At 67.9% G+C, this 57,671-nt stretch carries 44 protein-coding genes and 1 pseudogene (1 of these 45 running past the window's edge); 19 read left to right on the top strand and 26 right to left on the bottom strand.

The genetic code is table 11. The features are described 5' to 3' along the window. Nucleotides 1-624: pseudogene (locus tag A1D30_RS04985) on the top strand (integrase core domain-containing protein) (it extends 343 nt beyond the left edge of the window). A 62-nt stretch (nt 625-686) separates the two neighbouring features. On the opposite strand, the gene moaC reads toward A1D30_RS04985, so the two are convergent. Next, nucleotides 687-1,172, bottom strand: coding sequence for a cyclic pyranopterin monophosphate synthase MoaC (moaC, locus tag A1D30_RS04980; RefSeq protein ID WP_063459690.1), 486 nt, complete (start codon nt 1,170-1,172; stop codon nt 687-689). Between the two features lie 195 nt (nt 1,173-1,367). Between moaC and A1D30_RS04975 the strand changes: the two genes are divergently transcribed. Continuing rightward, a complete protein-coding gene (locus tag A1D30_RS04975) occupies nt 1,368-2,837 on the top strand; it encodes a M48 family metalloprotease (protein WP_242421790.1) in 1,470 nt (489 codons plus the stop codon). Here the strand turns inward: A1D30_RS04975 and A1D30_RS04970 are convergent. The 3 genes from A1D30_RS04970 to A1D30_RS04960 form a co-directional block, all read right to left on the bottom strand. Next, nucleotides 2,805-3,158, bottom strand: coding sequence for a phage holin family protein (locus A1D30_RS04970; RefSeq protein WP_063459689.1), 354 nt, complete (start codon nt 3,156-3,158; stop codon nt 2,805-2,807). The genes A1D30_RS04975 and A1D30_RS04970 overlap by 33 nt on opposite strands. Before the next feature lie 116 nt (nt 3,159-3,274). Next, complete coding sequence (locus A1D30_RS04965) at nt 3,275-3,742, bottom strand: hypothetical protein (protein WP_063459688.1); 468 nt, start codon at nt 3,740-3,742, stop codon at nt 3,275-3,277. A 64-nt stretch (nt 3,743-3,806) separates the two neighbouring features. Further along, nucleotides 3,807-4,559 (bottom strand): TerC family protein, encoded by a 753-nt coding sequence (locus tag A1D30_RS04960; protein ID WP_063459687.1) that lies wholly within the window; start codon nt 4,557-4,559, stop codon nt 3,807-3,809. Between the two features lie 481 nt (nt 4,560-5,040). Here A1D30_RS04960 and A1D30_RS04955 point away from each other — a divergent pair, with 481 nt between their 5' ends. Together A1D30_RS04955 and A1D30_RS04950 are read left to right on the top strand one after the other, a co-directional pair. Beyond that, complete coding sequence (locus A1D30_RS04955) at nt 5,041-5,475, top strand: DUF3717 domain-containing protein (RefSeq protein WP_063459686.1); 435 nt, start codon at nt 5,041-5,043, stop codon at nt 5,473-5,475. A gap of 54 nt (nt 5,476-5,529) precedes the next feature. Continuing rightward, nucleotides 5,530-5,835 (top strand): hypothetical protein, encoded by a 306-nt coding sequence (locus A1D30_RS04950; RefSeq protein ID WP_063459685.1) that lies wholly within the window; start codon nt 5,530-5,532, stop codon nt 5,833-5,835. Between the two features lie 127 nt (nt 5,836-5,962). On the opposite strand, the gene A1D30_RS04945 is transcribed toward A1D30_RS04950, so the two are convergent. Further along, nucleotides 5,963-6,523 carry a YaeQ family protein gene (locus A1D30_RS04945; protein WP_063459684.1) on the bottom strand — a complete coding sequence of 187 codons (561 nt, stop codon included), beginning with the start codon at nt 6,521-6,523 and terminating at the stop codon, nt 5,963-5,965. Nucleotides 6,524-6,704: 181 nt separating this feature from the next. Beyond that, nucleotides 6,705-8,084 (bottom strand): adenylosuccinate lyase, encoded by a 1,380-nt coding sequence (gene purB, locus A1D30_RS04940; RefSeq protein ID WP_063459683.1) that lies wholly within the window; start codon nt 8,082-8,084, stop codon nt 6,705-6,707. A 119-nt stretch (nt 8,085-8,203) separates the two neighbouring features. On the opposite strand from purB, the gene A1D30_RS04935 reads away from it, so the two are divergent. The 8 genes from A1D30_RS04935 (at nt 8,204) to A1D30_RS04900 (ending at nt 15,604) form a co-directional block, all read left to right on the top strand. Further along, entirely contained in the window at nt 8,204-8,818 is a 615-nt protein-coding gene (locus A1D30_RS04935; RefSeq protein WP_063459682.1) for a glutathione S-transferase N-terminal domain-containing protein, read from the top strand. A 68-nt stretch (nt 8,819-8,886) separates the two neighbouring features. Continuing rightward, entirely contained in the window at nt 8,887-9,603 is a 717-nt protein-coding gene (locus A1D30_RS04930; RefSeq protein ID WP_063459681.1) for a TetR/AcrR family transcriptional regulator, read from the top strand. A gap of 179 nt (nt 9,604-9,782) precedes the next feature. Then, nucleotides 9,783-10,370: a TRAP transporter small permease gene (locus tag A1D30_RS04925; protein ID WP_063459680.1), complete on the top strand. Its 588-nt coding sequence runs from the start codon at nt 9,783-9,785 to the stop codon at nt 10,368-10,370. Between the two features lie 23 nt (nt 10,371-10,393). Continuing rightward, nucleotides 10,394-11,674 carry a TRAP transporter large permease subunit gene (locus A1D30_RS04920; RefSeq protein ID WP_063459679.1) on the top strand — a complete coding sequence of 427 codons (1,281 nt, stop codon included), beginning with the start codon at nt 10,394-10,396 and terminating at the stop codon, nt 11,672-11,674. Between the two features lie 73 nt (nt 11,675-11,747). After that, nucleotides 11,748-12,752, top strand: a complete 1,005-nt coding sequence (locus tag A1D30_RS04915; RefSeq protein ID WP_063459678.1) for a TRAP transporter substrate-binding protein — start codon at nt 11,748-11,750, stop codon at nt 12,750-12,752. 131 nt (nt 12,753-12,883) lie between these two features. Then, a complete protein-coding gene (locus A1D30_RS04910; protein WP_063459743.1) occupies nt 12,884-13,747 on the top strand; it encodes a shikimate dehydrogenase in 864 nt (287 codons plus the stop codon). A 36-nt stretch (nt 13,748-13,783) separates the two neighbouring features. Continuing rightward, entirely contained in the window at nt 13,784-14,683 is a 900-nt protein-coding gene (locus A1D30_RS04905; RefSeq protein ID WP_063459677.1) for a VOC family protein, read from the top strand. A gap of 15 nt (nt 14,684-14,698) precedes the next feature. Continuing rightward, nucleotides 14,699-15,604, top strand: coding sequence for a sugar phosphate isomerase/epimerase family protein (locus tag A1D30_RS04900; RefSeq protein ID WP_063459676.1), 906 nt, complete (start codon nt 14,699-14,701; stop codon nt 15,602-15,604). A gap of 18 nt (nt 15,605-15,622) precedes the next feature. Here the strand turns inward: A1D30_RS04900 and A1D30_RS04895 are convergent, their stop codons facing one another. The 15 genes from A1D30_RS04895 to glnE form a co-directional block, all read right to left on the bottom strand. Then, the gene (locus tag A1D30_RS04895; protein WP_063459675.1) at nt 15,623-16,078 is read right to left on the bottom strand and encodes a nuclear transport factor 2 family protein; all 456 of its coding nucleotides are present in this window, start codon (nt 16,076-16,078) and stop codon (nt 15,623-15,625) included. 6 nt (nt 16,079-16,084) lie between these two features. Beyond that, nucleotides 16,085-16,867: an SDR family NAD(P)-dependent oxidoreductase gene (locus tag A1D30_RS04890; RefSeq protein WP_063459674.1), complete on the bottom strand. Its 783-nt coding sequence runs from the start codon at nt 16,865-16,867 to the stop codon at nt 16,085-16,087. Next, a complete protein-coding gene (locus A1D30_RS04885; protein ID WP_063459742.1) occupies nt 16,864-17,403 on the bottom strand; it encodes a DUF3833 domain-containing protein in 540 nt (179 codons plus the stop codon). Before A1D30_RS04885 ends, A1D30_RS04890 begins: the two co-directional genes overlap by 4 nt. Nucleotides 17,404-17,423: 20 nt before the next feature. Further along, nucleotides 17,424-18,707: an MFS transporter gene (locus A1D30_RS04880; RefSeq protein WP_063459673.1), complete on the bottom strand. Its 1,284-nt coding sequence runs from the start codon at nt 18,705-18,707 to the stop codon at nt 17,424-17,426. Then, complete coding sequence (locus tag A1D30_RS04875; protein ID WP_063459672.1) at nt 18,704-19,225, bottom strand: chalcone isomerase family protein; 522 nt, start codon at nt 19,223-19,225, stop codon at nt 18,704-18,706. The genes A1D30_RS04880 and A1D30_RS04875 overlap by 4 nt, the downstream gene beginning before the upstream one ends. A gap of 71 nt (nt 19,226-19,296) precedes the next feature. Further along, nucleotides 19,297-20,520 carry a cyclopropane-fatty-acyl-phospholipid synthase family protein gene (locus tag A1D30_RS04870; protein WP_063459741.1) on the bottom strand — a complete coding sequence of 408 codons (1,224 nt, stop codon included), beginning with the start codon at nt 20,518-20,520 and terminating at the stop codon, nt 19,297-19,299. Nucleotides 20,521-20,546: 26 nt separating this feature from the next. Further along, on the bottom strand, nt 20,547-21,338 hold the full coding sequence (locus A1D30_RS04865) for a DUF1365 domain-containing protein (protein ID WP_063459671.1): 792 nt from the start codon (nt 21,336-21,338) through the stop codon (nt 20,547-20,549). After that, nucleotides 21,335-22,645, bottom strand: coding sequence for an FAD-dependent oxidoreductase (locus tag A1D30_RS04860; protein WP_063459670.1), 1,311 nt, complete (start codon nt 22,643-22,645; stop codon nt 21,335-21,337). Before A1D30_RS04860 ends, A1D30_RS04865 begins: the two co-directional genes overlap by 4 nt. A 244-nt stretch (nt 22,646-22,889) precedes the next feature. Further along, nucleotides 22,890-23,474: a glutathione peroxidase gene (locus A1D30_RS04855; protein ID WP_063459669.1), complete on the bottom strand. Its 585-nt coding sequence runs from the start codon at nt 23,472-23,474 to the stop codon at nt 22,890-22,892. Nucleotides 23,475-23,765: 291 nt separating this feature from the next. Continuing rightward, the gene (locus A1D30_RS04850; RefSeq protein WP_063459668.1) at nt 23,766-24,977 is read right to left on the bottom strand and encodes a hypothetical protein; all 1,212 of its coding nucleotides are present in this window, start codon (nt 24,975-24,977) and stop codon (nt 23,766-23,768) included. A gap of 109 nt (nt 24,978-25,086) precedes the next feature. Continuing rightward, complete coding sequence (locus A1D30_RS04845; protein ID WP_063459667.1) at nt 25,087-28,206, bottom strand: efflux RND transporter permease subunit; 3,120 nt, start codon at nt 28,204-28,206, stop codon at nt 25,087-25,089. Nucleotides 28,207-28,217: 11 nt separating this feature from the next. Further along, entirely contained in the window at nt 28,218-29,429 is a 1,212-nt protein-coding gene (locus A1D30_RS04840; RefSeq protein WP_063459666.1) for an efflux RND transporter periplasmic adaptor subunit, read from the bottom strand. A gap of 72 nt (nt 29,430-29,501) precedes the next feature. Further along, nucleotides 29,502-30,950: an efflux transporter outer membrane subunit gene (locus A1D30_RS04835; protein WP_063459665.1), complete on the bottom strand. Its 1,449-nt coding sequence runs from the start codon at nt 30,948-30,950 to the stop codon at nt 29,502-29,504. Beyond that, complete coding sequence (locus A1D30_RS04830; RefSeq protein ID WP_063459664.1) at nt 30,947-31,678, bottom strand: CerR family C-terminal domain-containing protein; 732 nt, start codon at nt 31,676-31,678, stop codon at nt 30,947-30,949. Before A1D30_RS04830 ends, A1D30_RS04835 begins: the two co-directional genes overlap by 4 nt. 118 nt (nt 31,679-31,796) lie before the next feature. Next, complete coding sequence (gene glnE, locus A1D30_RS04825; protein ID WP_063459663.1) at nt 31,797-34,553, bottom strand: bifunctional [glutamate--ammonia ligase]-adenylyl-L-tyrosine phosphorylase/[glutamate--ammonia-ligase] adenylyltransferase; 2,757 nt, start codon at nt 34,551-34,553, stop codon at nt 31,797-31,799. Between the two features lie 98 nt (nt 34,554-34,651). Here glnE and A1D30_RS04820 point away from each other — a divergent pair, with 98 nt between their 5' ends. The 6 genes from A1D30_RS04820 to A1D30_RS04795 all read left to right on the top strand — a co-directional run bounded on the left by A1D30_RS04820 (nt 34,652) and on the right by A1D30_RS04795 (nt 45,814). Next, entirely contained in the window at nt 34,652-38,800 is a 4,149-nt protein-coding gene (locus tag A1D30_RS04820) for a YhdP family protein (protein WP_063459662.1), read from the top strand. After that, the gene (locus tag A1D30_RS26360; RefSeq protein ID WP_063459661.1) at nt 38,797-39,615 is read left to right on the top strand and encodes a carbon-nitrogen hydrolase family protein; all 819 of its coding nucleotides are present in this window, start codon (nt 38,797-38,799) and stop codon (nt 39,613-39,615) included. Before A1D30_RS04820 ends, A1D30_RS26360 begins: the two co-directional genes overlap by 4 nt. Continuing rightward, nucleotides 39,612-41,705, top strand: a complete 2,094-nt coding sequence (locus A1D30_RS04810; protein ID WP_063459660.1) for an ATP-binding protein — start codon at nt 39,612-39,614, stop codon at nt 41,703-41,705. The genes A1D30_RS26360 and A1D30_RS04810 overlap by 4 nt, the downstream gene beginning before the upstream one ends. After that, a complete protein-coding gene (locus A1D30_RS04805) occupies nt 41,705-42,334 on the top strand; it encodes a response regulator (protein ID WP_063459659.1) in 630 nt (209 codons plus the stop codon). Before A1D30_RS04810 ends, A1D30_RS04805 begins: the two co-directional genes overlap by 1 nt. A gap of 147 nt (nt 42,335-42,481) precedes the next feature. Beyond that, a complete protein-coding gene (locus A1D30_RS04800) occupies nt 42,482-43,705 on the top strand; it encodes an MltA domain-containing protein (RefSeq protein ID WP_082836322.1) in 1,224 nt (407 codons plus the stop codon). A gap of 63 nt (nt 43,706-43,768) precedes the next feature. Then, a complete protein-coding gene (locus A1D30_RS04795) occupies nt 43,769-45,814 on the top strand; it encodes a DUF2868 domain-containing protein (RefSeq protein WP_063459657.1) in 2,046 nt (681 codons plus the stop codon). A 75-nt stretch (nt 45,815-45,889) separates the two neighbouring features. Here the strand turns inward: A1D30_RS04795 and A1D30_RS04790 are convergent, their stop codons facing one another. From A1D30_RS04790 to A1D30_RS04770, 5 genes are all read right to left on the bottom strand, one after another. Beyond that, a complete protein-coding gene (locus tag A1D30_RS04790) occupies nt 45,890-46,321 on the bottom strand; it encodes a hypothetical protein (RefSeq protein WP_242421789.1) in 432 nt (143 codons plus the stop codon). Nucleotides 46,322-46,424: 103 nt separating this feature from the next. Beyond that, entirely contained in the window at nt 46,425-48,182 is a 1,758-nt protein-coding gene (locus A1D30_RS04785) for an MFS transporter (RefSeq protein WP_063459655.1), read from the bottom strand. Between the two features lie 107 nt (nt 48,183-48,289). Then, the gene (locus A1D30_RS04780; protein ID WP_063459654.1) at nt 48,290-49,777 is read right to left on the bottom strand and encodes a DUF3999 domain-containing protein; all 1,488 of its coding nucleotides are present in this window, start codon (nt 49,775-49,777) and stop codon (nt 48,290-48,292) included. Beyond that, a complete protein-coding gene (locus A1D30_RS04775; protein ID WP_063459653.1) occupies nt 49,774-52,773 on the bottom strand; it encodes a DUF2339 domain-containing protein in 3,000 nt (999 codons plus the stop codon). The genes A1D30_RS04780 and A1D30_RS04775 overlap by 4 nt, the downstream gene beginning before the upstream one ends. A 387-nt stretch (nt 52,774-53,160) precedes the next feature. Continuing rightward, entirely contained in the window at nt 53,161-53,646 is a 486-nt protein-coding gene (locus A1D30_RS04770) for an Lrp/AsnC family transcriptional regulator (RefSeq protein WP_055400366.1), read from the bottom strand. Between the two features lie 188 nt (nt 53,647-53,834). Here A1D30_RS04770 and A1D30_RS04765 point away from each other — a divergent pair, with 188 nt between their 5' ends. Continuing rightward, a complete protein-coding gene (locus A1D30_RS04765; RefSeq protein WP_063459652.1) occupies nt 53,835-57,410 on the top strand; it encodes an indolepyruvate ferredoxin oxidoreductase family protein in 3,576 nt (1,191 codons plus the stop codon). The last annotated feature ends 261 nt before the right edge of the window (nt 57,411-57,671 follow it).

The raw sequence follows: 57,671 nt of genomic DNA, 5'->3' as shown, positions 1-57,671 counted from the left end.
ACCGCCTTCAAGCCCCAGGAGCCTGTGGTGGCCCACAAGACCTTCAAGAGCTGCGAGCCAGGCTATGTGCACATGGACGCGAAGTACCTGCCCCAGATGCAAGACGAGAGCAGCAGGCGTTACCCAGGCTACGCGCTGGGTGTTTGTGCAGCTCAAGCAACAAGACAACCTCCAGTGCGCAGGCCTTCCTGACGGCATTGCACAAGGCCTGTCCGCTCAGGATCACCAAGCTGCTGACCGACAATGGTAAGGAATATGCGGCCCAGCCGGGAAAGCGAACCCAGTGGCAACCATGAACTTGACCAGCTGTGCAAGGAGCTGGGCATAGAGCACCGACTGATCAAGCCCAGAACACCGAGAACCAATGGCATGGTCGAAAGGTTTAATGGTCGCATTGCAGACGTTCTGAAGACTCACCGGTTCAACAGCCGCGAGGACATGGAGCAGACCTTGCTGCATTGTGTGGCCTTGTAAAGCCACCAGTTGCTACAGTCAGCGCTCAAGAGCAAGACGCCCGTGCAAGCGATAGAAGAGTGGTATCAGACTCACCCGCACCTGTTTCACAAGCGTCCACATGCATATGATCGTCTGGGATGCGGCATCTACTCACTGCTGATGAGCTAGCGTCATCACGTCTTGCATGGGGTTCGATTTGAGCTCCCAATTAAACATTACAGTTCACTGGTTCACCGGATTTCCCTTACTAGCCAACCACCCGACTTCCCGCCTCTTTTTTCTCTCACGTGGACGCCATGGATGGTCATCCCCCGATCCACCGCCTTGCACATGTCATAGACGGTCAGCAAGGCCACCTGCACCGCCGTCAGCGCCTCCATCTCCACCCCAGTCGGACCCACGGTTTCCACGGTGGCGGTGCACTGAACGGCGTTATCGGCGGGCACTGACTCCAACTCCACCGCCACCCGCGTCAACGCCAGCGGATGGCACAGCGGAATCAAATCGCTGGTTTTCTTGGCGGCCATGATGCCTGCGATACGGGCAATGCCCAGCACGTCCCCCTTCTTGGCCGTGCCGCTTTCGATGATGGCCAGGGTTGCCGGTTGCATCTCGATACGGCCAGTTGCTACGGCGATGCGGTGGGTGGCGGGTTTGGCGCCTACGTCCACCATGTGGGCTTGGCCTTGGGCGTCGAAGTGGGTGAGGGAAGACATGGCAGTGGGTCGTCAAATGGTTGTTGTTACGAAACAATCGGTGGCTCAGGGCATCATACGGGCATGCGGAATCGCTTTTGGCACCGGGGGCTCGCCGCCCCTTTTCGGCCCCATCCCCTCGCCATTTTTAGCAAAATATTGCCTTTCTGGCGCGCTAGCCAAGCCTTTATTGCTATAAATATAGTAGCAATTTTCTTGATTTCTCCGGCCCATGCCCAGTCGCAGCTCCCCACTCTCGGCGAAAGCGGCGACCTCACCACCAGCGCTGAGCGCCGCCTGGGCGACCGCATCATCCGGGAGCTGTACCGGGACCCCGACTACATCGACGACCCGGTCATCGCAGACTATGTGCAGGGCATCTGGCAGCCGCTGATGGAAGCGGCCCGGGCGCGCGGAGAACTGTCTGCCGAGCTGGACGAGCGCTTCGCCTGGGAGATTCTGCTGGGACGGGACCGCACGGTGAACGCGTTTGCATTGCCCGGTGGCTACCTGGGGGTGCATCTGGGCCTGGTGGGGGTGGTGGCGACGCGTGACGAGCTCGCATCGGTGCTGGCGCACGAACTCAGCCATGTGACCCAGCGCCACATCTCGCGCCTGATCACGCAGCAGAGCAAGCAGACCCCGCTGCTGCTGGGGGCGCTGGTGTTGGGGGCCCTGGCGGCCAGCAAGAACCCCGGCGCCACGCAGGCCCTGGTGGTGGGCGGCCAGGCCCTGGCCATGCAGAACCAGCTGAACTTCTCGCGCGACATGGAGCGGGAGGCGGACCGCATCGGCTACGGGCTGATGGCACCCGCCGGGTTCTCGCCTCTGGGCTTTGTGAGCATGTTTGATAAGCTGCAGCAGGCCAATCGACTCAATGACAATGGCTCGTGGCCCTACCTGCGCAGCCATCCGCTGACCAGCGAGCGCATGGCGGACATGCAATCGCGCCACCCCCCTGGCGCCAACCCAGGCCAGACGGCAGGGGTCACCTCGCTGGAGCATGCCATGGTGGCGGCCCGCGCCCGGGTGCTCTCCAACCCCGGGGTGGACACCTTGCGCCAATGGGTCCAGGAGCCCCAAGGCATCGGGTTCGCGGCGCAGCCGCCGCAACGGCGTGCGGCAGCGCTGTATGCCGCCGCCCTGGGGGCGCAGCAGCTGCGGGACATGGCGGTCGCACGGTCGGCTGTGCAAAAGCTCGAAGCGCTGGCGCAGGCAGACCCTGCCGCACTGCGGCTCGTGCGCTTGCTGCGTGCGGAGATTGAGCTGGCCGCTGGTGATGCCTCGGCAGCGCAGACGGCACTGCCAGAAGCCAAAGGCGTCGGCACCAGCACACGCAGGCCAGAGCTGTTGCTGCGCACCCGGATCCTGCTCCAGGCGGTCCAGGCCAGCGCGGCGGCGAGTTCATTGCAGACCTGGGTGGCCAACCACCCCAAGGATGCCAGCGCATGGCAGCTGCTGGCGGCCGTGTGGCAGGCCCAGGGCCAAGGGCTGCGCGCCATCCGCGCGGAGGCCGAGGCCCATGCCGCGCGGTATGACTATGCGGCGGCGGTGGACCGGTTCAAAGCAGGCCAGGACCTGGCCCGCCGAGGTGGCGCCGCAGCAGACCACATCGAGGCGTCGATCATCGACACCCGGCTGCGCGCCATGGAATCACTTCTTCGCGAACAGGCCGCCGAGCGCTGACTCGATCACCACGCCCAGCACCGAATAAATGAGCGAGCCCAGCAGGGCTGCGCCAAAACCCGCGACATGGAAGCCGTCGAGCACACTGGCGGCGGCCCAGAACATGAGCGCGTTGATCACAAACAGGAACAGCCCCACCGTGACGATGGTGACCGGCAGCGTGAGCACCACCAGCACGGGCCGCAGCACCACGTTGAACAGCCCGATCACAAAGGCCGCGATCAATGCCGAGGGAAAGCTTTTCACCTCGACACCGCTGTAGATGTACGCCACGAACAACAGCGCGGCTGCGCTGAGCAGCCATTTGAGAAGAAGTTTCATGGCCAAAGAATAGCACTGGCCAGCGGACCACAAAAAAGGGCCTGGCAGGCCCTTTTTTGTTACAGCACCGCCAACATCAGCGGGTGGCGTCCTGGGATGCCGTTCGAGGCGCCCAATCACTCCAGCGCCAGCACCCACAGGGTGCCAAAACCCGTGAGCAGGCTGCCCATGAGGGTGCCAGGCCGGGGTGTTGGCCAGCGGCGGCCTGCAGTCTGGCTTTTCTCCGCATCCTCCGGTGCGTCGGATTTGGGGCGGCGGGCATCCACCACCTGGGCCGCAGAGGGCTGGGCCGCCTGCAGTTGCTCCGTCAATTCCACCAACGGGCCCTTGGCCACCACCGTAGTCACGCTGTGGGCCGGTGCCCGCAGACCGGGGAGGATCTGGGCAAACAGTTTGTCCGCCCACTTGGTGCGCCAGTTCTCGCGGGCGCTGTGGCTCACCCATTTGCTGATGCGGTGGGTCATGCGCGGGGCGCAGGCCACCAGCACCCATTGGGTCGGTGCCGCTGCTTCACGGGCAAACAGGGGCGCAAGCACCTGCTGGGCATACGCTGCGTCGTCCACGTACACGATGACTCTGTCCATACCGCCTCCTGTGAAAGCCCTGAGGCCCCGGGTGTGAAGCACTCCCCGGGGGCCGTCGATCAGATCAATGCTGTTGTTCGGCAGGCGCCGTAGCTGCGCGGCGCGAGAGAATGAACTTCCCGGCTGCCAGCACCAGCAGTGCACCCGCCACGCTGGCACCGTACTTGACCGTGTCGAGCACATCGCCCGAAGCGTCCAGCGGCATCTTCAGCATCCACTGCCACTTGTCGGGGTTGGCCAGTGCGGGGTCGGTGACCAGCATGCCACCGGCGATCCAGCCCAGCAGCATGCCGCCCAGCGTGATGATCATCGGGAAACGCTCCATGAGCTTGATGACCAGCTGGCTGCCCCAGACGATGATCGGGATGGAGATCAACAGGCCCAGCACGACCAGCAGGAACTGGTGTTCGCCCGCGTTCTGCGCAGCACCGGCAATGGCGATCACGTTGTCCACGCTCATCACCAGGTCGGCCACGATGATGGTCTTGATGGCGGCCAGCAGCTTGTCGCTGCCCTGCACGTCGCCGTGGCCTTCTTCATCAGGGGCCAGCAGCTTGACGCCAATCCACACCAGCAGGATGGCGCCCACGAACTTGAGGAACGGCAGTGCCAGCAGGGTCATCGCAAAAGCGATCAGGATCACCCGCAGGACGATGGCACCCGCCGTGCCCCAGATGATGCCCTTGGTGCGCTGTGCGGGGGGCAACTTGCGGCAGGCCAGCGCAATGACCACGGCGTTGTCGCCACCCAGCAGGATGTCGATGATGATGATCTGGCCCAGTGCGAGCCAGAATTCGGGCGATGCCAAAAAGTCCATAAATTCCTCAGTATCAGTAGCGCGAAGGGAGGATCTCGCCGCCACTGTAGCGCCGAGTCCATCCCAGGGATAGAGGGCCTGCGGTCGGAGGATCAGGGGCTGGCCACCGCGCAGCAGGGGCGCGGCACGCGAAGAGGCAGCCTTGATCAGCCCACAGTGGGCCCATCAAAGGTCTTGCTCGGCTCTGCACATGGAACCTGTGCGTGGAGCCCGGAACGCCGGAAGCGATGCTTCGTATTGACGACGAATCCGATGCCTTGCACTGCGGATGTCAGGGCCGGGCCCCGCTGCAATACAAGTCGGGAGCTACTCCCCTTCGAGCCCTCGATTGGAACATCGCCAGCGCGGCCGCGCAAGGGTCGGCATGTTGTGGTTACTGCGTATGAGCGCCTCTGCTTCTTTATGCCCCTGCCGATAACACCACCGCCAGCATCCCCCGGGCGGGCGGCTATGATCCAGCCCCCTTGTGTCCTGCCCATCCATGGCCGCCATCCACATCACCGACATCGAAGCCGCCATCAACCACTGGCGCAAGCGTGCGCCCTCGCCGGATGGCGTGGCACTGGCGCCCGAGATCGAGGCCCTGGGAGAGGCGTATGCGCTGATGGTCTACCACCGCCAGACCACCATCGGCGAAGGCGACCTGCCCGCACGCGCGCTGGCCGCATGGCATGCCTGGTACGACACGACCCCCGACACCCCCTGCATCGCCATCTGCTCCACCAGCCAGGGGGACGACCTGTGCAAAGGCTGCGGGCGCACCTTCGATGAAGTGCAGCACTGGCCGGCCATGAGCCCCGTAGAAAAGCGCGTGGTGTGGCGCCGCATCACCCTGGAACATTCTGCGTGGCGCTTCAACCGCTACGCCGAACGTGCGGCCGAGGGGGCCTCCACACACCCACCACCCGCGCCCTGAGGCCGACAAAGGCAGGGGCTGTACGCCAACCCCGGCAGCGGCTATGGTGGAGCCATGCTGCGCCTGACCCAAGCCCCCAACATCGCCATCGCCACGCTGTGGGCCGACCTGCTGTGCGAGGCCGGCATGACGGCGTCGGTGCAGCGCCAGTACCTGGGTGCCGCCGCCGGGCACCTGCCGCCCGACCAGTGCCTGCCCGAGATCTGGCTGGATTACGAAGAACACGCCACCCGCGCACGCGCCCTTTTGCAGGAATTGCAGACCCTGCCGCAGCGCCACTGGGCCTGCCGCTGCGGCGAAATTGTGGAGGGCGGCTTCGAGCAGTGCTGGCAATGTGGCGCGCTCATGCCACGGGACTGAAACTAAAACCTGAAACGCCTGCCCGCGCATGCAGGCCCCTGGGCACGCAGACAGCCTAAATGCTATTAATTTAATAGCAATAAAGGCATGTCTATCGCGCGGCGAAGGCCTTTTTCAGCCTAAGAATCTACTTCCAGCGCACGGGCTCCACATGCACACTGCCCAAGGTGCTGCTCAGGGTGATGGCCCCTTCCTGCACCGTGGCCTGCAGCTGCATGCTGCGCTCGGCCAACTGTGCCAGCGCCTGCGATGCCTCGGTGGGGATGCGCCAGACCTGCAGCTTGTCCAGCCGCGACAGCTTGCTTTCGATGCCCTTCCACCAGATCTCCGAAGCGTGGTTGAAGCAGTAGACGATCACGGAGTCGGCCTTGCTGCAGGCCTTGGTCAGCGGCTTGTCCTCAGGCTGGCCCACTTCGATCCACACGCGCTTGCGGCCCGTGAAGTCGGTGAGGGACGCGTCCGGGTCATCCGGGTCCGACAGACCCGCACCAAACGCCAGGGTGGCGTCGCCGTTGCACAGGTCATTGAGCTGGTGCGCCTGGATGGCCAACGCAGCCAGCCTAACCATCATGCGCTCGTCGGTCTCGCTGGGGTGGCGTGCCAGCGTGAGCGCATGGTCGGCGTAGTAGCCGTGGTCAATGTCGGCGATTTGCAGGTTCGCCTTGAAGATGGTGGATTTGATGGCCATGCAGCCTCACTACAAAATAAATAGCTGCCAGCGCTTGCCAGATGCGCGCCAGTGGCCAAAATACTTCAACAATCCGGCAGCATAGGCGACCGGCAGGGGCCACAAGCCAGCAACACCGAGGATCCGGATTTGCCCAGTCACGGTTTGCGCCTCCAAGGGAGGCGCGCAGCGCCTCGGAGGGTCAGGCCCGGCGTGCCAGCTCGGCCGCCTTGCCCACGTAGCTGCCGGGCGTCATGGCCAGCAGGCGGTCTTTTTCGGCCTGGGGGATTTCCAGCGAGTTGATCAGCCCGTGCAGCGCTTCGGCCGTCACGGTCTTGCCGCGGGTCACTTCCTTGAGCTTTTCATAGGCGCCCTGCACACCAAAGCGGCGCATCACGGTCTGGATGGGTTCGGCCAGCACTTCCCAGGCGGCGTCCAGGTCTTCGGCCAGGGCCTCTTCGTTAATTTCCAGCTTGTTCAGGCCCGTGAGCAGCGAGGCGTAGGCCAGCGTGGCATAACCCAGGGCCACGCCCATGTTGCGCAGCACGGTGCTGTCGGTCAGGTCGCGCTGCCAGCGGCTGATGGGCAGCTTTTCGGACAGGTGCTTGAGCAGCGCGTTGGCCAGGCCCAGGTTGCCTTCGGCGTTCTCGAAGTCGATGGGGTTGACCTTGTGCGGCATGGTGCTGGAACCAATCTCGCCCGCCTTCAGCCGCTGCTTGAAGTAACCCAGGCTTACATAGCCCCAGATGTCGCGCGAGAGGTCGATCAGGATGGTGTTGGCGCGGGCTACGGCGTCGAACAGCTCAGCCATGTAGTCGTGCGGCTCGATCTGGATCGAGTAGGGCTGGAAGGTCAGGCCCAGGCCCAGGGGCTCGGGCGTTTCGATGACCTTCTTGCTGAAGGCTTCCCAGTCAAACTCAGGCCAGGCCGACAGGTGGGCGTTGTAGTTGCCCACGGCGCCGTTCATCTTGCCCATGATCTTGACGGCGGCGATCTTGTCGCAGGCCGTCTGCAGGCGCATGACCACGTTGGCCATCTCCTTGCCCACCGTGGTGGGGCTGGCCGTCTGGCCGTGGGTGCGGCTGAGCATGGGCACGTCGGCAAAGGCGTGGGCCATTTCGCGCAGCTTGAGCACGATGCGGTCCAGGCCCGGCAGCACAACCTGGTCGCGGCCCGAGCGCAGCTGCAGCGCGTGGCTGGTGTTGTTGATGTCTTCGCTGGTGCAGGCAAAGTGCACAAATTCAGAGGCCTTTTCCAGCTCGGGGCGGGCTTCGAACTTGCTCTTGATCCAGTATTCGACCGCCTTCACGTCGTGGTTGGTGGTCTTTTCGATGTCCTTGATGGCGGCTGCGTCGGCTTCAGAGAAGTTCTTGATCAGGCCCAGCAAGTAAGCACGTGCTCCGGTGGTGAGCGGCTTGAATTCAGCAAAGCCCGCATCCGACAGCGCAATGAACCAGGCCACTTCCACCTGCACGCGGCGGTGCATGTAGCCGTGCTCGCTCATGATCGGGCGCAGGGCGGCAAGTTTGGTGGCGTAACGGCCGTCAAGCGGCGACAGGGCGGTGATGGTGGACAGGCTCATGGCGCGCAATTGTAGGCGGGGTGTGTAGGCGCCACGCATCAGTCAGGCTCACGCCGGGTCGCTGTCGATAGAATCAAACCCGAATTGTTCAGCTTATCCCGCGCACTGGAAGACACACCATGAAATTGATCGGAGCCACCGCCAGCCCCTACGTGCGCAAGGTACGTATCGTGATGGCTGAGAAAAAGCTCGACTACCAGTTCGTGCAGGAAAACGTCTGGGCTGACGACACCCACATCGCCACCTCCAACCCGCTGGGCAAGGTGCCCTGCCTGGTGATGGAAGGCGGCGAAGCGGTGTTTGACTCCCGTGTGATCGTCGAGTACCTGGACACCCTATCGCCCGTGGGCAAGTTGATCCCGTCGCAAGGCCGCGAACGCGCCGAGGTCAAGACCTGGGAGGCGCTGGCCGACGGCGTGATGGACGCCGCCATCCTGGCGCGCCTGGAAGCCACCTGGGCCCACCGCAAGGACACCGAACGCAGCCAGACCTGGATCGACCGCCAGCTGGTCAAGGTGAACGACGGCCTCAAGTCCATGAGCCAGGGTCTGGGCGACAAGCCGTATTGCAGCGGCATCCACCTGAGTCTGTCCGACATCGCAGTGGGCTGCGCCCTGGGCTGGCTGGAGTTCCGCTTCCCCGACATCGCCTGGCGCAGCGAGTACCCCAACCTGGGCAAGCTGCTCGACAAGCTGATGGTGCGACCGAGCTTTGCAGATACCAAGCCTTCCTGAGCAGCCAGCGCAAGCAGCCCGGGTTGGGTAAAGACCCCGCGCCGGGCTTGCCGTATGCTTGGGCGCTTATGAACGAAATGGTTCAAAAACCTTCGAAGCCCGGCGATGTGCGGGCCACTCGCCAGCGCGCTGCGCGCGAGGCCGCCACCACGCCCGGTGCCGACCGGGTCCGCGTCAACGACCCCGACCGCACCATGGCCAACATCCTGCAGGTGGCCACGGCGGAGTTTGCCGACAAGGGCCTGGCCGGGGCGCGCATCGACGAGATCGCGGCATTGACCAGCACCAGCAAGCGCATGATCTACTACTACTTCGGTAGCAAGGAAGGTCTGTATGTGGCGGTGCTGGAGGAGGCCTACCGGCGCATCCGGCGCATCGAATCGGAGCTGCACCTGGAAGACTTGGCGCCCGAACAGGCCCTGCGCACGCTGGTCGGCTTCACGGTGGACTACCAGCTCGCCAACCCCGACTTCATCCGCCTGGTGATGAACGAGAACATGCACCGGGGCGAGTTCATCAGCAAGTCGGCCACGATCCAGGAACTCAACATCCCCGTCATCCATGCCGTGCGCGATGTGTACCAGCGTGGCGTGGCGGCGGGCGTGTTCCGCCCCGACGTGGACCCGGTGGACCTGCACATGTCCATTTCGGCCCTGTGCTTCTTCAACGAGGCCAACCGCCACACCTTTGGCGCGATCTTCAAGCGCTCGCTCGACACCCCAGCCGCCACGGCGCAACGCCGTGAATCGATCATCGAGATGATCGTGCGTTTTCTGCGGCCCTGACCCTCCCGGCCCGGGCGCACACCTGCCCGCGTCAAAAAGCTCCTCATCGGCACCCTGCGTGCGCGCCGTGCATGGCTGCGTGCTGCCATGACCAACCATGCAGGGTTTGCACCTAGATCAAATACTAACCAGTTCGTACAAAATTCTTCCAGCGTTTCAATACAACGACTGGAGACACCATGTTTGCACTGGCCGACCGCGTGCTGCGGGGATACACCCGCGTGCTGGATGCCCTGTCCGGCCTGTGCCTGGCGGTGATGGTGGTGCTGGTGTTTGGCAATGTGGTGCTGCGCTACACCCTGAACTCCGGCATCACCGTGTCGGAAGAACTCTCGCGCTGGCTGTTTGTGTGGCTGACCTTCATGGGCGCCGTGGTGGCGCTGCGCGAACACGGCCACCTGGGCACGGACGCGCTGGTGTCGCGCCTGCCCGCTTTGGGCAAGAAGGCCTGCCTGTTGCTGGCACAGATCGCCATGCTGTACGTGTCGTGGCTGCTGCTCAGTGGCAGCTGGGCCCAGATGCTGATTAATTGGGACACCGAAGCCCCCGTGACCGGCGCCTCGGTGGGCATCTTCTACGCCAGTGGCGTGCTGATGGGCGGGTCGGGCATCGCCATCCTGCTGCACGACCTGCTGCGCACGCTGTTCGTTCCGCTGGCGGAGCACGAACTGGTCATGGTGCAGGAGAGCGAAGAACTGGCGGCCCTGGCGCACCGCCCTGCGGGCGCCGACGCATCCCACGAAGCGCCCGGCAGCCACCGCCCCTGAACCCTCCGCACAGGCTCTCCACCATGACCGTCACCATCTTCCTCGGCTCCCTGCTGCTCGCCATGGCGATCGGCATTCCCATCGCGTTTGCGCTGCTCATCAGCGGCGTGGCGCTGATGTGGCATTTGGACCTGTTCGACGCGCAGATCCTGGCGCAGAACGTCATCAACGGTGCCGACAGCTTTCCGCTGCTGGCCGTGCCCTTCTTCATGCTGGCGGGCGAGATCATGAATGTGGGCGGCCTGTCCAAGCGCATCGTGAAGCTGGCGCTCACACTGGTGGGCCATGTGCCCGGCGGCCTCGGTTATGTGGCCATCATGGCCGCGGTGATCCTGGCCGCCGTGTCGGGCTCGGCCGTGGCCGATGCCGCTGCGCTCGCATCGTTGCTGCTGCCCATGATGGTGGCAGCGGGCCACAACAAGGAGCGCTCGGCCGGGCTCATTGCATCGGCCGGCATCATCGCCCCGGTGATCCCGCCGTCCATCGGTTTCGTGATCTTTGGCGTGGCGGCCAACGTGTCCATCAGCAAGCTGTTTCTGGCAGGCATCGTGCCGGGCATCCTGTTGGGGGTGGCCCTGGCCCTCACCTGGTGGTGGCTGGTGCGGCGCGAAGATGTGGCGCCCCCAAAGCGCGCCACCCGCGCCGAACTGACCGTGGCCTTGCGCGAAGCCGTGTGGGCGCTGGGCTTGCCCATCATCATCCTGGTCGGCCTGCGCATGGGCGTCTTCACCCCCACCGAAGCCGCCGTGGTGGCCGCCGTGTATGCGCTGTTCGTGTCCATGGTGGTCTACCGCGAGCTGAGCTGGCACCAGCTGGCCGACATCTTCCGCGCCTCGGCCCGCACCAGCGCGGTGGTGATGTTCCTGGTGGCTGCGGCCATGGTGTCCGCCTGGCTGATCACCGTGGCCGACCTGCCCTCCAAGGTCATCGGCATGCTGGAGCCCTTCATGGGCAACCCAACGCTGCTGCTGATCGCCATCATGCTGCTGGTCATGGTGGTGGGCACGGCCATGGACATGACGCCCACCATCCTCATCCTCACGCCCGTGCTGATGCCGGTGGTCAAGGCCGCAGGCATCGACCCGGTGTACTTCGGTGTGCTCTTCATCATCAACAACGCCATCGGGCTCATCACCCCCCCGGTGGGCACGGTGCTCAACGTGGTGGCTGGCGTGGGGCGCATGTCCATGTCGCAGGTCACACGCGGCGTCACGCCCTTCATGCTGGCCCAGCTGGCCGTGATGTTCCTGCTGGTGCTGTTCCCCTCCATCGTCATGGTGCCGCTGCGCTGGTTGAGTGGTTGACCCCCATCTGCGCCCTGGCCCTTTCCTTTCCGCTCCGTTTCTGCCCCGCCTAAAAACCCAAGGAGACATTTCCATGAAGCTGCTCAAAACCCTGCTTGCCACCGCCCTGGTTGCCGCGTCGCTGCTGCCCGCTGCACACGCCCAGGAGCGCACCATCAAGTTCGCGTTCCAGAACCAGAAGGACCACCCGCAGGCCCAGGGCGCGCAAAAATTTGCCGACCTGGTGGCCGCCAAGACCGGCGGCCGCATTGCCGTCAAGCTCTTCCCCGGCGGCACGCTGGGCGGTGACCTGCAGACCGTGTCGGCCCTGCAGGGCGGCACCGTGGAGATGACCGTGCTGAACGCGGGGATCCTGGCCGCGCAGTCCAAAGAGTTCGGCATCTACGACTTCCCGTTCCTGTTCGCCACGCCGCAAGAGGCCGACGCCGTGACCGACGGCCCCTTCGGCAAGAAGCTGCTCGACAAGCTGCAGGCAAAGAACCTGGTGGGCCTGGGCTACTGGGAGCTGGGTTTCCGCAACCTCACCAACAGCAAGAAGCCCATCACCAAGGCCGAAGACATCGCGGGCCTCAAGATCCGCGTGATCCAGTCGCCGATCTACATCGACCTGTTCAATGCGCTGGGCGCCAACGCCGTGCCCATGCCTTTCCCCGAGCTGTACACCGCCATGGAGCAAAAGGCCGTGGACGGCCAGGAGAACCCGTTCTCCACCATCCTGTCGTCCAAGTTTGCCGAGGTGCAGAAGTACCTCACCGTCACGCGCCACATGTACAACCCCCAGGCCGTGATCGTGAGCAAGAAGTTCTGGGACAGCCTGAACCCCGCTGACCAGAAGGCGCTGACCGACGCGATGGCCGAGGCCACCACCTTCCAGCGCGGCGTGTCGCGCGTGCAGGCCAACGTGGCGCTGGAAGACCTCAAGAAGGCCGGCATGCAGGTGTCCGAGTTCTCGCCCGCCGAGCTGGACAAGCTGCGCGCCAAGGTGAAGCCCGTGGTGGAGAAACACAGCGAGAAGGTGGGCGCCGAGACCGTGCAAGAGGTCTATTCCACGCTGGCCAAACTGCGCGGCGGCAAGTAAGCCACCGCTGCCACCCCTGTGCTGCCGTCCGGTGAACACACCACCAGCCCGGCAGCACGCTCACCCCGCATTCCACCCGCCCCATGAGCCCCCAGCTCCTCGATCCCCCGGTCATCCCCACCACGTCCACCATGTCTTCCACTAGCCCCCGCAAGGTGCTGATCGGGCTGATCGGTGCCGGTATCCAGAAGTCGCTGTCGCCCGCGCTGCACGAAGAAGAAGCGCGCCACCACGGCATGCGCCTGCACTACCAGCTCATCGACCTGGACCGCTCTGCCTCCTCGGTGGAACATTTGCCCACGCTGTTGTCGGCGGCGCGCATCATGGGCTATGCGGGCTGCAACGTGACCTACCCCTGCAAGCAGGCCGTCATCCCACACCTCGACAGCCTGTCCGAAGAAGCGCGCGCCATGGGCGCCGTGAACACCGTGGTCATCCGCGATGGACAACTGGTGGGACACAACACCGATGGATCGGGCTGGGCCTGGGGCTTTACCCGTGCGCTGCCTGGCGCGGACCTGGGCCGCGTGGTGCTGCTGGGCGCGGGCGGTGCAGGCGCCGCGATTGCGCATGCCGTGCTGCGCCTGGGTGCACAGCACCTGAGCATCGTCGATGCCCAGCCCGAGCGCGCCGCACAACTGGCTGCCGACGTGAATGCGCTCTACGGCGCGCGCGCCGAGGCCGGAGAGATCCGCTCGGCCATGGCCAACGCCACCGGGCTGATCCACGCCACGCCCACGGGCATGGACAAGCTGCCCGGCCTGCCGCTGGATGTGGGCCTGCTGCGGCCCGCGATGTGGGTGTCGGAGGTCGTGTACTTCCCGCTCGACACCGCCCTGGTGCAGGCCGCGCGCGCGCTGGGCTGCAAGGTGTCGGATGGCGGCGGCATGGCCGTGGGCCAGGCCGTGGGGGCGTTCGAGCTGTTCACCGGCGAAGCCCCGGACGCCACCCGCATGGACGCACATTTCCGCCGCCTGGTCAGCTGCGCCCGCTGACCCTTTCCGCGCACGACAACACAAGGAGCTGAACCCATGAGCACCCCGATGGTGGCCACCCGCGAAGCGCTGGGCGACATGCCCAACCCCCTGGGCCTGCAGGGCATCGAGTTCATCGAATACGCCACCAGCCGCCCGCAGGCGCTGGGCCAGGCGTTGGAGCGTTTGGGCTTTCAACCGGTGGCGCGCCACCGCTCGCGCGAGGTGCTGCTGTACCGCCAGGGCGACATGAACATCATCGTCAACGCCCACCAGGACAACGAACGCACCGGCGTGCATGCGCCGCCCGCGCTCACCGAAACACCGGTGCTGGCCGCCATCGCCTTCCGCGTGGGCAACGCGGCCGCAGCATTTCGCCGCGTGCTGGAGCTGGGCGCCTGGGCCGTGCACACCGAGGTCGAGGTGATGGAGCTGAACATCCCCGCCATCCACGGCGTGGGCGCCAGCCGCATCTACTTTGTGGACCGCTGGAAAGAGTTCTCGATCTACGACGTGGACTTTGTGCCCATCCCCACCGTCAACCCGCGCCCGCCCGCGCTGCAGGGCCTGCACCTGTTTGGCGTGGTCCAGTACATCGGCCTGGGCCGCGCAGCGGACTGGATCCATTTCTACAGCGAGCTGTTCGGCTTCGCCGAGCTGGCGCCCGACCAGTCGTTTGGCGTGCTCACGCATGGCCGCATCCTGGCCAGCCCCTGTGGCACGCTGCACTGGCAATTGATTGAGCCGCTGGTCGATGCGCTGGATGCAGACCCCGAGGAGCTGCTGCAGCGCGTGGCCTTTGGCACGCCCGATGTGCTGGCCACGGTGCAGGCGCTGCGTGCGCGCGGGGTGGAGTTTGTGGAGTCGCCCACGGGCGTGCACACCGGCACGCGCGGCGCCCTCACGCGTGCCGATGCGGCATCACCCAGCTTCGAGCTGGTGCGCAGCGCCCGCTGAGCCTGGAGACCGCCCATGCGCCAATCCACCATGCAACGCAACGTCGCCGATTTCGGCATGGACACCATCAGCCTGGCCGGGCCGCTGGAGGCCAAGCTCGCCGCCGTGAAGGCCGCAGGTTTTGGCCAGATCATGCTGGCCGCGCGCGACATCGTGGGCCACCCACAGGGCATCGAGGCCGCCGTGCACGCGGTGCGCAGCAGCGGCCTGCGCGTGACCGGCTTTCAGGTGCTGCGTGATTTTGAAGGCCTGTCGGGCCACCTGCACAGCTACAAGGTGGACATTGCCAAGCAGATGATCCTGATGGCGCGCGACCTGGGAGCGCCCGTGCTGCTGGCCTGCAGCTCCACGTCGTCCCACGCCACGGCCGATGCCGATGAGATTGCGCGCGACCTGCGCAAGCTCGCGCTACTAGCGCTGCCCCACGGCATCCGCGTGGCGTTTGAAGGCCTCTCGTGGGGCCGCCACATCAACGAGGTGCACCAGGCCTGGGCGGCCGTGGAGCAGGCCGATTGCCCCAACCTCGGTTTGGCCATCGACTCGTACCACCAGTTCGCCACCAGCACGCCGCTCTCGGCGCTGGAAGATGTGGACCCCGAGAAGATCTATCTGGTGCAGCTGTCGGACTTCATGTGGCAGGAGACCCGCACGGTGCAGGAGCGCATTGAGACCGCGCGGCACTTTCGTGTGTTCCCCGGCGAGGGCGTGCACAGCCAGGCGCTGGCCGAGCTGGTACGCACGCTCGATGGCATGGGCTACCAGGGCGACTACAGCTTTGAAGTCTTCAACGACGACTACCAGCAGCTGCCGCTTCCCTACGTGGCGCAGCGCGCGTGGAACAGTGCGCTGTGGCTGGCTGAGGGGGTACTGCAGCGCGCCGTGCCACTGCCGGGGCACCCGCGCATCAAAACCCTGGCGTGATCCACCACCCGCCAACGATCAGCTGTTGGCGCGTTTCTTGAGCCAGCGCATCAGCGCGCCCACCACGGGCAGCTTTTCGTACAGCTCTTCGGCCGCGTCCCAGTAGTCGCGGTGCAAGCTCACCAGACCCTGTTCGTCCAGCACCAGATGCGAGGCGCCGCGCACCGTCTGCGTCACGCCCATGTGAAAGTCCTTGAACGCGAACAAAAAGTCCCAGGTCAAGAAGCACTGCTGCCCCTGCACCACGCGGCCCGTGACCACAAAACGCGGTTGTTCCAGCGCCTCGAACATGTGGGCAAAGATGCCCTGGATGGCAGTTACGCCCACGACCTCGTTGAACGGGTCCTTGAAGCGCGCCTGGGGCGCGTAGAACCGACCGATGGTGCCTATGTCGGCGGGCGACAGGCTCTCAAAAAACGCAATGACGCGCGTGACGGCTTCTTCGGTGGCGGGGGCGTTGTAAGGGGGCTGCATGGAAACTCAGAGTCCCGTGAACTTGCGGACGGCTGGAAAGTACCACCGGTAGGGCAGCAGCCGCAGCAGCTTCATCACGCGCGTAAAACGCTTGGGAAAGTGGATGTCGAACTGCCCGCGCGCCCAGCCTTGCAGGATGGCGTCGGCGGCCGCTTCGGAGGAGATGAGCGCAGGCATGGTGAAGTCGTTGCCCGCTGTGAGCGGCGTGGCCACAAAGCCGGGGTTGATCACGCTCACGCCCAGGCCCAAGTCGTGCAGGTCCAGGTACAGCGCCTCGGCCAGGTTGATGAGCGCGGCCTTGGTAGGGCCGTAGGCCAGGCTCTTGGGCAGGCCCCGGAACCCCGCCACGCTGCTGATGAGGCTCACATGGCCCGGGCGCCCCGCCTGGGCGGCGGCGAGCATGGCGGGCAACACACCAGCCAGCACATGCAGCACGCCGTTGTAGTTGATCTGCTCGTGGCGCAGCATCACGTCCAGATCGAAGTCGGTGGCGCGCATGTCGCGGTAGTAACCCGCGCAGTAGCACACCAGGTCGGGGGCACCGCCCGCCAGCACCTGCGCAGCAGCGGCCTGCACCTGGGCCGGTTCGGCCGTGTCAAAAGCCAGCGCCGTGCTGCCGGGGTGCTGCACGACAAAGGCGTTCAGCGCATCGCGGCTCCGGGCCGACACGATGACCTGCGCACCGCGCGCATGCAGCGCCGCCGCCGTGGCCCGGCCGATGCCGCTGCTGGCCCCGATGAGCCAGGCCCGGCGGCCCTGCCAGTCGCGCAAGGGAGGGTTGAGTTTCATGGTGCGCGCTTGGTGAAGGACAAGGTGATCTCGCCCAGCCGCACGCCGAATTTGCTCATGGTGGCGCGGTTGAGCATCACGCGGTCGTCGATGAGGTACATCCAGTCGTCCAGGTCCACGTGGTAGACCTTGCCGTCCACCGGCAGGGCCAGCGTGTAGTTCCAGCGGAAGGCGTTGCCGCGCGTCTGGCCGTTGGCTGGGCCCACCACATCGTCGGCAGTGCCGGTGTAGCGGCCGTCGGCATGTTTGGTCAGGCGCCAGATGCGGCGCTGTGTGGTGCCGTCGGAGTAGGTGAAGGCTTCGTCCAGCACGCCCTCGTTGCCCTTCCAGCTGCAGTCCATCACCACGGTGAAGCGTTTGACAATCTGGCCGCTGCGGTCCTGGAAGATGCCGTAGGCGTCGATCTTGCCGTTGAAATACTGGGCCAGGTCCAGCACCGGTTTTTCGCTGGCGTAGCCGTCAAGGCTCTGGCTGGCGCAGCCAGTCAGCGCTACGGGTGCAGCCACGGCGGCGGAGAGAAGAAGGCGTCTTTGCATGTGGGGCATCCCTTGAAAAATCAGGCACTGGCCAGGCCGCGCGCAGGCCGGAGCACCAGCCCATACAGCGCCCCTGCTGCCAGCAGCTTGAGCACACAGGGCAGCACGGCATAGGCCCAACCCAGGGTCTGCAGGCCTTCTTCGCTGCGTGTGCCGGGGGTGTAGCCCCACCAGCCCAGCAGGGGCAGCGCCAGGCCTGCGGCCAAAGCCAGGTTGAGCTTGGTGGCAAAGTTCCACCAGCCAAAGTAGGCGCCCTCGTGCTGGCCGCTGTCGCCCTCAGCGGCGATCACGCCCGCCAGCAGGGCGCTGGGCAGGGCCAGGTCGGTGCCCAGGGCCACGCCAGAGAGCGCGCAGACCACCAGAAAAGGCAGCACGTCACCGCGCCCGAGAAACGCGGTCCACACAAACACGGCAATCGCCAGCAGCATGCCGGCCAGCCAGGTGCGCGCCAGGCCCCAGCGCGCCACGGCGCGCAGCCACAGCGGGATGGACAGCGCTGCGCACACAAAGTAGGCCGCGAGGAACATCGGCTCCTGCGCGGGCGGAGCCTGCAACCGGTCCTGGATAAAGAACAGCACCAGCGTGGCGGGGATGGCGCTGGCAATGCCGTTGAGCATGAACACGGCCAGCAGGCGGCGAAACGCCGGGCGACCCCAGGGCCGCCACAGACTGGTGTGCTGCGGCGGCCGGTACACACCGGCGTCCTGCCGCACCGGGCGCGGCGCACGCGTCCAGTACCACCAGCCCAGCAGCAGGGCGGCGGCAAACACACTGAGCATCACCGGCAGGCCCAGCAGCGCGGGCAGCACCGATGCCAGTACCACGCCGATCAGTGCAGCACCCTCGCGCCAGGCCACGATGCGGCCACGCTGCAGCTCGTCACCGCCCAGGCGTGCGCCCCAGGACTGGTGTGCGATGCTGAGCTGGCTGTAGGCGGTGTAGGTGATGAGCAGCGCCACCAGCGCCCAGGCGACGAGCGCATCGGCCCCGGCTACCTGCGGAAAGAACAGGCTGGTCAGCCCCAGTGCCAGCACCGCCGCCGACACCGCACCAACCGCGAGCACAGCACGCACCGAGCGGCCAAACAGGTGGTCGGCCAGGCGGCCCAGCAGCGGGTCGGTGAATGCATCGAACAGCCGCGCGGCCAGCAGCACGGCGCCCAGCGTGGCCAGCGGCATGCCGAACTCGCGTGCGTAGTGGTTGGGCAGCAGCACATACAGCGGCAGCGCCACAAACGCCAGGGGCAGGCCCAGCAGCCCATAGGCCAGGCCGTGGCCGGCGCGCATGGGCGTGGTGGTGGTCATGGCTGCCCTTGGCCTGCGGTGCGGGTGGCTGCGATCAGCGCTTGCCGCAGCCCGGGCTCGGAGGTCTGGGGCGACAGCCAGATGCCAAAGAACAGGCGCGAGAACTCGGCGTCGGCCACCTCGCCCACCACACGGCCGCCCATCTTGAAGACGGCACCGGCGCCCGGCTGGTACAGGCCGAGCAAGCGGTCACCGGGTTTCACATCCGGCAAGGCCGCCTGCAGCGCCTGCTGCCAGCGGGTGGCCTGCTGCGGCGTGAAGCTGCCCACGCGGCGCATCTCTTCAATGGAGCGTTTGGCAATCGCCTCGGCCGTGAAGTTGCGCTGGTAGGTCAGCTCCAGCGCCAACGGGTGGGCGCTGTACTGGTCGGCGTCAAAACCGGGCTGGGCCCACAGGCGCGCGCGGTACACCTCGAACCCCAGGAAGCGCATGGTGCCCTGGCCCACCAGGCGCGCGCCCGCCAGCGGTGTGCTGGCGGCTGGCGACGCGCTCGCCACCCCTTCAGCCCCTTGCGCCATTGCAAAATTTGAGAAAAAAACGGCCCCTGCGCCCGCTAGCAAAGCGCTGATAGCTATGTTTTTTATAGCAATCATGCTTTCACCAGCGTGTACTGCACCAGGTCGATGTTGCGCATGGCGAACGCTGCCTCGCAGTAGGCGAGGTAGAACTCCCAGATGTGCATGAAGCGCTCGTCAAACCCCAGCTGCAGGATCTGCGCGCGCTGCGCCAGGAAGCGCTCACGCCAGCGTTTGAGGGTTTCGGCGTAGTCCTGGCCAAACGCAAATTCGTCCACCACACGCAGGCCTGCGGCCTCGGCCTCGCGGCGGAACTCGCGCGGGCAAGGCAGGCAGCCGCCGGGGAAGATGTATTGCTGGATGAAGTCGGTGGAGCTGATGTAGCGCTCGAACAGGCTGTCGTCGATGACGATGCTCTGGACGCAGGCCTTGCCGCCGGGCTTGAGCAGGCGGTGCACCGACTGGAAGTAGGTGGGCCAGTACTCGCGGCCCACGGCCTCGACCATTTCGATGGAGCAGATCGCGTCGTACGGGCCGTCCTGGATGTCGCGGTAGTCCTGCAGGCGCAGGTCGGCGTAGGGCGCCACGCCCTGCTGCACCATGCGCTTTTGCGCAAATGCGAGCTGCTCGGTGGAGAGCGTCACCCCCGTCAGGTTCGCGCCGAATTCGACGGTCGCCATCTCGGCCAACGCGCCCCAGCCGCAGCCAATCTCCAGCACCCGGGATCCTGGCTCCACCCCCGCCATGCGCAGCGCGCGGCGCACCTTGGCGTGCTGGGCCTTGCGCATGTCGCCGCCTGCATCGCCCTCGAACCAGGCGGACGAGTAGTTCATCGTGTCGTCCAGCCAGAGTTCGTAGAACGCGTTGCCCAGGTCGTAGTGGGCGTGGATGTTTTTCTGGCTGTTGGCGCGCGTGTTGCGGTTGAGCAAATGCTTGATGCGGTACAGCAGCCGCCCAGCCCAGGTGCCATAGATCACGCCTTCCACCTGCTGGCGGTTGGCGATGAAGAGCTTGAGCAGGTCGGTGAGGTGCGGCGTGGTCCAGTCGCCTGCGATGTAGCTCTCGGCAAAACCGATGTCGCCGGACTTGAGCGCGGCGCTGCACACGTTCCAGTTCTTGAGCGTGATCGCGGCCGAGGGGCCATCGCCGCGCCCGAAGTGCTGCAAGGTGCCATCGGGCAGCTGCACCGTGAGGTGGCCATGCTGCAGGCGCTGCAGCAGCTTGAGCGCTGTGCGGGCGGCAGCCGGGGTGCCTGCGGGCAGGGCCAGGGCGGTGCGGGGGGCGGTGGTGGAGTTCATGGCGGCGTTCTCGTTCGTCATGGAATTCAGCGGGTCACGATGGATGCAGGCGCCTCGGGCTTGCGGTGGAAACGCACGCGCTTGAGCCACAGCTGCAGCGCGTGCCAGTGGATGCGGGCAATGATGGCCAGCGTCATGGCGGGATAGCCCCAGAGCGCCTGGCGCAGGGTCTGTGGGGTGATGGCTTGCAGGGTGCCGCTCACGCTGGTCTGGATGAGCGGGCCGGTGTCGTCGTCGTGGTCAATGCGGACCACGGTGCGGCCTGCATCCTGCGCACCAACTTCGGTGCGCATGAAGCGGAAGCGGTAGCCGCCACTCACCGCGCAGAACGGCGACACATGGAACACCTTGCGCGCCTGCTGTTCCACGCCGTACTGCGGCGCGTCCAGCAGGTAGCAGTGGCGCTCGCCAAAGGTGTTGTTCACCTCGACCACGATGGCGCGCAGGTGGCCGTCGGCGTGGTGGCAGTACCAGAAGCTCACCGGCTTGAAGGTGTAGCCCAGCACACGGGGGTAGCAGTGCAGCCAGACCTCGCCCGTGGCGTCGGTGATGCCTTCGGTGCGCAGCAACTCGTCCAGCCAGGCCAGCGCCCCGCCCTGCGCGGCGCTGCGGCCATCGCCGTGGTCCACGTCATGGAAGCTGATGGCGCCGCTGCGGTTTACGGCCAGCGAAGTGTGGGCACCCGACAAGCTGCGCATGGGCAGCATCAGGAAAAACGTGGGGTAGGCAAACGCATGCCGCCGGGGCCGCAGCCGCGTGTGGCGCACCTGGCCGAAGCCGATCAGGGGCGCTGCGGTGGGGGCCGGCGCGTGGCTCACGCAGCCTCCGCCAGGGGGGCTGGCAGGGCTGCCAGCAATTGCTCGGCCACGGCCAGGCCAGATTTGAGGCCATCTTCGTGGAAGCCGTAGCCCGTCCAGGCGCCGCAGAACCAGGTGTGCTGCTGCCCTTGCAGCTTGCCCACCTGCTGCTGGGCACGGATGGCGGCCATGTCGAACACCGGGTGGGCGTATTCGTAGCTGCCGATCACGTGCTCGGGCGCAATGTCGCGCACCGGGTTCAGCGATACCACCACGGGTTGCGCAAAGGGCACGGGCTGCAGCTGGTTGATGAGGTAGTGCAGGCACACGCGGGCCGATTCGCGGCTGCGCTGCTGCGCGCGCTCGTAGTTCCACGCAGCCCAGGCGGCGCGGCGCTGGGGCAGCACGGATGTATCGGTGTGCAGCACGGCGCGGTTGGCCTGGTAACGGATGGCGCCCAGCACGGCGCGCTCCTGCGTCGTGGGCTGGGCCAGCAGCGCGAGCGACTGGTCGGAGTGCGTGGCCAGCACCACCTTGTCAAAGTGCTCGGTGTGGCCTGCGGTCACCACGCGCACACCGGCGGCATCGCGTTCGATGCGGCGCACGGGGGTGGAGAGGCGCTTGTCGGCAATGCCCGCCACGATCTTGTCCACGTAGTGGCGCGCGCCGCCGGACACCGTCCACCACTGCGGCCGGTTGCTTACCTGGATCAGGTCATGGTTGTGGCAGAACCGGATCATGGTGGCCACAGGGAACTTCAGCATCTGGTCGGTGGGGCAGCTCCAGATGCAGCCCAGCATGGGCAAGAAGTACCAGTCGCGGAACGCGTCGCCAAAGCGGTGCTCGCGCAAGAAATCAGACAGGGGCTGGGCCAGAGCCGCCTCTGCCTGCTGCTCGGCAATGCGCGTGCACAGCTTGTTGAAGCGCAGCAGGTCGCGCAGCATGCTCAGAAAGCGCGGGTTGACCAGGTTGGAACGCTGGGCAAACACGGTGCTGAGGTTGGTGCCGCTCCATTCCAGCGCGCGGCCACCGCCCAGGGCTGCGGGCACTTGCACCGAGAACGACATGTCGGATTTGGCCGTCTCCACGCCCAGCTCGGCCAGCAGGCGGATCAGGTGCGGGTAGGTGCGCTCGTTGAACACCAGAAAGCCGGTGTCCACGCCATGGGTGACGGGGGTGCCCGAAGCGTCCGGCAGCGTCACATCCACCGTGTGGGTGTGGCCGCCGAAGTAGTCGCCCGCCTCGAAGAGTGTGATGTCCGCCTGGCCGCGCAGCTGGTGCGCGACCGACAGCCCGGAGATGCCGGAGCCGATGATGGCAATTTTCATGACCGGCTCCCACTGGCCGGTGCACGGAATAAAAAGGTTGCGAAGCGTCCCGAAACGAATAAGAGAGGGAGGGAGGAGAAGCGCTCCAGGAGGTCAGTCGGAACCCAGGGGCCCGAAAGGCTTCGCAACGTTAAAACTGTACGCCGCGCAATCGTCTTGCGCAATGGATAGAGTGGTGCCATTTCCGCGAAGTTCCAGAACCCGCCCGGATTTTTTTTAAAGAAACGTAAAGAAACCATGGCGCTCACCGGGGGACGGGTCGGGCCAGTTGCTGTTCGATGGCCCGCACCAGGCCCTTGTTGTCGGGGCTGGTCAGGCTGGAATAGTTGTCCACCACCTGCCCATCCCGCCCCAGCAGGTACTTGTGGAAGTTCCAGCGCGGCGCGGTGCCCGACAGCTGCGCCAGCTGCTGGAACAGCGGCGAGGCTTCGGGGCCTTTCACGCTGCTCTTGGCGAACATCGGAAATTTCACCCCGAAGGTGTTTTCGCAGAAGTCCGCGATCTCCTTGTTGCTGCCTTTTTCCTGGGCAAAGTCGTTGGACGGGAAGCCCAGCACCACCAGGCCCTTGTCCTTGTAGCGCGCATACAGCTCCTCCAGTCCCTTGTACTGGCCGGTAAAGCCGCAGAAGCTGGCCGTGTTGACCACCAGCACCACTTTTCCGCTGTACTGGCACAGCGACTGGGGCTTTTCGTCCTGCAGGCGCGGGAAGCTGTGCTGCAGCGTGGCCGGGCAGCTGGCGGGCGTATCGGCCGCCTGGGCGGCGGGCGCCAGCCACAGCCCCACCGCGAGCAGGGTGGCCAGAGAGAAACGGCGAGACAGTGTGTTCATGGTGTGGTGTGCGGCAGGAGGGCGATGGGGCAATTTAACCGCTTCATTATTTTTTGTCCACATTAGTTTTTATTTGTACTGAGTGGTATACGCAGTATCCCCGCGTTTGGATTCAGATTTCCGACATGGCGGCATGGGCAGACCTGTCCGCCGTGCGCCCAGCGGCCCGTCAGGCAGGCGCACGCAGGCCATGCCCGCAAGGCGCAGGGCCGGCGGGCAGAGCAGAGAAAAGGGGGGAAGGAGGAGAGAAACGGCTGGCCACACCCGGCACACCCGGGGTGCGGCCAGCGGTCAGACCATCTGCAGCAGGCGGTCGAGCGAGAGCTTGACCCGCACATCCTTGAAAGCCACCACGCCGGTGATCTTCCAGGGCGGCATGCCCGTGTCGCGCGGGATGGGCTCGCCCGTGGGCATGCCGTCGCGGTTGGTCACCACGGCCACCTTGGGCGTGGTGGCGGTGGTGCCCCGGCGGATGACCACGCCCACCTCGCGGCTGGCCAGCCGCACAAAGGCGCCCGGCGGGTACACACCCAGGGTCTTGACCAGTGCCGCACCGGCTTCGTCGGCCTGCTGCTCTTCGTCGTAGTAGCTGGCCTGCATGGCCGCCGTGACCGGCATGGGCCAGCGGGCGGCGCGGGGCGCGAGCCGGGCGCCGAAGATGTCGGCACGCTGCACCAGGCGCGCCATCTGCTGGGCCTCGGTTTTCTTGTCCAGCGGGCCGGGGGTGCGGTGGTGGTGGCAGCGCACCGCCTCCAGCCACACCGGGTCGGCCACGCCCAGGTGGCGCAGCAGTGCCTCGGAGCGCGCGGCGTGGTTTTCCACGGCGGCGATCTGCGCAGCGGTCAGCGGGTGGGTCTGCTGGGCCAGCTGGTCCTGCAGCTCGGTCATGGCGATGTTCATGCTGAGGGCGGCATGCCCCACCTGCTGCACCCGGCCTGCAGGCCAGCGCAGCATCTCGCGCGCCACCACCATGCACACGCAGCTCACCAGCATCGAATGCGTGGCGCTGTACATGCGGGTTTCCTGGGCCGACAGGTAGATCAACGCCAGCAGGGTGGCGTCGGGCGTCTGTTCGCAGTGGCGCACCAGCTCGTCGTGCAGCGCCTGGAAGCGCCCGCTGAAGTCGCTGGGCGAGGGCGCACGCAGCAGCTGCGTGGCGCGCAGTTGCAGCTCCGGCCAGTCCGCCTGCGCCCGGGCCGCCGCGGCGCGGTCCCGGCTCGCTGACTCCTCGGCGGCCTTCATCTTCATCGAGGCGATCTCGCCCAGGTTGGTGTCGGCCATCAGCATGCGCTGCAGCTGGGCCAGGTAGGCGCGGTGGCTGTCGCCCGACTCGTCGGTGTCCACACACAGCTGGCGCCCCCGAGCCACCATCTTGGCCAGTTCCTCGCGGGTGCGGATCACATAGCCTTTTTGGGCCAGCAGGACGCCGTCGGAGCCCCGCAGCACAAAAGGCAGCGGGTGGCCGAGCTGGATGGATTCGATGTTGAGGCTGACGAGGTTCATGGTGCTCGTTACATTATCCAACGCTTACCCACCCGCCAAAGCCGTTGCCTACCGGGTGATTTCCCGGCTTTTCTGCCAAAGGAAATCCCCCCAATGTAAGCACCTGCTCTCAGTGAGTGGCAGGGGGCGTCTCCGGGGTGGGCGACCCCCCCGGCGCACGCACCGGGTGCAGCCCCCGCAACCGCCGCAGCATGCGCCCGAACCACTGGCCCAGGTCGTCCACGCTGGTGAACACCGGCGGGATCACCAGCAGGCTCAGCAGCGTGGAGGTAATCAGCCCCCCGATCACCGCCACCGCCATGGGCGAGCGGAAGCTCGCATCTGCCGCGCCAAAGCCAATCGCGATGGGCAGCATGCCCGCCCCCATGGCCAGCGTGGTCATGATGATGGGGCGCGCACGCTTGTGGCAGGCGTCGATGAGTGCCTCGAAGCGCGTCATGCCATGCTCGCGCCGCGCCAGGATGGCGTATTCCACCAGCAGGATGGAGTTCTTGGTGGCAATGCCCATGAGCATGATGAGCCCGATGAGCGAGGGCATGGAAAAGCTCTTTTGCGCCACCAGCAGGCCCACAAACGCGCCCCCCAGCGACAGCGGCAGCGCCGCCAGGATGGTGACCGGGTGCAGGAAGTCCTTGAACAGCAGCACCAGCACGATGTAGATGCACAACACGCCGGTGAGCATGGCCAGGCCGAAGCTCGCAAACAGCTCGCCCATCATCTCGGCATCGCCAATCGTGATCTGGCGCACGCCCGGCGGCAGGTTCTGGATGGAGGGCAGGGCCGCGACGGCCTTGGTCACGTCGCCCAGGGGCTGGCCCGAGAGTTCGATCTCGAAGTTCACGTTGCGCGCGCGGTCGTAGCGGTCCACCACGGCCGGGCCGCCGCTGAACTCCAGCGTGGCCACCTGGCCCAGCATGACCGGGCCTTTGCTGCCCTGCACCGGCAGGCGCTCCAGCAGCGCGAGGTCCTTGCGGGCATCGTCCTGCAGCTTGACCACGATGGGCACCTGGCGCGAGGCCAGGTTGAGCTTGGGCAGTGACACGTCGTAGTCGCCCACGGTGGCGATGCGCAGCGTCTCGGCAATCGCGCTGCTGGTCACGCCCAGGTCGGCGGCGCGCGCAAAGTCGGGGCGCACCGCGATCTCGGAGCGCACCAGGCTGGCGGTGGACGAGACACTGCCCAGGCCAGGAATGGTGCGCAGGTCCTTCTCGACCGCGAGCGCGGCCGTGGTCAGCGCCTGCGGGTCGTCGCCGGTGAGCACCAGCACGTATTTTTCGCCCGAGCCGCCCAGGCCCACCTTGCTGCGCACGCCGGGCAGGGTTTCCAGTGCGGCGCGGATCTGGTTCTCGATGCCCTGCTTGCGCGGGCGGTCGCCCCGCTCGGCCAGCAGGATGGTGAGCGTGGCCTTGCGCGTCTCGGCGTTGGAACTGCCCATGAACGGGTCGCCCCCGGCCGTGCCGCCGCCAATGGTGGTGTAGACACTCTTCACATGGTCCACCCGGGCAATGCGCTCGCGCGCGTCCTCGGCCGCCGCGCGGGTTTGCGACAGCGTGGCGCCGGGGGGCAGCTCCAGGTACACCTGGGTCTGCGAGTTGTCGTCGGGCGGGATGAAGCCCGTGGGCAGCAGCGGGATCAGCGCCAGCGAGCCGATGAAGAACGCCGCCGTGCCGATGAAGGTGATCCAGCGGTGCTTGATGCACCAGGCCGCCCAGCGCAGGTACACCGTCATCCAGCGCGGGTCCTTGTGCTCGTCCACGATGGGCTTCAAGATATAGGCCGCCATCATGGGCGTGAGCACCCGCGCCACCACCAGGCTGGCGAACACCGCGAGCGAAGCCGTCCAGCCAAACTGCTTGAAGAACTTGCCCGCAATGCCGCTCATGAACGCGGTGGGCAAAAACACCGCGATCAGCGTGAAGGTGGTGGCCACCACGGCCAGGCCAATTTCATCGGCGGCTTCCATGGCCGCCTGGTAGGGCGTCTTGCCCATGCGCAGGTGGCGCACGATGTTCTCGACCTCCACGATGGCGTCGTCCACCAGGATGCCCACCACCAGCGACATGGCCAGCAGCGTGATCACATTGATGGAAAAACCCAGCCAATACATGCCGATGAACGCCGGGATCACCGACAGCGGCAGCGCCACGGCCGAGACAAAGGTGGCGCGCCAGTCGCGCAGAAAGAGCCACACCACCAGCACGGCCAGCAGCGCGCCTTCATACAGCAGGTGCATGGAGCCGTCGTATTCCTCCTGCACCGGCAACACGAAGTTGAAGGCCTCGGTGATCTCCAGATCGGGGTGCTGCGCGCGCATCTCCTGCAGCGCCACCTGCACGGCGGCGCCCACTTCGACCTCGCTCGCACCCTTGCTGCGCGCCACCTCGAAGCCCACCACCGGCTTGCCGTTGAGCAAGGCCATGGCACGCGGCTCGGCAATGGTGTCGGACACCGTGGCCACCTGGTCCAGGCGGATATGCCGCCCGTCGGACAAGGCCAGCGTGAGGCCCGCCAGCTCCTGCGCCGACTGCACGGTGGCCAGCGTGCGCACGGGCTGCTCGCTGCCGCCCAGGTCGGTGCGGCCGCCTGCGCTTTCGGTCTGCACCTGGCGCAGCTGGCGCGACACATCGGCCGCCGTGGCGCCCAGGGCCTGCAGCTTGACCGGGTCCAGGGCCACATGCACCTCGCGCTGCACGCCGCCCACGCGGGTGACCGCGCCCACGCCGCGCACGGTGAGCAGCTTCTTGGCCACTGCATCGTCCACAAACCACGACAGCGCCTCGTCGTCCATGCGGGTCGAGGCGATGGTGAACGCCAGCACGGGCTGGGCGGCCAGGTCCATCTTGGTCACGATGGGGTCGCGCACATCGCCCGGCAGCTCGCCGCGCACACGCGCCACGGCAGAGCGCACATCATCCAGCGCCTCCTGCGTGGGCTTTTCCAGCCGGAACTCGGCCGTGATGGTGGCCCCGCCGTCCTGCACCTTGGTGTAGATGTGCTTGAGGCCCTGCAGCGTGGCGATGCTGTTCTCGATCTTGCGCGCCACATCGTTTTCGAGCTGCGCAGGCGATGCACCCGGCAGCGCCACGGTCACCGAGATCGTGGGCAGGTCGATGTCCGGAAAGTTCTGCACCTTCATGGCATTGAAGGACAGCAGGCCGCCGAAGGTCAGCAGCACAAACAGCATCAGCGCCGGTATCGGGTTCTTGATGGACCAGGTGGATACATTCATCCGATTGCTCCTCAATTGATAGCATTCAGCGCTTTACCATCGCGCGGTGAAGGCTGTTTTTGCTTTGAATCTCCCACGGCGGACGTCTGCACGGGCGCACCGGGGGTTGCAGGGGCTGCGGCCACGCGCACCAGGTCGCCATCGTTGAGGAAGCCCGCGCCGCGCACGGCCACCGAGGCCTTGGCGTCCAGGCCCGCGAGCACCTCCACGCGGTCGGCCACGCGACGGCCTGCCTGCACCTTGCGCTGCTGCACGCGCTGCTCGGGCCCCACCACAAACACGTACGAGAAACCATCGCGCACCACCAGCGCCTCTTGCGGCACGGTGAGTGCATCGCTGCTGCCCAGCGCGAACTCGCCGCGCGCAAACATGCCCGCACGGAAGTCGGCGTTGGCGGGCAGGTCCACATACACCAGCGCATTGCGTGTCTGCGGGTCCACCGTGGGCGCGACCATGCGCACCGTGCCTTCGGCCGTGGCGCCGCTGGCCGCCGTCACGCTGACCTTGGCGCCCGGGGCAATGCGGCCCAGCTCGGTGGAGGTGACTTCGGCGCGCCACTCCAGGCGGCCCTTGCGCACCATGCGGAACAGCTCGGTGCCCGCGCCCACCACCGCGCCCACCGTGGCCGTGCGGGCCGAGATCACACCGCTGTCAGGCGCCACCACCTGCGTGTACTTCAGGCGCAGCTGCTGCGCGTTGAGCGTGGCCTGGGCCGCCTCCACCCGCGCCTGGGCGGTCTTCTCGGCGGTGGTGAACTGCTGGATCTGCTGCTGGCTCAAGGCGCCCGTGGCCTGCAGCGCGCGGGCCCGGTCGGCGTTGGCGGCAGCCTCGGCTGCATTGGCCTGGGCTTCGAGCAGGCTGGCGCGCACCTGCGCCACATCGGCTTGCACCGTCTCGGCCGAGAAGGTGGCCAGCACCTGGCCGGCCTTGACCACGTCGCCCACGTTCACACGCACATCGGTCAGGCGCAGGCCATTGCTCTCGGCGCCGATGCTGGCCTCTTGCCACGCGGCCACATTGCCGTTGGCAGCCAGGCGCACGGGCACGGCTGTGCGCTGGGGCTGGGCCATGCTCACGGTGAGCGCGGGGCGGGGCTGGCCCGTCTTGGGTTCATCGGCTGCGCGCGATGCGCCGGAGTACACCAGGGCGCCCCCCGTGGCCAGCACACAGGCGGCGATCACGGCGAAGGCGGTGGCAGAAAATTGAAAGCGTTGCGTTGGCATGTTGTCTATCCGTTCATCCAGTCGGTGTCAGGAAAAGGAGGTCGGCGATCGGCCTGGCCCCCGGGGGTTTGTTCAGCGTGCAGCGGTGGCTGCCGCAGAGGGAGCGGCCGTGGCGACGGCCGTCTGCCCGTCCCAACCGCCACCGGCAGCGCGGTACAGCGCGATCCAGGCGGCCTGGCGTTCGTGCTGCAGCGCGACCAGCGCGTTCTCGGCGGCAAGCGAGGTGCGCCGCGCGTCCTCCAGCTCCACCAGGCTCGCCAGCCCGCCGCGCCAGCGCGCCTCGGTCGCGTCGAACGAGGCGCGGTAGCCCTCGGCCGCCGTGCGCGCGCTGGCGTTGCGCTCGGCCGTGCTCTGCAGCCGCACCAGCGCCTGCTCGACCTCGCTCACGGCCTGGCGCACCTTGGCGCGGTACAGCGACGCGGCCTCGTCGTAGCGGGCCTGTGCGGCGTCGGTCAACGCAGCACGCCGGCCACCGTCAAACAGGGGCACGCTCAGCGCCAGCGGGCCAATGGTCCAGGTGTTCAGGTCGGTCGTCACGCCGTTGGCGCGCACCCAGGCGCTGCCCACCGAGCCGCTGAGCGACAGGCGCGGGTAGCGCTGCGCCTGCGCGCTGCCCACCTCGGCACTGGCGGCGGCCACTTCGCGCTCGGCGTTGTACACGTCGGGACGCTGGGCCAGCACCTGGGCGGGCAGCATGGCAATCGCAAACAGCGTGTCGGGCGCTGCCGCCACGGGCGCGGCCAGGCGGGTGCGCAGGGTGGGTTCCTCCCAGCCCGTGAGCGCCACCAGGGTCTTCATGTCCACATCGCACAGCATGCGCTGCTGCGATGCGCGGGCCTGGGCCTCGGCCGCACTCGCGCGTGCCAGGGCGGCTGTGGCAGGCGCAGTGAAACCTGCACGCTCGCTCAGGCCAGACAGGCGCGCGGTCTCGCCGCGCGACTGCGCATCGCGCTCGGCCACCTGCAGTTGCGCCAGGCAGGTGCGCAGGCTGCTGGTCTGCTGCGCCACCTCGGCCGCCACGCTCACGCGCGCCTCGTGCCACAGCGCCTGCGCGCCCGCCAGCCGCTCATCGGCGGCGGTCTTGGTGGCGCGGTTCGCGCCAAACAGGTCGATCTCCCAGCTCGCCTGCAGCCCGGCCTGCGCCGTGGTGGCCACGCGTGCCAGCTGCTCGTTCAAGCCCCGGCTGGCGCTGGCCTGCGCATCCAGCGACGGCAGCAGCGCGGCGCGGCTGCTGACCTGCGTGGCGCGGGCCTGCACCAGGCGTGCCTGGGCCTGGGCAATGCCGGGGCTCACGGCCTGGGCAGCGTCGATCAGCTCGACCAGCAGCGGGTCGCCCAGCTGGGTCCACCACCGGGCCATGTCGCCCAGCGAGCCCTGGTGTGGCAGCGGGGCCTGCCAGGCCACGGGTGGGGCTGCGGGCACCTGGGCAGGTGGCGCGGTGGTTGCGCAGGCGCCCAGGGCCAGGGGCAGCCAGGCCGCCCACGCCCATCGGCGGATGCGCAAGGTCGTGCTCAATGTCATGCGTTGGATTCCTTTTTGTGCGAAGTCCTGGAAGCACGGCGCGCGGGCCCTTGTGTGGCCTGCCGCCGCGTGATTTCCCCGTGCACCATGCTCAATGCATAGCCGGTGAGCCGCTCCACCCACTGGTCCACCGCCGCCGCTGTCGCCAGCTGGGGGGCAATGGCCTGCAGGGGGTCGCGCTGCGTCCACAACTGCATGATCAGACCCGCCAGGGAGAAGGCGAGGCGGTGCATATCGTCGTCCACCCCCGAGACACCCATGTGTCGGCCCAGGACCTGGATGAGTGCCATGTGGGGGGCGCGGCACTCACGTTCGATGAGTTCGGGCCAGACATGGGTGGGGTCCAGCAGCTCGCGCACATGCAGGCGCAGCGACTGCGTCACCAGGTCATCGTGCTTGAGGGGCTCCAGAAAACCCGCGAAGTAGTGGTGCAGCGCGCCCGCCAGGTCCAGCGCCGGGTCGGCAAACACCGGGATCAGGTCGCTGCCGCTGCCAAAGGGCTCGTAGAACGTGGCGGTGTAGAGCTGGGCCTTGTCGCCAAAGTGGTAGGCAATGGCCGCCACATTGGTGCCCGCCGCCTGGGCGATGGCCCGCACGGAGGTCTGGGCAAAGCCCTTTTCAGAAAAGAGCTGCAGCGCAGCCTGCAGCAGGCGCGCACGCGTGTCTTCGCCGTCGCTGCGGGCCGTGCGCTGGGAGGCGGGAATGATGGAAGGGGCACCGGAACTCATGGCCCCGGATTAAACCACCAGAATTCAAACAGTTGTTTGAATTAATGAATTTTTCATGAAGCGGTGCCGCACCGAGATGCAACCATTTGTCACCGCCAAGCGCCTGTGCAAAAAGGCGCTATGCCTCCGCGCCAAACACCGCCCGCCACAGCGCCAGCACGGCATCGCGCTCGGCCTGCAGCGCGGGCGGGGTCACCTGGGTGGGGGCTTCGTCCAGGCGCGCCACGTGCTGCACGCGGCGCAGCTCGCGGTACGCGTCGGCGGCCGCCATGCCCACACCGGCAGGCAACAGGCCCACCTGCTCGGCGCGCTGCAGCAGCGCAATGTTGCCCACGTTGCCGCGCAGCTCGGGGTGGGCCGCCGACTGCGACAGCACCAGGTACTGCACGGCGAATTCGGCATCCACCATGCCGCCCGTGCTGTGCTTCACATCGAAGCGCCCGGCGGGTGCGGGGTGGGCCGAGCGCACCCGCTCGCGCATGGTCGCGATCTCGCCCTGCAAGGCCAGCGGGTCGCGGGTGGAGGTGATCACAGCCTCGCGCACGGCGTCAAACCGCGCCCGCAAGGCCTCGCTGCCCATCACAAAGCGTGCCCGCGTCATGGCCTGGTGTTCCCAGGTCCAGGCGGTGTTGCTGCCGCGCTGCTGCTGGTAGTTGGCGTAGGCCTCGAAGCTGGTCACCAGCAGGCCCGAGTTGCCGTTGGGCCGCAGCGCGGTGTCGATCTCGTACAGGTCGCCTTCGCCGGTCTTGACGGTGAGCCAGTTGATGAGCTTGCGCACAAAGGCCGCGTAGACCTCGGGGGCGCGCTCGTCGTCGTCGTCGAACACAAACACGATGTCGAGGTCGCTGCCGTAGCCCAGCTCCTTGCCGCCCAGCTTGCCGTAGCCAATGATGGCGAACTGGGGTTCGTCGCGGTGGCGGTTCTTGAGACGGCTCCAGCACCACTGGCTGGTGATGCGCAGCACGCTGTCGGCCAGGGCGCTGAGGTCGTCGGCCACCTGCTCCACGGTGATGCGGCGCTCCACATCGCGCGCCAGGGTGCGGAAGGTTTCGGCGTGCTGCGCGCGGCGCAGCAGGTTGAGCAGGGTTTCGTCGTCGTCCTCGCCGGTGGAGCGCAGCGAGGCCAGGCGCATGGCCAGCTCGCGCTCGAAGTCGGCCACCACAAAACGCTCGGACAGCAGGTGATCCCCCACCAGCTCGTCGATCACGCCCGGGTGCTGCAGCAAATAGCGTGCGGGCCATTTGGCGGCGCCCAGCAGGTGCAGCAGCTGTTCGTGCACAGAAGGGCGCTCCAGCAGCAGCGCCAGATAGCTCTCGCGGCGCAGCAGGGGTTCGAGCCAGTTGGCCAGGCGCACGGCGGCCTCTTCGGTCACGCGGCCTTCTTTCAGCCACTGCGCGGTGCGCTGCACCAGGCGGAACAGGCGGGCGCGCGCCTCGTCGCGCAGGCCCTCCACACGCGGGTGGCTGCGCCATTCGGCCACACGCTCGCGGAAGCCGCCGGGCAGTTGCTCCAGCAGGGCCTCCAGCTCGGGCGGTGGCGGCGCGGCAGCGCGGGGGCCACCACAGCCGCCGCCGTTGCATTGCTTTTTGCCCGCGCCGCCCAGCAGGGTGTCGAACTCCTGCGCCACCAGCTCGCGGTGGGCGTCCAGCTCGTGCAAGAACGCGCAGCAGTCCTTGAAGCCCAGGGTCTGGGCGATCCAGGCCAGGTCGTCGTCGCGGGTGGGCAGCACATGGGTCTGCTGGTCGTCCAGGTACTGGATGCGGTGCTCGACCCGGCGCAGGAACACATAGGCCTGGGCCAGCGCGTCGGCGGTTGCCTGGGGCATGAGGCCTGCATGGGCGAGTCGCTGCAGGGCATCGAGCGTGGGGCGGCGGCGCAGCTCGGGAAACTGCCCGCCGCGCACCACTTGCAGCAGCTGCACGGTGAATTCGATCTCGCGGATGCCGCCGCGCGAGAGCTTCACGTCGTTGGCACGCTCGGGGTGGCCTGCACTGCGCTTGGCGGCATGGTCGCGAATCTGGCTGTGCAGGGAGCGCAGCGCATCGAACACGCTGTAGTCGAGGTAGCGGCGGAACACGAAGGGCAGCACCACCCCGCGCAGCGCCTGCACCTCGGGGCTGCCGATGCTGTCGCGCGGTGCCACCACGCGGCTCTTGAGCCACGCGAAACGCTCCCATTCGCGGCCCTGGATCTGCAGGTATTCCTCCAGCGCCGCCAGCGACACCGAGGCCGGGCCCGAGTTGCCGTTGGGGCGCAGCGCCAGGTCCACACGGAACACAAAACCATGCTCGGTGGTATCGCCCACCAGGCTGTAGATGGCCTTGACGGCACGCGCAAAGTATTCGTGGTTGGAGATGCGGCCCCGGCCACCCTCCGCGCCCGCCGTTTCGCCGTCGTGCTCGTACACGTAGATCAGGTCGATGTCGCTGGACACATTCAACTCGCGGGCGCCCAGCTTGCCCATGCCGATGATCCAGAGCTGCACGGGCTGGCCCTGCGGCCCGCAGGGTGCGCCATGGCGCTCATCCAATTCGCGGCGGGCGTGACGGCAGGCGCGGTCCAGGGCCAGCTCGGCCAGTTCGGTCACGGCCCGGGTGATGTCGGCCAATGGGGCCTGGGCCTCGCAATCGAGCCGGATGAGCCGTTCCATGACCAGCTGACGCAGCATGCGCAGGGCGGTACCGGTGTCGCAACCCCGGGCGCACAGCGCGTCGTAGGCCTGCTCCATGGTGGCCAGCACCGGAAAACCGGGCGGCAGCAGGGCCAGGTCGCCCGCGTAGCGGCGGTGCAGGCGCTGGTAGAAGCGCGAGTGTTCGGCCAGCGGCCCCTCGGGGAAGGGCTGGCTGCAGCGGGGGTCAGAGGACGGTGCGGTCATGGTGGACAAGGCGCGGGAAACCCGAGGCTGCGTACTGAGTTTGTAGTGAACCCACGCGAGGCACGCGGGTCATAATTCCTGCCACATTCAATCCCACCATGATCGATCCCACCACGCACCCCTCACGCCTGCTCAAGATAGTGGCAGGTTTTGCGCGGTGGTCACTGGGGTTGCTGCTGGCCTTCTGGCTGCTGCTGGCCATCGCGTGGGGGGCCCTTCATGGCTGGATTGTGCCGCGAATCGGGGACTTTCGCCCACAGCTGGAAGCGCATGCCGCACGGGCTCTGGGGGTTCCCGTCCAGATCGGCGCCATCGCGGCCCGCACCGAGGGGCTGGTGCCGTCGATCGAACTGTCGGACGTGGCGCTGCTGGACGCCTCGGGCCGCTCGGCCCTGCACCTGCCCCGGGTGGTGGTGGCGCTGTCGCCCCGCTCGCTGCTCAAGGGCGGGTTCGAGCAGCTCTATGTGCAGGGGCCCGAGCTGGACGTGCGCCGCGCCACCGATGGCCGCATCTACGTGGCGGGGCTGGAGTTTGCCCAGAACCAGGGCGACAACAACGACGCGGCCGACTGGCTTTTTTCGCAGGGCGAAGTGTTCATCCAGGACGGCACCGTGCGCTGGACCGACGAGCAGCGCGGTGCCCCCGCACTGGCGCTGGAGAAGGTCAACCTGCTGCTGCGCAACGGCAACTGGCACCACCACATGCGTCTGGACGCCACCCCACCACCGGCCTGGGGCGACCGCTTCACGGTGGTGGGCCTGTTCCGCGCGCCGCTGCTGCGTGCTGGCGACGGCAACTGGAAACACTGGAACGGCCAGGTGTTTGCCGATTTCGCACGCGTCGATGTCTCGCAGCTGCGCCACCACGCCGACCTGGGCATTGAAGTAGCACAAGGCCGGGGCGCGCTGCGTGCCTGGGCCGATGTGCGCGGCGGGCAGATTGTGGGCGGCACCGCCGACCTGGCGCTGGCCGACGTGAACACCACCCTCAGCCCCGACCTGCAGGCGCTGGTGCTGCCTTCCGTTCAGGGGCGCCTGGGCGGGCGGCGGCTGAACGGCGGGTTCGAGTTCTCCACACAGGGCCTGCAGTTCCAGACCGACGACGGCCTGACCTGGCCCGGCGGCAACCTGCGGCTTATCCATACGGCGGCCACGGGCAAGGCCCCGGAGCAGGGCGAGTTCCGTGCCGACCGCCTGGACCTGGCTGCGCTGGCACAGATCGCCAGCCGCCTGCCTCTGGGGCCCACGGCCCACGATGCCGTGCGCACCTACACCCCCGAGGGCCTGGTCGATGAGATCCAGGCCACCTGGAAAGGCCCCCTGGATGCCCTGCAGCAATACCAGGTCAAGGGCCGCATCCAGGGCCTGGCGCTGGCTGGAGCCCCCGCCGGGGTGGTGCCCAAGCACCTGGGCTTGCGCGGCGCCACGGTGGACATCGACATGACCCAGGCTGGCGGCAAGGCCGCGCTCACCATGGCCTCCGGGGCGCTGGTGCTGCCGGGCGTGTTTGAAGACCCCCTGCTGCCGCTGGACCGGCTCAGCGCCGACCTGCGCTGGCAGATTGAAGGCAGCCGCATTGCCGTGCAGGCCAACGACGTGCAGTTTGCCAACGCCGATGCGCAGGGCGAGGCCCGCGCCACCTGGCACACCAGCGATGCCAGCAAGGCACCCCACAAATCGCGCTTCCCCGGGGTGCTGGACCTCACCGGAACGCTCAACCGCGCCGACGGCACACGCGTGCACCGCTACCTGCCCCTGTCCATCCCTGCCGAGTCGCGCCACTATGTGCGCGACGCCGTGGTGGCGGGCAGCGCCAGCAACGTGCAGTTCCGCGTCAAGGGCGATCTGCACGACCTGCCCTTCAACGACCCCAAGCTGGGCGAATTCCGCATCGCCGCGCGGGTCAAGGATGTGACCTACGCCTATGTGCCGCCCTCGCTGCAGCCTGCGGGCACCCTGCCCTGGCCCGCGCTCACGGAGCTGGGTGGCGAGCTGATCTTCGAGCGCTCATCGATGATGGTGCGCGGCGCCAGCGGCAGCTTTGCGGGCAGCAAGGGCCTGCGGCTGTCCAAGGTGGACGCCAAGATCCCCGACCTGGAACACACCGTGGTGGCCGTGAACGCCGACGCGCGTGGCCCGCTGGCCGAGCTGCTCACGCTCATGACCACCTCGCCCCTGGGGGGCATGACCGGCCACGCGCTCGACCAGGCCAGCGGCACCGGCAATGCCGACTTCCAGCTGCGCCTCTCCCTGCCCATCAGCGACATCAACAAATCCAAGGTGCAGGGCAGTGTCACGCTGGCGGGCAACGAGCTGCGCATCACCCCCGACACGCCCGCGCTGAGCCGCGTGCGGGGCGCCGTGCAGTTCAGCGAAACCGGGTTCTCGCTGAGCAATGTGCAGGCCCAGGCGCTGGGCGGCAATGTGCGGCTCGAAGGCGGCATGCGCGCACTGGCGCCCAACGCGCCCGCCACCGAATCGGCCGTGCAGCTGCGCGCCCAGGGCACGGCCACCGCCGAAGGCCTGCAGCAGACGCCACAGCTGGGCACGCTGGCGCAGCTGGCCCGCCGTGCCACCGGCAGCACGCCCTACACCCTGGCCCTGGCGTTCCGCCGGGGCGTGCCCGAACTGCAGGTCAGCACCACACTGCAGGGTCTGGCCCTGGCGCTGCCGCCCCCGCTGGGCAAACCCGCCGACAGCAGCCTGCCCCTGCGCTTCGAGACCCAGGTGGCGCGCGAATCCCTCACCGGCCTGGCCGCCAACAGCAATGGCAACAACGCCCCCCCGCTGCGCGACCAGATCACCCTGGACCTGGGCGCCCTGGGCGCGGCCACCTACCTGCGCGACCTGAGCGGCCCCCAACCCCGTGTGCTGCGCGGCGCCATTGGCCTGGGGCTGAGCGGCGGTGAATCTGCGCCAGTGCCTGTGCAAGGCGTGGCCGCCAACATCAGCCAGGGCAAGGTGGATGTGGACGCCTGGGAGGACGTGTTGACGCAGGCCACCACGGCCGAGCCCGCCGCCCGCGCGGCTCCGTCTACAACACCCACCGGACCCGCCGTAGCGCAGGACTACCTGCCCACCACCCTGGCACTGCGCGCGCGCGAGCTGACGCTGCAGGGCCGCACCCTGCACAACGTGGTGGCGGGTGCCCTGCGCGACGGCACGACCTGGCGCGCCAACCTGGACGCCACCGAACTCAATGGCTACCTGGAATACCGCCAGCCGGGCAGCACCGACCACCCCAACGGGCGCTTGTTTGCACGGCTCTCGCGTGTGAACATGCCACAAAGCGACGTGACCCAGGTCGAGGCGCTGCTGGACGAGCAGCCCGGCACCTTGCCCGCGCTCGACATCGTGGTGGACGACTTCGAGCTGCGCGGCAAACGCCTGGGCCGGGTCGAGATGGAGGCCCAGAACCGGGGCGGCGAGGGCGCCCAGCGCGAATGGCGCCTTGCCAAGTTCAACATCACCGCACCCGAGGCCAGCTTCACGGCCAGCGGCAACTGGGCCGTGCTCAATGCCGCAGGGCCCGCCCCGCGCGCGGCCGAGCGGCGCACGGTGCTCAATTTCAAGCTCGACATTCGTGACTCGGGCGACCTGCTGGGGCGCATGGGCATGGCCAATGTGGTGCGGCGCGGCAAGGGGCGCATGGAAGGGCAGGTGGCCTGGATCGGCGCGCCATTCAGCCCCGACTACCGCAGCATGACCGGGCAGATCAACCTCAACATCGAGTCCGGCCAGTTCCTCAAGGCCGACCCGGGCCTGGCCAAGCTCCTGGGCGTGCTGAGCCTGCAGTCGCTGCCGCGCCGCCTCACACTCGACTTCCGCGACGTGTTCAGCGAAGGTTTTGCCTTCGACTTCGTGCGCGGCGACCTGCGCATCGAACAGGGCGTGGCCACCACCAACAACCTGCAGATGAAGGGCGTGAACGCCGCCGTGCTGATGGAAGGCCACGCCAACATCGACCACGAAACCCAGGACCTGCGCGTGGTGGTGGTGCCCGAGATCAATGCCATGACAGCCTCGCTGGTGGCCACGGCCATCAACCCCGTGATCGGGCTGGGCAGCTTCCTGGCCCAGGTGTTCCTGCGCGGCCCGCTCATCGAGGCTGCCACGCAGGAGTTCCGCGTGGACGGCACCTGGGCCGATCCGCGCGTGGTGCGTGTGGCGCGCCGGGGCCGCGAGGCCAACCCCACCACCGACGCCCCGCCCCGCAGCAGCCCCCCCAAGACCGGAGAGCCCTCATGAAAGTAGCTGCCATTCAGATGGTGTCCGGCACCCAGCGCGACGACAACCTGCGCGCGGCGCGTGCACTGCTGGAAGAAGCCGCGTTGGGCGGCGCCGAGCTGGCCGTGCTGCCCGAATACTTCTGCGTGATGGGCCACAAGGACACCGACAAGCTCGCGCTGCGCGAGGCCGATGGCGACGGGGTGATCCAGCGCTTTCTGGCCGACACGGCGCGTGCGCTGAAGATGTGGATCGTGGGCGGCACCCTGCCGCTGCAGACCACCGCCCCCGACCGCGTGCGCAACACCACCCTGGTCTTCAGCCCCACCGGCGACTGCGTGGCACGCTACGACAAGATCCACCTGTTCCACTTCGACAACGGGCGCGAGCTGTACGACGAAGGCCGCGTGATCGAGGCGGGCAACACCCCGGTGCAGTTTGACCTGCAGGCACGCGACGGCCAGCGCTGGCGCGTGGGCCTGTCGGTGTGCTACGACCTGCGCTTTCCCGAGCTGTACCGCGCCCATGCCCGCGCGGGGGCCGACCTGCTGCTGGTGCCCAGCGCCTTCACCCACACCACGGGGCAGGCGCATTGGGAAGTGCTGCTGCGCGCCCGCGCCATCGAAAACCTGGCCTATGTGCTGGCCCCCGCCCAGGGCGGCGTGCACGAGAACGGGCGCCACACCTGGGGCCGCAGCATGCTGGTGGACCCCTGGGGCACCGTGCTGGCGCAGCAGGACCAGGGCCCCGGCACCGTGACCGGCGTGCTCGACGCCGAACGGCTGCGCGCCGTGCGCGCCCAGCTGCCCGCGCTCACGCACCGCGTGCTGCCGTGACCGAGCCCCGCGCCCCGCGCCCCCCCCGCACCCTGCTGCAGCGCTGGCGCGGCGCGTGGCGCCGCTGGTCGCTGTGGACGGCGCTGGTGCTGCTGGTGGTGTCGATGCTGGCCACCATGGTGTGGCTGGCGGGGCGCTACGAGGCCAGCCAGGTGCAGACGCGCCTGGAGCGCGACGCGGCCGATGCGGTGTCGGACATCCGCACCGCCCTCACACACAACCTGCAGAGCCTGCAGGCCCTGCCCGCCGATGCGCCGGGCCAGCTGGCCTGGGAGGTCGAAGCCTCGGAGCTTCTGCGCATCCGCCGCGAGCTGGTGCGCATCGAGTGGCGCGACGCCCACCTCAAGCTGCGCACCCACGTGCAGTCGCCCTACCGCCCCGTGGCCTGGGACATGCGGCTGCGCGACAGCAGCCAGTCCGACCTCACCATCGCCTGCACCAACGCCCGGCGCCTGGGCAGCCCCGCGTATTCCACCAGCTACTTCCAGCCACACGGCGACGGCCTGGGCTCCGAGATGATGGAGCTGTGTGTGCCCCTGACTGCTGGCGGGCGCACCACCGGCTTCCTGGTGGCCACCTACGGGCTGCAGGACATCCTGCTGAACCTGGTGGCGCACAACCTCACGCGCAGCCAGGAGGCCTCGTTCACCGAGCCCGACGGCACGCGCCTGGCCGTGATGGGCGCAGCCCGCCGGGGCTCGCGCATGTTCACCGCCCAGCACCTGCTGGACCTGCCCGGCGCCACCCTGGTGCTGCGCATGGACGGCTGGCACACGGCGCCCAGCGTGTTCCCCAACGTGCTCACGGCGCTGGTCACGGCCATGTCGATTGCGCTGGTCACGGTGATGGTGGTGCTGGTGCGCGACAACCGCCGCCGCCTGCGCGCCGAACGCGACCTGGCCGACGCGCTGGCGTTTCGCAAGGCCATGGAGGACTCGCTCGTCACCGGCCTGCGCGCGCGCGACCTGCAGGGCCGCATCACCTATGTGAACCCGGCCTTTTGCGAGATGGTGGGCTTCGCGCCGCAGGAGCTGCTGGGCCTGAGCATGTCGGCGCCGTACTGGCCACCCGAGCGCGTGGAGGAATACCAGCAGCGCCAGGCCATCCGCTTTGCGGGCACCATGCCGCCGCGCGAGGGCTTCGAGTCCGAATTCATGCGCAAGGACGGCACGCGCTTTCCGGTGCTCATCATCGAGGCGCCGCTGATCAACGCCCAGGGGCAGCACACCGGCTGGATGAGCGCCTTCCTGGACATCAGCGAGCAGCGCCGCGTCGAGGAACTCTCGCGCGCCTCGCAAGAGCGGCTGCAGGCCACCGCCCGTCTGGCCACGGTGGGCGAGATGGCCTCGCTGCTCAGCCACGAGCTGAACCAGCCGCTGGCCGCCATCTCCAGCTACGCCAACGGCTCGCTGAACCTGCTGGAGCAGCAGGCCACGCCCGCCCCGACATCCGCGTCTGTCCCCCCGGACACCAGCGCCGCCCCGCCCACCCCCGATGCGCTCGATGACGTGCGCATGGCCATGCGCCAGATTGCGCGCCAGGCCGAACGCGCGGGCCGCGTGATCAAGAGCGTGCACGACTTTGTGCGCCGCCGCGACCAGGCGCGCGAGGCGGTGCACGCGCAACAGCTGCTCGACGCCATCCTGCCCCTGGTGAGCCTGCAGGCGCGCAAACTGGGCGTGCGCGTGCACACCACCGTGGAGCCCGGCCTGCCCCCCACCCTGTGCGACCGCACCATGGTCGAGCAGGTGCTGCTGAACCTGGCGCGCAACGCCATGCAGGCCATGGACGACCCCGCCGTGCGCAGCCGCGTGCTCGACATCCGGGTGCGGCACGCGGCCTCCAGCCAGCACAGCGGCTGGGTCGAGTTCGTCGTGACCGACCAGGGCACCGGCATCCCGCCCGAGGTGGCCGCCAAACTCTTCACCCCCTTCTTCACCACCCGCCCCGAGGGCATGGGCCTGGGCCTGAGCATGTGCCGCACGGTGATCGAGCAGCACGGCGGTTTTCTCGGGTTCGCGCCGAATGAGCCCCGTGGTACGGTGTTCACTTTTACGCTGCCTGCGTCCCAACCTGATTCAAGACCCTGATGGAACCCATCACCAACGCCACCGTGTACATCGTGGACGACGATGCCAGCGTGCGCGAAGCCCTGGCCTGGCTGCTGCGCTCGCGCAGGCTGCCCAGCGAGTCCTACGACAGCGCCGAAGCCTTAGACGCCATGCTGCAAAGCCGCCCGGCCCAGCGCCAGCCTTGCTGCCTGCTGCTGGACGTGCGCATGCCCGGCATGAGCGGGCTGGCGCTGTTCGACCTGCTGGCCGCACGCGGCGACCTGACCACCATGCCGGTGATTTTTCTCACCGGCCATGCCGACGTGCCCACGGCGGTGGACACCGTCAAGCGCGGCGCGTTCGACTTCTGCGAAAAACCCTTCTCCGACAACGCGCTGGTGGACCGCATCGAACAGGCGCTGGCCCAGTCCACCGAACGCCTCAGCCAGTTGCGCGCGCGCAGTGGCCTGCAGGTGCGGCTGGCCGAGCTGACCGACCGCGAACGCGATGTGATGGACCTGGTGGTGGCAGGCCTGCCCAACAAGCTGATCGCCGACCAGCTCGACATCAGCGTGCGCACGGTGGAGGTGCACCGCTCGCGCGTGTTCGACAAGATGCAGGTCAAGTCGGCCGTGGAGCTGGCCAACCTGCTGCGCGGGGCGGGGTGACTTTCATCGGCCCTGGACTGCGGATTCAGAGCTTTTCAGGCCGTTTGCGCGCATCCAGTGGCGCTTTGTAGCTATAAATAAATGAGTTACTGGGGTGGCTGATCGGCATCGTCGCTCGGCAGCTCGCCCTTCTTGCGGCCCGAAAACATGGTCCACCAGACGATGGCCACCAGCAGCACCAGCGCCAGCAGCGCTTCAAGCAAAATCAGCCCCATGACCTTGAACCCCCTGCGCCTTGTTGTGACGGCGCTGATTGTAGGAACGCTGGCCGCCTGCTCCACGCCGCCCGCCCCAAGCCCCTCCCGCCCCGGGGCCATCCCGCCCCCGCCGCCCGCCAGCACCGTGGTGCTGCCCGGCGACACCGGCCCGCTGCCGCCGCCGCTGGCGCAGCCCAAAAGCCGCTGGGTGCCCGTGCGCTGGGCCGAGCTGCCGGGCTTTGGCGACGACGCCCTGCACGAAGCCTGGAACGCCTGGATCAAGAGCTGCGAGCGGCCCGTGCCGCCCTTCACCGCGCTGTGCAGCGACGTGCGCCAGCTCAGCATTGCCACCGCCGACGAACAGCGCGCCTGGCTCATCGCGCGCCTGCAGCCCTACCGCGTTGAAGCCACCGACGGCAATGCCGAGGGCCTGCTCACCGCCTACTACGAACCCATGATGGACGCCGCGCGCCAGCCCGGCAACGGCTTCACCGTGCCCGTCTACCGCCTGCCCGCCGGTTTTGGCACGCGCAAGCCCTGGTACACGCGCCAGCAGATCGAGACCCTGCCCGAAGCCCAGGCCGCGCTCGCGGGCCGCGCCATCGCCTGGCTGCGCGACCCGGTGGAATCCATGGTGCTGCACATCCAGGGCTCGGGCCGCCTGCGCATCACCGAGGCCGACGGCAGCACCACCACCGTGCGCGTGGCCTACGCGGGCACCAACGACCAGCCCTACCAGAGCATCGGCCGCTGGCTGCTGGACCAGGGCTACACCCGCGACGCCACCTGGCCCGGCATCCGCGCCTGGCTGGCGGCCAACCCCCAGCGCACCAACGAGCTGATGTGGACCAACCCGCGCTACGTGTTCTTCAAGGAGGAACCCCTGGTGGGCATGGACGCCAGCTTTGGCCCCAAGGGCGCGCAGGGCGTGCCGCTCACCCCCGGCCGCTCGATTGCGGTGGACCGCCAGAGCATCCCCTACGGCACGCCGGTGTGGCTGGCCTCCAGCGGCCCGCAGGTGCAGCTCAGCCGCATGGTGCTGGCGCAGGACACGGGCAGCGCCATCCTGGGCGCGGTGCGCGCCGACTACTTCACCGGCTGGGGCCCCGAGGCGGGCGACATTGCCGGGCGCCTCAAGCAGAACCTGCGGCTGTGGGCGCTGTGGCCCAAATAGGGCTCAAAATGCCCTTCTGCGCGCGACCATCATGCGCTGATAGCTATTGAATCAGGAGCATCCATGCGCGTGACCGAGCCCCAGCTGCGCACCCTGCTGCTGGCCCAGGCCATCGAGCAGGCCGACACCCGGCACACCCTGGTCAGCGCGGTGGAGCTGCAGGACGCCACGCGCAGCGCCGTGGCCGCTGCCCGGGCGCGCGGGCTGCCCCGCGTGGGGGTGGCCGAGGTGATGCTGGAGCGCGCCACCACCATCGCCAACCACGCCAGCGGCCGCGACAGCACCGTGGCCGCACTGCACGCCCCACATGCCCCACACGCTCCACATACCCAGCGGCCCGGCGCAGGCGGGCTGGGGCCCTGGGTGGCGCGTGGCCTGCCGCTGGCCGCGCTGCTGCTGGGCCTGGCCATCGACCGCATCAGCAACGCGCACCGGGTGGACCTGCTCTCGCCCCCGCTGCTCACCGTGCTGGCCTGGAACCTCGCCGTCTACCTGCTGATCGCCTGGCGCGCCATGCGACCGCCCCAGGCGCCCGGTGCCTGGCTGCAGCAGGCGCTGCGCCCCCTCCACCATCCCTTCGGCCGTGCCGAGCGGGGGCGCGGGCTGGCCGCGCGCATTGCGGCCGACTTTCACCAGCGCTGGTGGGCCCATGCGACCGACCTGCTGCAGCAGCGTGCCGCGCGGGTGCTGCACCTGTGCGCCGCCGCCTGGGGCGCGGGCATTGCGCTGTCGCTGCTGCTGCGCGGGCTGGTGGTGCGCTACCAGTTTGGCTGGGAGAGCACCTTTCTCGACGCCACGCAGGTGCACGCCATCGTCTCGGTGCTGTTTGCGCCGCTGACCCTGCTGCTGGGCCTGGCGCCCTTCACGCTGCAGGAGATCGCGGCCACGCAGAACTTTGCGGGCGAAAGTGGCGCGGCAGGCATGGGCGGTGCCGCTGGCAGCCGCTGGGTCGGCATGTACGTGGGCCTGCTGCTGCTGGCCGTGGTGCTGCCGCGCCTGGCCCTGGCCGCCTGGGCGCGCTGGCGCGAACACCGGTGGCAGGGCCACATCGACCCGCAAGGCCCCGCCTTCGACACGCTGCGCGCCAGCCTGCCGGGCGACCTGGTGATCGGCCTGCGCGGCCCGCAGGCACAAGCCCAGGTGCTGCTGGGCGCCCGCCTGCAGACCCCGGAAGGCGACCACCTGCGGTTTACCGACCACACCGGGCACACCGACCAGCCCGTGGATGCTGTGCTGGCCTGGACCACCGACCCCATCCCGCCCGCCTGGCAGGCCGCCCCCCGCATGGCGCTGCGCTGGGAAGACTTTGGCGCCAGCTGGGTGCTGGAGCCCACGCTGTTCGACCGGCTCAGCACTGCCTTGCCCGCCCAGCACCATGCCCTGGCCCGCCTGCGCGCCGCCTGGGTGGAACGCAACGAGCAGCGTTTTGGCCAGGCCCTGCAAGCGCTGGCGCAGCACCTGCGCGCCTGCGCCGCACTCACCCGCCTGCCGCCAGATGCCGCCGCTGCGCAGTACGCAGACCAGGTGCGCGTGCTGGACGCCACGCTGCGCGCCCTGCATGGCGAGCCCGCCGCGCCTGCCATGCCGTCGGCGCAGTTGGCCCCACCGCTGCCCGCGCCGCGCCGCATCGACGGCACAGCCCTGGCCCTGGGCACCTCGGCCGGGGCCGCTGCGGGCGCTGCCGCCGGTGCCAAGGCGGGCGCGCTGATCGACCTGGGCACGGGCGGCCTGACCCTGGGCGCAGGCACGGCCCTGGGCGCGCTGCTGGGCGGCACCACGGCCTGGGTGGTGCGATCGCTGCAAAAGAAGGACGCAGGGCGGCAGGACCTGCTGCAACACGCCGCCGAAGCGGCCTGCAGCCACTACCTCGCCGTCGCCCACCAGCAGCGCATGCCCCCGGACGCTGCCCACCCCTGGGCCGCGCGCTGGCACGCCGAGGTCACCGGCACGGTGGCCGCCCATGGCGCTGCGCTGACTGCCGCGCTGCAGGACGGCGCCGACCCTGCGGCCCTGGCGCCGCTGTTGCGCACGGTGCTGATGGGGATCCTGCTGCGCAGTGGTGCGGCAGAGGGGGCTGGCGCCGCCCCCGCAGGCCCACTGGTGGGTTGACTATTGGCTTTTTTGGCCGCTACCGCCTGTTGGTATTACCTTATTAGCTATCAAAACAGGAGCGATCTATACCCTTTACGGGCAGGTCATCCGGGCCGCCTCGGTCTCCACGCGGGGGGGCGCAGCCGCCGCCGCAAACGCCATGGCCGGGGGCACGGTCACGGTGCGCAGCCGGTCGCCGTCGATGCGGTATTCGTACTCGCGCGTCGAGCCCACCATCTCGGTGCGAAAACTGCTGCTGGCCATGGTGGCCGCATACACCTGGGGCCGCACCACCAGGTAGCGGTAGGTGGTGGTGGACACGCCGCTGGTGGTCTTGCAGACGGAGTCGAACTGGTCGTCCTTGAACTGCAACGTGCAGCGGCCCGAGCTGTCTTCGGCTTTTTCGCCATCGGGCGTGTGCAGCACGATCTTGGTGGCGCGCCAGCAGCCGAGCAGGGCGGGGTCGGCGGCGGCAGCGTGGATGGCAGGGGCCCCAAGGGCCAGGGCCCAGAGGGCAGAACGCAAATAGCTCGGCATGCGGAAAGGGCGGGCCCGCCAGGGGCACGCGGTCAGGCTGGGAAGGCCGCCATGGTAGGCGAAGCCGGGGAGGCACCCCACACGCAGGCGCCTATTCCACCGTCCACCGCGTCACGCGCGGCGGCGCATCGCCCACATGGAAGGCCAGCTTGCGGTCGCGCAGCGCCACGTCCGAGGCGGTCACGCGGTCGAACCGCCGCAGGTGCTCCGTCCACGACTCGTCCTCGATGCGCTCCACGTAGCGCGCGGGCTGGCTGATGTCGTGCAGCAGCTGCCAGCCCAGGGCGCCCTGGCGCAGGCGGCTGCGGCGGCTTTCCTGCATCACGGCGCGGAATTCGGCGGCGCGGGCGGGGTCGATGAAGTATTCGATGGTGACCACCAGGTGCCCCGATCCGGGCGGTGTGTCGGCCACGGGCGCCTTGAAGGCGCGCGAGGGGCTCAGGTCTTCCTCCATGCTGCGGTCGGCCACCAGGCGCTGCACCACCCACATGGCCACCACGCCGGTGGCGGCGGCAATGCCCAGGCTCACATGCACGTCGGTGACCGTGGCCACCTGGCCCCACACGGCGGCGCCCAGCGCGGTGGCGCCCATGATGGACATCTGGTAGATCGACATGCCACGCGCGCGCACCCAGTTGGGCAGCGCGAGCTGGGCCGACACCGACAGCGAGTTGGCCGTGGTGATCCACGCCATGCCCGCCACGAACATTGCGGGCACGGCCACGTACACATTGGGTGCCACGGCCATCACGCCTGTGGCGGCGGCCTGCAGCGCCGTGCCGCGGATCACCAGCACATCGCGCGCCATGGCCTGGCGCAGGCGCGGCAGAAACATCGCCGCCGTGATGGCGCCCGCGCCCATGCTGGCCAGCAGCAGCGTGAAGGTGCCCGCGCCGCCGCCTTCGAGCCCCTTGGCCAGCAGCGGCAGCAGGGCCAGCAGCGCGGTGGCGTGCAGAAAGAAGATGGAGATGCGCCACAGCACGGCCCGCATGCGCGGCGACTGGCGCACAAACTGCAGGCCCACGCGCATGGCGCTGGGCAGCTTTTCGCGGCCCAGCGGGCTGGGCGTGTGCACCCGCTTCCAGCGCATGATGGTGAAGCCCGAAATGATGGACAGCACGGCGTTGAGCACAAACACCCAGGCGCTGCCCGCGCTGGCGATGATGGCGCCCGCCAGCAGCGGGCCAATGATGCGCGAGGCGTTCATGGCCACGCCGTTGAGCGCCAGCGCGGCGGGCAGCTGCGGGCGGCTCACCAGCTCGGGCACGATGGCAGCAAACACCGGCCAGCGCATGGCCAGGCCAATGCCGTTGGCAAAGGTCAGCGCCAGCAGCAGCGGCGCCGTCATGCCTCCGGCCAGGATGGCCACACACAGCACCAGCGCCACGGCCGCCACCCAGAACTGTGTGGCGATGAAGTAGCGGCGCCGGTCCAGGATGTCGGCCAGCGCGCCGCTGGGCAAGCCGAGCAGGAACACCGGCAGCGTGGAAGCGGTCTGCACCAGCGCCACCAGCACGGGCGAGGTGGTGAGCGTGGTCATGAGCCAGGCGGCCGCCACGTCGTTCATCCACATGCAGGTGTTGGCCGCCACCCAGGTGAGCCAGAGCATGCGGAACACGGGCACCGACAAGGGCGCAAACGGTGAGAGCGAAGCCGCCTGGTTCAGCGCTGCGCTGTCCCCCAACTGGGCGGCGACGGACTCTTCCGTGCCATGCGCCAGATCCGCTCGGGCGGCACGGTCTGCAGCCGCATCGCTTTGCGGCGGGGCGCCCGGGCTCAGGTCCGGGGCATCAGGGGAGGGCGGGGGCGCAACGCTGCGCGTGCTTTCGTGGGACGGCAATGGCGGCATGTCTGCGCATTGTGCGACGGTTGGCGCGGCTGTGGTGGCTCAGCGCCAAATAGCCCACTGCGGGCCTGCGCCAAACATCGCGCCTTCTCCCGCGTTTTCACGCCTCGTTACGCTGCATCGGTCGGCGCAGCCGGGGCCTGGGTGCCCGCCTGTTTGGTTTGCCGCAGCAGCAGCCAGGCCATGAGCCCGAGAGCCACCACGCCCGCCAGCAGCACGCCCCACAGCACGGCGCTGCGCGTGGAGATGCCGCCGCTGGCCGCCGCAGCGGGCACCAGCGCGCCGTCTGCGGGTTGGCCGCCGGTGATGTCGGCACGGGCCACATCCGCCAGCGCCACGGGCAGGGTGTTCTCCTGCGCAGGCTGGTAGCCCGGCACCAGGCTGGCCAGGGGCAGGAAGGCGCTGGCCGCCGCCGTGGCCCCGGGCAACCCGGCCGCCAGCGTGAAGGGCCCCTGCCCGCTGGCCAGGAACACCAGCTGCGCGGGCTCGAACTGCAGCGCCAAAGCGGGCGCGGCGGCAAAACCGGGGGTCTTGGGGTCGGCTTCGATCTTGATCTCGCGCACCGAGGCGCCGCCCAGCTCCACGGGTCCGCTGGTCTGTTCCTTGCCGCCGGTTGCCATCTTGTAGACCACGGCACTGGCCAGCGGCGACCAGGGCTGCTCGCGGTGGTTGCGGCCCAGCACGCGCACCGGAAGCAGCACATTGCTGCCGGGCGGCGTGATGGCGAGCGCCGCAACCGGCGTGGCAAACGGCAGCGCCAACACCAGCTCGCGCGGGTTGTTGCCCAGTGGCGGCATCGCCATGCGGGCGCTGACGCGCTCGCGCGGGCCCATGCTGCGCGCGGTAGCCAGCGTGGCACCGCGCAGGGTCACGGCAGCGTCGCCCCAGGTCACGCGCAGGTAGTGGCTCTTGAGGTCGGCGCGCTGCAGGTCGATCTGCTCGTTGCCCAGGCGGCCTGGCGCAGTGGACACCGTGGGCGCCGCTGCCGCGTCGGCGCGGTAGAGCACGGTCTCGGCCAGTGGCTGCCAATGTTTGAGGTCCTTGCTGGCCTGCACCCGGAACGTCACGGGCTGGCCCGCAGGCAGATCCACGTCCAGGGCCATGCGGGCCACGGGCAACTGCACATTGCGCGCGTCGAGCAACGCGCCGCGCACGGCTTGTGTGGCAGTAGCACCTGCTGTGCCGGCCGTGTCGATCTGCACCACACGCTGGCCCTGGCGCTCCTCGATGCGCAGCGACAGGCCCTCCAGCCCGGCCGCGCCCGTGCTCGCGGCGCCCAGGATGGGATAGGCGGGCAAGGTCACCGATTCCTCGGGCGCGCTGGCCGCCGCCACACCGGCCAGGGCCATCGGCACGGGCTGGCCCGCGCCGTTGAAGAGGCGCACATCGGCATAGCCCGGGCTTTGCAGGCGCACCAGCACCTCGGCGGGCAGCACCACGCGCTGCAGCGGCGCATCGGCCGCAAGCGTAACGGGAATGCGGATGGTGTAGGCCGCAGGGCTGCTGGCATCCGCCGCCGCCTGGGCCACACCGGCGCACAGGGACAGGGCGGCTGCGGCCAGCCCCAGGGGCAGGTTCAGGGCGGCAGGCTTCTTCATGGCAGTGTTTCTGGTTGCGCTGGTGCCAGCGGTGGCGCGGCAGGCGCCGCAGGGGCGTCCGCCTTGGGAGGCGACTTGGGAGTTAACTTGGGCGGCAAAGGCGCAAAGTAGCCCACCACCAGCATCAGCACGCCCACGGCGATGAAGGCAATGATGCGTTCGGCCCCCCCCGCGTTGGACAGATCGATCAGCAGCAGCTTGACCACCACCACGCCCAGCAGGCCCGCGCCCACCAGCCACAGCGGCCGCTGCACGCGGCGGTGTGCCAGCACCATCAGGCTGAGCGCCAGCAGCGTCCACAGGATGGCATAGCCGGTCTGCACCACAAAGCTGTTGAACAGCGCCGAGGCATCCCAGCGCACGCCAAAGAAGTGGTGGGCCACGCGCAGCCACACGGTGTTGATCACGATGAACGCGAGCAGCGCCAAGGCCACCAGCGCATGGCGCCCGGTGACCCCGCCCGAGCGGGCCGGGGGCGGCAGCGCTGCGAGCAGCACGCGCCGCCAGAACACCAGGCTGCCCAGCGCCAGCGCGAGCGTGAGGTCGGTGGGGTTGAGCAGCGGGATGTAGGGCAGCGGCGCCGTGTGGCCCGACGAATGCACGGCGGCCAGCAGCGCGCCCCCGAACACCAGCACAGCCAGGGGCAACGCGGCCAGCCAGTAGTAGGCCTCGGCATGGGGGTTCAGCGGCCAGGGCAGCGCCGCGCGTGCCGCAGGCCGGTTGCCACGGCCGGCCCACAGCGCGAGCAGCATCAGCACCGCAATCGCGCTGACCAGCAGGACCACACCGGCCCACGAGGTGCGCCACAGCTCGGCCTTGCCGATGCCGGACCACAGGCAGTCGGCCAGCAGCAAGGTCACCAACCAGGCGGTGGCGGCGTGGAACCAGCCGAAGCGTGACGCGCCCTGAGCGGACAGGCCCTCAGTGCCTGTCGCCTGCAAGCGGTCGGTCTGCCACAGCATCCACCCGTGCAGCGCCAGCACGACGGGCCACACGGCCCAGGCGGGCGTGGTCAGCACACGGTGGCCGTCCACCACCTGCGCCACCCACCCCAGCGCCAGCACGCCGATGGTGGCGCGCGCGGGCCAAGTGGCCACGGCCCAGCGCGTGCGCAGGCCGAGCAGCATCGACAGGGCCGCACTGAGCACCACGGCCAGCATGCCCAGCAGTTCGGCAACGCGGCCCGAGAACACCGGCACGGGCCACTGGTTCACCTCAGTGGCGGGCACGCTGCGCGTGATCTCCAGCCACCAGGCCAGGCACCAGAAGACAAAGCCGTAGAGGTAGGCCGGGTTGGGCAGCAGCACCTCTACCCTGGCATAGCCCTGGGCCCAGGCCGAGCCGCTGTGGGGTTGGGGCTGGCGCAGCCACCAGGCCAGCAGCAGCGCGGGCAGCGCAATCAGCATCGCACCCAGGAAGGCCGGGTTGGCCAGCGGCAGGGGCGAGACCTGCAGGCCTCCGCTGTCCACGCCGCCCATGAACGCCAGCATGGCCACGACCTGCAGCGCCAGGCCAAAGGCACGCGGCATCCAGCGGGCCTGGCGCATGCCGACCCAGAAGGCGCCCGCGCCTTCAAGCGCCCACACCGCCGAGGTCCACTGCGCATCCAGCGCCAGCGGCACGGCCAGCGTGGCAAAACCCACGCCGATGGCGATAAAACACTCGGTGAGCAGGCGCCAGCTGGCTTGCGCGCGGCGTGCCAGCATGGTCGCGGTCAGCAGGTAGACCGCAGCAAAGGCCAGTGCCGAGAAGGCCGCGCCCAGCTCAAACGGCTGCACCAGCCCGGCCTGCAGCCCAAAGCCCACCAGCGGCGTTCCGAAGACCAGCATGCTGTCCACCGTCTTGCCCAGCTTCGTCGGCGTGTTGCGGGCATAGAGGATGGCGGTGGCGAGGTAGATCAGCACAAAACCCGCGAGGAAGGGCTGCGTGCTGGCGTAGTGATCGGGCACATATTTGAGCGCCCCCCAGGCCGTGGCCACACCAAAGGTGGCGACAAAACCCACCACGTTGAGCACGCGCCAGGAGCGCTGGTGGGCGATGAAAAGAATGGCCAGATTGAGCAACGTGTAGTAGCTGAACAGGCCCACGTGGCTGCCCTGGCCGGTGGACAGCAGGATGGGTGCCGCAAAGCCCCCGGCGAACGCCGCCACCGCGAGCGCCCGCGAATCCTGCAGCAGCGCCAGCGCACAACTGGCGGCGCAGACCGCGATCATCAGCCCGAAGGCCCAGAGCGGCGGCAGCAGCCCATAGAGCCGGAAGGCGGCAAACACGGTGAGGTACATCACCGCCACGCCGCCGCCCTGCAGGGCCAGCGCAAAACCGGGCTTGTCGGTGCGCTTGCGGAAACCCACCCCCAGCAGCGCAATGCCCACCGCTGCGACCGCGGCCAGGCGGAACTCGACCGGCAACAGCCCGGCCGACGCCGCGTAGCGCGCGAGGAAGGACAGGCCGATGAACAGAATCACCAGGCCCACGCGCACGATGGTGTTGCCGCCCAGGAGCCAGTTCTTGGCTGCGAGCAGGGCCAACTCGACGGGGTTGGGTGGGGCGGGCTGGGCAATCTTGCGGGGCTCAAAGGGCGCGGCAGGCGCATCCGTGCGGGCGGCTACCGGGGCCGCCGCCGGGGCCACCGACGGGACGCGCGGCAGGCCTTGGGGCGTGAGTTCGCCGGTCCAGAAAGCGTCGTCCGCATCCCGGGGGTTGTCGCTGGGGGTGGGTGATGGAGGGGGTGCGTGTGGCACTGGCCCTTGCGGCACGGGCGCGGGCGCCACAGACCGGTCTTCGGCAACCGGCGCTGCCTGGGGGGGCCGCGTGGGCTGGGCGGTGGCCTTGGTGGCGTGCGCCTGCAGCTCGGTGCGGATGGCCGAGCGGATCGCCCAGCGCAGCGACAGCCCGGCGAAAAAGCCCAGAATGCCGCCCACAAACGGCCCGAAGTCGCCGTAGCCGCCGAACCACGAGCCCAGCACCGCGCCCCAGAAAATGCCCCAGATGATCATGCCGCCCTCGCCCTCTTTTTTAGGCTCCGGTCGGCAGGCCCTGGGGCTGTGCGCGAAGGAAGCCGTCGTATTGGTAGACCCACCGGCAACCGCTCGCGCAGCCGCCTTGCGAACCAACACCCCGGTCAGGGACACGAGGTGCAGGGCCTTGCAGGCGCGTGGCGGAGAGGTTGCGTGCGGCAGCTTGGCAGCCCCGCTGTGGTTCCGCAGGCTTATACAGCAGACCCTGCGCAGGAACCACGCCCTAACGCCTTGTTACCTTGCTGCAGGGCGCCCAGCCACATCGCGCCCCTTGCCCCGGGCGGGGCTTGTGCTGCCCGGATTTGAGGCCAAAACAGGCCTCTGCGCCCGTCCATCAAGCCATAAAAGCTATCAAGTTTGTAGCAATTATCCTTTTGCCCGCGCCAGGTGCGTGAGTGGCAGCGCCCCACTGGCCTTCACCTCGCCCAGCGAGAAGCTGGTGTGCATGTCTTTCACATTGGGCAGGTTCAGCAGCACGTCGCGCGCAAACTGCGAGAAGCTGTCCAGGTCGCGCGCCACCACCTGCAGCTCGAAGGTGCCGGTGCCGCTGATGTAGTGGCAGGACACGACCTCGGGGATCTGGCGGATGGCTTCCTCCATCTTGCGCGTGAGGTTGCCGGTGCTGCGGTCGGCATCGAGCCGCACAAAGGCCAGCACACCGAGGCCAATCTTGTGCCGGTCGATCTCGGCGCGGTAACCCTTGATGAAACCTTGCTCCTCCAGCGCCCGCACGCGGCGCCAGCAGGGCGCGGCCGACAGGCCCACGCGCTGGGCCAGCTCGGCGTTCGTCAGGCGGGCGTCAGCCTGCAGCTCGTTGAGGATGGCGATATCGAATTTGTCGAGAGTGTTCACAAAATGGCGGCAAAGAGAAAGATTCTTTCTCAGAATAGCCTAAACACGGCACACAACGCAAAGACATATCAGCGGCGCAGACATACACTTACCTCCACATTGGAGCCGCTGCCCTAAACGGGCGGATGGCCCCTGCCCCACCGGCCCACAAGGCCCGGCCCCACAAAGCAGCCATTGGAGACATAGCCATGAATGCCCCGTTGCCCGAATCCGTCCGCAAGGCGCTGGAAACCGTCACGCTCGACGACAAATACTCCCTGGACCACGGCCGGGCCTTCATGAGCGGGGTGCAGGCCCTGGTGCGCCTGCCCATGCTGCAGCGCCAGCGCGACGCGGTGGCCGGGCTGAACACGGCGGGTTTCATCAGCGGCTACCGGGGCTCCCCGCTGGGCACGTATGACCAGGCACTGTGGGCCGCCAAGAAGCACCTGGCAGCCAACAACATCGTCTTCCAGCCCGGCGTGAATGAAGAGCTGGGCGCGACCGCCGTGTGGGGCACGCAGCAGCTCGACCTGTATCCGCAGAGCAAGAAGTTCGACGGCGTGTTCGGCATCTGGTACGGCAAGGGCCCGGGTGTGGACCGCTGCTCGGACGTGTTCAAGCACGCCAACATGGCGGGCACGGCCAAACACGGCGGCGTGATCGCGATTGCGGGCGACGACCACATCAGCAAGAGCAGCACGGCCGCCCACCAGAGCGACCACATCTTCAAGGCCTGCGGCACGCCGGTGTTCTTCCCCAGCAGCGTGCAAGAGATTCTGGACATGGGCCTGCACGCGTTTGCCATGAGCCGTTTTTCAGGCGTGTGGTCGGGCATGAAGACCATCCAGGAAGTGGTGGAGTCCTCCAGCAGCATCAACATTGACCCCGACCGCGTGAAGATCGTGATGCCCGAAGACTTCGTGATGCCGCCCGGCGGCCTGCACATCCGCTGGCCCGATGCGCCGCTGGAGCAGGAAGCGCGCCTCATGGACTACAAGTGGTACGCGGCCCTCGCGTACATCCGCGCCAACAAGCTCAACTACAACGTCATCGAAGGCAAAAACGACCGCTTCGGCATCATTGCCAGCGGCAAGGCCTACAACGACACGCGCCAGGCCCTGGTGGACCTGGGCCTGGACGACGACACCTGCCGCCAGCTCGGCATCCGCGTGCACAAGGTCAACGTGGTGTGGCCGCTGGAAGCGACCATCACGCGCGACTTTGCACAAGGGCTGCAAGAGATCCTGGTGGTGGAAGAAAAACGCCAGGTCATCGAATACCAGCTGAAAGAAGAGCTGTACAACTGGCGCGCCGACGTGCGTCCCAACGTGCTGGGCAAGTTCGACGAGCCCGAGGGCGATGCCACCGGCGGCGAATGGAGCATGCCCAACCCCAGCCAGAACTGGCTGCTGCGCGCCAAGGCCGACCTCACGCCCGCCATCATCGCCAAGGCGATTGCCAAGCGCCTGAAGAAGCTGGGCGTATCGAGCGACATCATCGCGCGCATGGATTCGCGCATTGCCGTCATCGAAGCCAGCGAGCGCGGCATGGCCGAGCTGAAGGTGGACACGGGTGAGCGCGCCCCGTGGTTCTGCAGCGGCTGCCCGCACAACACCAGCACCCGCGTGCCCGAAGGCTCGCGCGCCGTGGCCGGCATCGGCTGCCACTACATGGCCAACTGGATGCCCGACCGCAAGACCAGCACCTTCACGCAGATGGGCGGCGAGGGCGTGACCTGGGTGGGCCAAGCGCCGTTCACCACCGACGCACATGTGTTTGCCAACCTGGGCGACGGCACGTACTTCCACAGCGGGCTGCTGGCCATCCGCCAGAGCATTGCGGCGGGCACCAGCATCACCTACAAGGTGCTCTACAACGACGCCGTGGCCATGACCGGCGGCCAGACCGTGGGCGAGCGCCCTGAAGGCCACTCGGTGCTGCAGATCATGAACAGTCTGAAGTCCGAGGGCGTGGTCAAGCTCATCATCGTCACCGACGAGCCGCAGAAGTACGACGGCGTGGCGCTGGCCGCGGGCGTGACGGTGCACCACCGCGACGAACTCGACACGCTGCAGCGCCAGTTCCGCGAGATCAAGGGCTGCACGGTCATCATCTACGACCAGACCTGCGCCACCGAGAAGCGCCGCCGCCGCAAGCGCGGCACGCTGGCCACGCCGGACAAGACCGTGGTCATCAACGACCTGGTGTGCGAAGGTTGCGGTGATTGCTCGACCAAGTCCAATTGCCTGAGCGTGGAGCCGGTGGAGACGGAGTTCGGCCGCAAGCGCCGCATCAACCAGAGCACCTGCAACAAGGACTACTCCTGCGTCAACGGCTTCTGCCCGAGCTTCGTGACGGTGGAAGGCGGCAAGCTCAAGAAGCCCAAGAAGGAAAAAAAGGGCGACCTGTCGGCACTGCCTTCCATCCCTGAGCCGGTTTTGCCAGTGGCAGAAGCCGCCTGGGGCATCGTGGTCGGCGGCGTGGGCGGCACGGGCGTGATCACCATCGGTTCGCTGCTGGGCATGGCCGCACACCTGGACGGCAAGGGCGTGATCACGCAGGACGCCGGTGGCCTGGCCCAGAAGGGCGGCGCCACCTGGAGCCACATCCAGATCGCCAACCGCCCCGAGGCCATCTACACCACCAAGGTCGATACGGCCAAGGCGGACCTGGTGATCGGCTGCGATTCCATCGTGGCGGCCCACAAATACACGCTGACGGTGATGCAACCAGGCCGCACCTTTGTGGCGCTGAACACCCACAGCACGCCCACGGCGGCGTTTGTGACCAACCCGGACTGGCAGTTCCCGGGTGCCAACTGCGACAGCGCCATTGCTGCGGCCGTGGGCGCGGGCGGTGTGGGCAGCTTTGACGCCGAGCAGGTCGCCACGCAGCTGCTGGGCGACAGCATCTACACCAACCCGCTGATGCTGGGCTACGCCTGGCAAAAGGGCCGTGTGCCGCTCACGCTGGCGTCGCTGATGCGCGCCATGGAACTCAACGGCGTGCAGGTGGACAACAACAAGGCCGCGTTTGAATGGGGCCGCCGCTGCGCGCACGATCTGGCGTCGGTGCAGGCGCTGTTCCAGGCAGCGCAGGTGATCCAGTTTGTGAAGAAGCCCTCGCTGACCGAGATGATCGCCAAACGTGTCGAATTCCTCACTGGCTACCAAAACGCGGCCTACGCGGCCGAGTACCACGCGTTTGTCGAGAAGGTGAAGGCAACCGAATCGCGGCTGGACGTCGGCACCCGCCTGAGCGAAGCCGTGGCCCGCTACCTGTTCAAGCTCATGGCGTACAAGGACGAGTACGAAGTGGCGCGCCTGCACACCGACAAGGCCTTCACGGACAAGATCGTGAATATGTTCGAAGGCGACTACAAGCTGGTGCACCACCTGGCACCACCCATGACGGCCAAGAAGAACGACAAGGGCGAACTCGTCAAGCAGCCCTTCGGCCCCTGGATGCGCAGCGCTTTTGGCCTGCTGGCCAAGATGAAGGGCCTGCGCGGCACGGCGCTGGACGTGTTCGGCAAGACCGAGGAGCGCCGCATGGAGCGTGCGCTGATCGTGGAATACCGCGCCTGCATCGACGAACTGCTGGCCACGCTGAATGCGGACAACCTGGCCCTGGCCGTGGAGATCGCCCGCATCCCCGAAGAGATCCGGGGCTATGGCCACGTGAAGGAGCGCCACCTGAAAGCGGCACGCCCCAAATGGGACGGCCTGATGGCCCAGTGGCGCAGCGGCAAGGCGGCGCCCGGCCAGCGCCAGGCGGCTTGAAGTTCTGCGAACCAGCAGCACCTTGAACGAAAAGCCCGCGCTTGCGCGGGCTTTTTACTATCAAAATCATAGCTATCAGCGCTTAATGGATGCGCGTAGAAGCCGATTTTTGAGGCTCTCTTCCGTTTCGGGTGGAAAGCCACATTCCCCACCATAGCCATGGTCAGGCCCTTGCTTTTTGCAAAGGACTGCCCGGCAGGTGAGTGAGCTTTCCAGCGATCAGGAACGCCATGGCGATGAAGTGGTCGGTGGTGCCATAGC

Origin of the sequence: Acidovorax sp. GW101-3H11, from assembly GCF_001633105.1 — a bacterium.
Taxonomy (GTDB): Bacteria; Pseudomonadota; Gammaproteobacteria; order Burkholderiales; family Burkholderiaceae_C; genus Acidovorax.
This window is presented reverse-complemented; position numbering and strand designations above follow the sequence as displayed.

Coding starts and splice junctions, on each gene's coding strand:
- A1D30_RS04895 (WP_063459675.1), bottom strand. CDS start 16,078: ATGCAGCCCCCTTACAACGCCCCCGCCACCGAAGAAGCCGTCACGCGC.
- A1D30_RS04900 (WP_063459676.1), top strand. CDS start 14,699: ATGCGCCAATCCACCATGCAACGCAACGTCGCCGATTTCGGCATGGAC.
- A1D30_RS04850 (WP_063459668.1), bottom strand. CDS start 24,977: ATGAACCTCGTCAGCCTCAACATCGAATCCATCCAGCTCGGCCACCCG.
- A1D30_RS04765 (WP_063459652.1), top strand. CDS start 53,835: ATGAATGCCCCGTTGCCCGAATCCGTCCGCAAGGCGCTGGAAACCGTC.
- A1D30_RS04885 (WP_063459742.1), bottom strand. CDS start 17,403: ATGCAAAGACGCCTTCTTCTCTCCGCCGCCGTGGCTGCACCCGTAGCG.
- A1D30_RS04890 (WP_063459674.1), bottom strand. CDS start 16,867: ATGAAACTCAACCCTCCCTTGCGCGACTGGCAGGGCCGCCGGGCCTGG.
- A1D30_RS04925 (WP_063459680.1), top strand. CDS start 9,783: ATGTTTGCACTGGCCGACCGCGTGCTGCGGGGATACACCCGCGTGCTG.
- A1D30_RS04880 (WP_063459673.1), bottom strand. CDS start 18,707: ATGACCACCACCACGCCCATGCGCGCCGGCCACGGCCTGGCCTATGGG.
- A1D30_RS04920 (WP_063459679.1), top strand. CDS start 10,394: ATGACCGTCACCATCTTCCTCGGCTCCCTGCTGCTCGCCATGGCGATC.
- A1D30_RS04845 (WP_063459667.1), bottom strand. CDS start 28,206: ATGAATGTATCCACCTGGTCCATCAAGAACCCGATACCGGCGCTGATG.
- A1D30_RS04830 (WP_063459664.1), bottom strand. CDS start 31,678: ATGAGTTCCGGTGCCCCTTCCATCATTCCCGCCTCCCAGCGCACGGCC.
- A1D30_RS04875 (WP_063459672.1), bottom strand. CDS start 19,225: ATGGCGCAAGGGGCTGAAGGGGTGGCGAGCGCGTCGCCAGCCGCCAGC.
- A1D30_RS04840 (WP_063459666.1), bottom strand. CDS start 29,429: ATGCCAACGCAACGCTTTCAATTTTCTGCCACCGCCTTCGCCGTGATC.
- A1D30_RS04955 (WP_063459686.1), top strand. CDS start 5,041: ATGGCCGCCATCCACATCACCGACATCGAAGCCGCCATCAACCACTGG.
- A1D30_RS04950 (WP_063459685.1), top strand. CDS start 5,530: ATGCTGCGCCTGACCCAAGCCCCCAACATCGCCATCGCCACGCTGTGG.
- A1D30_RS04905 (WP_063459677.1), top strand. CDS start 13,784: ATGAGCACCCCGATGGTGGCCACCCGCGAAGCGCTGGGCGACATGCCC.
- A1D30_RS04795 (WP_063459657.1), top strand. CDS start 43,769: ATGCGCGTGACCGAGCCCCAGCTGCGCACCCTGCTGCTGGCCCAGGCC.
- A1D30_RS04805 (WP_063459659.1), top strand. CDS start 41,705: ATGGAACCCATCACCAACGCCACCGTGTACATCGTGGACGACGATGCC.
- A1D30_RS04800 (WP_082836322.1), top strand. CDS start 42,482: ATGGTCCACCAGACGATGGCCACCAGCAGCACCAGCGCCAGCAGCGCT.
- glnE (WP_063459663.1), bottom strand. CDS start 34,553: ATGACCGCACCGTCCTCTGACCCCCGCTGCAGCCAGCCCTTCCCCGAG.
- A1D30_RS04860 (WP_063459670.1), bottom strand. CDS start 22,645: ATGAAAATTGCCATCATCGGCTCCGGCATCTCCGGGCTGTCGGTCGCG.
- A1D30_RS04820 (WP_063459662.1), top strand. CDS start 34,652: ATGATCGATCCCACCACGCACCCCTCACGCCTGCTCAAGATAGTGGCA.
- A1D30_RS04855 (WP_063459669.1), bottom strand. CDS start 23,474: ATGAACACACTGTCTCGCCGTTTCTCTCTGGCCACCCTGCTCGCGGTG.
- A1D30_RS04785 (WP_063459655.1), bottom strand. CDS start 48,182: ATGCCGCCATTGCCGTCCCACGAAAGCACGCGCAGCGTTGCGCCCCCG.
- A1D30_RS04970 (WP_063459689.1), bottom strand. CDS start 3,158: ATGAAACTTCTTCTCAAATGGCTGCTCAGCGCAGCCGCGCTGTTGTTC.
- purB (WP_063459683.1), bottom strand. CDS start 8,084: ATGAGCCTGTCCACCATCACCGCCCTGTCGCCGCTTGACGGCCGTTAC.
- A1D30_RS04915 (WP_063459678.1), top strand. CDS start 11,748: ATGAAGCTGCTCAAAACCCTGCTTGCCACCGCCCTGGTTGCCGCGTCG.
- A1D30_RS04775 (WP_063459653.1), bottom strand. CDS start 52,773: ATGATCATCTGGGGCATTTTCTGGGGCGCGGTGCTGGGCTCGTGGTTC.
- A1D30_RS26360 (WP_063459661.1), top strand. CDS start 38,797: ATGAAAGTAGCTGCCATTCAGATGGTGTCCGGCACCCAGCGCGACGAC.
- A1D30_RS04910 (WP_063459743.1), top strand. CDS start 12,884: ATGTCTTCCACTAGCCCCCGCAAGGTGCTGATCGGGCTGATCGGTGCC.
- moaC (WP_063459690.1), bottom strand. CDS start 1,172: ATGTCTTCCCTCACCCACTTCGACGCCCAAGGCCAAGCCCACATGGTG.
- A1D30_RS04960 (WP_063459687.1), bottom strand. CDS start 4,559: ATGGACTTTTTGGCATCGCCCGAATTCTGGCTCGCACTGGGCCAGATC.
- A1D30_RS04870 (WP_063459741.1), bottom strand. CDS start 20,520: ATGAACTCCACCACCGCCCCCCGCACCGCCCTGGCCCTGCCCGCAGGC.
- A1D30_RS04965 (WP_063459688.1), bottom strand. CDS start 3,742: ATGGACAGAGTCATCGTGTACGTGGACGACGCAGCGTATGCCCAGCAG.
- A1D30_RS04945 (WP_063459684.1), bottom strand. CDS start 6,523: ATGGCCATCAAATCCACCATCTTCAAGGCGAACCTGCAAATCGCCGAC.
- A1D30_RS04935 (WP_063459682.1), top strand. CDS start 8,204: ATGAAATTGATCGGAGCCACCGCCAGCCCCTACGTGCGCAAGGTACGT.
- A1D30_RS04930 (WP_063459681.1), top strand. CDS start 8,887: ATGAACGAAATGGTTCAAAAACCTTCGAAGCCCGGCGATGTGCGGGCC.
- A1D30_RS04780 (WP_063459654.1), bottom strand. CDS start 49,777: ATGAAGAAGCCTGCCGCCCTGAACCTGCCCCTGGGGCTGGCCGCAGCC.
- A1D30_RS04835 (WP_063459665.1), bottom strand. CDS start 30,950: ATGACATTGAGCACGACCTTGCGCATCCGCCGATGGGCGTGGGCGGCC.